Origin of the sequence: Autumnicola edwardsiae, from assembly GCF_031846505.1 — a bacterium.
Lineage (GTDB): Bacteria > Bacteroidota > Bacteroidia > Flavobacteriales > Flavobacteriaceae > Autumnicola > Autumnicola edwardsiae.
In genome coordinates this window covers 1-44,339 of sequence record NZ_JAVRHP010000024.1, presented here as the reverse complement: position 1 = coordinate 44,339, position 44,339 = coordinate 1, and the positions used below count along the sequence as shown (strand labels likewise).

General features: G+C 39.0%; 32 protein-coding genes. 20 read left to right on the top strand and 12 right to left on the bottom strand.

Annotated elements, in window-relative coordinates:
* Positions 1 to 69: 69 nt before the first annotated feature.
* Positions 70 to 594: a hypothetical protein gene (locus RM529_RS06680; RefSeq protein ID WP_311483980.1), complete on the top strand. Its 525-nt coding sequence runs from the start codon at positions 70 to 72 to the stop codon at positions 592 to 594.
* 6 nt (positions 595 to 600) lie between these two features.
* Positions 601 to 1,044 carry a hypothetical protein gene (locus tag RM529_RS06675; RefSeq protein WP_311483979.1) on the top strand — a complete coding sequence of 148 codons (444 nt, stop codon included), beginning with the start codon at positions 601 to 603 and terminating at the stop codon, positions 1,042 to 1,044.
* A gap of 100 nt (positions 1,045 to 1,144) precedes the next feature.
* Here RM529_RS06675 and RM529_RS06670 read toward each other — a convergent pair whose 3' ends face one another.
* A complete protein-coding gene (locus tag RM529_RS06670) occupies positions 1,145 to 2,212 on the bottom strand; it encodes a WD40/YVTN/BNR-like repeat-containing protein (RefSeq protein WP_311483978.1) in 1,068 nt (355 codons plus the stop codon).
* 109 nt (positions 2,213 to 2,321) lie between these two features.
* On the opposite strand from RM529_RS06670, the gene RM529_RS06665 reads away from it, so the two are divergent.
* Both RM529_RS06665 and purL read left to right on the top strand, forming a co-directional pair.
* Positions 2,322 to 3,536 (top strand): RsmB/NOP family class I SAM-dependent RNA methyltransferase, encoded by a 1,215-nt coding sequence (locus tag RM529_RS06665; protein ID WP_311483977.1) that lies wholly within the window; start codon positions 2,322 to 2,324, stop codon positions 3,534 to 3,536.
* A 653-nt stretch (positions 3,537 to 4,189) separates the two neighbouring features.
* Positions 4,190 to 7,861, top strand: coding sequence for a phosphoribosylformylglycinamidine synthase (purL, locus tag RM529_RS06660; RefSeq protein WP_311483976.1), 3,672 nt, complete (start codon positions 4,190 to 4,192; stop codon positions 7,859 to 7,861).
* A 94-nt stretch (positions 7,862 to 7,955) separates the two neighbouring features.
* Here the strand turns inward: purL and RM529_RS06655 are convergent, their stop codons facing one another.
* Together RM529_RS06655 and RM529_RS06650 are read right to left on the bottom strand one after the other, a co-directional pair.
* On the bottom strand, positions 7,956 to 8,612 hold the full coding sequence (locus RM529_RS06655; RefSeq protein WP_311483975.1) for an NAD-dependent epimerase/dehydratase family protein: 657 nt from the start codon (positions 8,610 to 8,612) through the stop codon (positions 7,956 to 7,958).
* 145 nt (positions 8,613 to 8,757) lie between these two features.
* Positions 8,758 to 9,354, bottom strand: coding sequence for a DUF4136 domain-containing protein (locus RM529_RS06650; protein ID WP_311483974.1), 597 nt, complete (start codon positions 9,352 to 9,354; stop codon positions 8,758 to 8,760).
* A gap of 280 nt (positions 9,355 to 9,634) precedes the next feature.
* Between RM529_RS06650 and RM529_RS06645 the strand changes: the two genes are divergently transcribed.
* The 6 genes from RM529_RS06645 (at position 9,635) to RM529_RS06620 (ending at position 18,102) form a co-directional block, all read left to right on the top strand.
* A complete protein-coding gene (locus RM529_RS06645; RefSeq protein WP_311483973.1) occupies positions 9,635 to 11,410 on the top strand; it encodes an AMP-dependent synthetase/ligase in 1,776 nt (591 codons plus the stop codon).
* A 161-nt stretch (positions 11,411 to 11,571) separates the two neighbouring features.
* Complete coding sequence (locus RM529_RS06640; RefSeq protein ID WP_311483972.1) at positions 11,572 to 12,042, top strand: MarR family winged helix-turn-helix transcriptional regulator; 471 nt, start codon at positions 11,572 to 11,574, stop codon at positions 12,040 to 12,042.
* A 54-nt stretch (positions 12,043 to 12,096) separates the two neighbouring features.
* Positions 12,097 to 14,502 carry a 3-hydroxyacyl-CoA dehydrogenase/enoyl-CoA hydratase family protein gene (locus RM529_RS06635; RefSeq protein ID WP_311483971.1) on the top strand — a complete coding sequence of 802 codons (2,406 nt, stop codon included), beginning with the start codon at positions 12,097 to 12,099 and terminating at the stop codon, positions 14,500 to 14,502.
* A 155-nt stretch (positions 14,503 to 14,657) separates the two neighbouring features.
* Positions 14,658 to 15,848 (top strand): acetyl-CoA C-acyltransferase, encoded by a 1,191-nt coding sequence (locus tag RM529_RS06630; RefSeq protein ID WP_311483970.1) that lies wholly within the window; start codon positions 14,658 to 14,660, stop codon positions 15,846 to 15,848.
* Positions 15,849 to 15,885: 37 nt separating this feature from the next.
* The gene (locus RM529_RS06625; protein WP_311483969.1) at positions 15,886 to 16,248 is read left to right on the top strand and encodes a four helix bundle protein; all 363 of its coding nucleotides are present in this window, start codon (positions 15,886 to 15,888) and stop codon (positions 16,246 to 16,248) included.
* Between the two features lie 42 nt (positions 16,249 to 16,290).
* Positions 16,291 to 18,102: an acyl-CoA dehydrogenase FadE gene (locus tag RM529_RS06620; protein WP_311483968.1), complete on the top strand. Its 1,812-nt coding sequence runs from the start codon at positions 16,291 to 16,293 to the stop codon at positions 18,100 to 18,102.
* An 81-nt stretch (positions 18,103 to 18,183) separates the two neighbouring features.
* Here RM529_RS06620 and RM529_RS06615 read toward each other — a convergent pair whose 3' ends face one another.
* Positions 18,184 to 19,086: an SMP-30/gluconolactonase/LRE family protein gene (locus RM529_RS06615; protein ID WP_311483967.1), complete on the bottom strand. Its 903-nt coding sequence runs from the start codon at positions 19,084 to 19,086 to the stop codon at positions 18,184 to 18,186.
* A 242-nt stretch (positions 19,087 to 19,328) separates the two neighbouring features.
* Between RM529_RS06615 and RM529_RS06610 the strand changes: the two genes are divergently transcribed.
* Positions 19,329 to 20,384, top strand: coding sequence for a mechanosensitive ion channel family protein (locus tag RM529_RS06610; RefSeq protein ID WP_311483966.1), 1,056 nt, complete (start codon positions 19,329 to 19,331; stop codon positions 20,382 to 20,384).
* Here RM529_RS06610 and RM529_RS06605 read toward each other — a convergent pair.
* Entirely contained in the window at positions 20,370 to 22,169 is a 1,800-nt protein-coding gene (locus tag RM529_RS06605) for a glycoside hydrolase family 15 protein (protein WP_311483965.1), read from the bottom strand. The two genes, RM529_RS06610 and RM529_RS06605, sit on opposite strands and share 15 nt — an antisense overlap.
* A 95-nt stretch (positions 22,170 to 22,264) precedes the next feature.
* Here RM529_RS06605 and RM529_RS06600 point away from each other — a divergent pair, with 95 nt between their 5' ends.
* The 5 genes from RM529_RS06600 (at position 22,265) to RM529_RS06580 (ending at position 27,940) form a co-directional block, all read left to right on the top strand.
* Positions 22,265 to 24,472 (top strand): bifunctional alpha,alpha-trehalose-phosphate synthase (UDP-forming)/trehalose-phosphatase, encoded by a 2,208-nt coding sequence (locus RM529_RS06600; protein ID WP_311483964.1) that lies wholly within the window; start codon positions 22,265 to 22,267, stop codon positions 24,470 to 24,472.
* 131 nt (positions 24,473 to 24,603) lie between these two features.
* Entirely contained in the window at positions 24,604 to 24,891 is a 288-nt protein-coding gene (locus tag RM529_RS06595; protein WP_311483963.1) for a YtxH domain-containing protein, read from the top strand.
* 124 nt (positions 24,892 to 25,015) lie between these two features.
* A complete protein-coding gene (locus RM529_RS06590; RefSeq protein WP_311483962.1) occupies positions 25,016 to 26,371 on the top strand; it encodes a M28 family metallopeptidase in 1,356 nt (451 codons plus the stop codon).
* Between the two features lie 319 nt (positions 26,372 to 26,690).
* Complete coding sequence (locus RM529_RS06585) at positions 26,691 to 26,936, top strand: hypothetical protein (RefSeq protein ID WP_311483961.1); 246 nt, start codon at positions 26,691 to 26,693, stop codon at positions 26,934 to 26,936.
* A gap of 32 nt (positions 26,937 to 26,968) precedes the next feature.
* Positions 26,969 to 27,940: a YlmC/YmxH family sporulation protein gene (locus tag RM529_RS06580; protein WP_311483960.1), complete on the top strand. Its 972-nt coding sequence runs from the start codon at positions 26,969 to 26,971 to the stop codon at positions 27,938 to 27,940.
* Between the two features lie 86 nt (positions 27,941 to 28,026).
* Here the strand turns inward: RM529_RS06580 and RM529_RS06575 are convergent, their stop codons facing one another.
* Entirely contained in the window at positions 28,027 to 31,749 is a 3,723-nt protein-coding gene (locus tag RM529_RS06575) for a metallophosphoesterase (RefSeq protein ID WP_311483959.1), read from the bottom strand.
* 55 nt (positions 31,750 to 31,804) lie between these two features.
* On the opposite strand from RM529_RS06575, the gene RM529_RS06570 reads away from it, so the two are divergent.
* Positions 31,805 to 32,989 carry a Pycsar system effector family protein gene (locus RM529_RS06570; RefSeq protein ID WP_311483958.1) on the top strand — a complete coding sequence of 395 codons (1,185 nt, stop codon included), beginning with the start codon at positions 31,805 to 31,807 and terminating at the stop codon, positions 32,987 to 32,989.
* Here RM529_RS06570 and RM529_RS06565 read toward each other — a convergent pair.
* Positions 32,981 to 35,350 carry a GAF domain-containing protein gene (locus RM529_RS06565; protein ID WP_311483957.1) on the bottom strand — a complete coding sequence of 790 codons (2,370 nt, stop codon included), beginning with the start codon at positions 35,348 to 35,350 and terminating at the stop codon, positions 32,981 to 32,983. The genes RM529_RS06570 and RM529_RS06565 overlap by 9 nt on opposite strands.
* Before the next feature lie 151 nt (positions 35,351 to 35,501).
* Here RM529_RS06565 and RM529_RS06560 point away from each other — a divergent pair, with 151 nt between their 5' ends.
* A complete protein-coding gene (locus tag RM529_RS06560) occupies positions 35,502 to 36,617 on the top strand; it encodes a redoxin domain-containing protein (protein WP_311483956.1) in 1,116 nt (371 codons plus the stop codon).
* Between the two features lie 397 nt (positions 36,618 to 37,014).
* Here the strand turns inward: RM529_RS06560 and RM529_RS06555 are convergent, their stop codons facing one another.
* Complete coding sequence (locus RM529_RS06555; RefSeq protein WP_311483955.1) at positions 37,015 to 37,695, bottom strand: SIMPL domain-containing protein; 681 nt, start codon at positions 37,693 to 37,695, stop codon at positions 37,015 to 37,017.
* A gap of 37 nt (positions 37,696 to 37,732) precedes the next feature.
* Positions 37,733 to 38,380 (bottom strand): rhomboid family intramembrane serine protease, encoded by a 648-nt coding sequence (locus RM529_RS06550; protein WP_311483954.1) that lies wholly within the window; start codon positions 38,378 to 38,380, stop codon positions 37,733 to 37,735.
* 52 nt (positions 38,381 to 38,432) lie between these two features.
* Here RM529_RS06550 and RM529_RS06545 point away from each other — a divergent pair, with 52 nt between their 5' ends.
* On the top strand, positions 38,433 to 39,338 hold the full coding sequence (locus RM529_RS06545; RefSeq protein ID WP_311483953.1) for a lysophospholipid acyltransferase family protein: 906 nt from the start codon (positions 38,433 to 38,435) through the stop codon (positions 39,336 to 39,338).
* Here the strand turns inward: RM529_RS06545 and glmM are convergent, their stop codons facing one another.
* Entirely contained in the window at positions 39,339 to 40,724 is a 1,386-nt protein-coding gene (glmM, locus tag RM529_RS06540) for a phosphoglucosamine mutase (protein ID WP_311483952.1), read from the bottom strand.
* 114 nt (positions 40,725 to 40,838) lie between these two features.
* On the opposite strand from glmM, the gene RM529_RS06535 reads away from it, so the two are divergent.
* A complete protein-coding gene (locus RM529_RS06535; RefSeq protein ID WP_311483951.1) occupies positions 40,839 to 41,435 on the top strand; it encodes an acyl carrier protein phosphodiesterase in 597 nt (198 codons plus the stop codon).
* Positions 41,436 to 41,594: 159 nt separating this feature from the next.
* Here the strand turns inward: RM529_RS06535 and RM529_RS06530 are convergent, their stop codons facing one another.
* Together RM529_RS06530 and RM529_RS06525 are read right to left on the bottom strand one after the other, a co-directional pair.
* Positions 41,595 to 42,641: a M12 family metallopeptidase gene (locus tag RM529_RS06530; RefSeq protein ID WP_311483950.1), complete on the bottom strand. Its 1,047-nt coding sequence runs from the start codon at positions 42,639 to 42,641 to the stop codon at positions 41,595 to 41,597.
* A 462-nt stretch (positions 42,642 to 43,103) separates the two neighbouring features.
* On the bottom strand, positions 43,104 to 44,339 hold a 1,236-nt coding region (locus RM529_RS06525; protein WP_311483949.1), incomplete at its 5' end, for a hypothetical protein.

Genomic DNA, 44,339 nt, shown 5'->3' with positions numbered 1-44,339 from the left:
CGTTAGAAAAATTGAAAATTTTTTAAAGTCCGATTAAACCTTTTGGTAAAATTATAGTCAAAGAAGCAAATGAAAAAGAACAAGCTACCATACAAATTGGATTCGGGACTTAAGGTTCCCGATAACTATTTTGATGATCTCACCAGTCGTCTTATGGATAGCATTGATTCTGATTCTACCGGTAACAACCCACTTTTAACCGAAATAGAAAGTAGTGGTTTTAAAGTACCGGAAGGTTATTTCGAGAATTTTGAAGTAGAATTATCTCCTAAGGAAGAGAAGGAAACCAAAGTAATTCATCTTTTCAGCAAAAGGAATCTATATTATGCTTCAGGAGTGGCTGCCATTTTTATCGCTGTTTTTAGTACAATCTTGTTAAATCCCTCTCCTGAATATACCTGGGAGAACGTAGAACTTTCTGCCATAGAGAATTATTTAGATGCCGGTTATACAGATATGTCGCCATCAGAAATTACCAATTTTTTGTACGAAGGAGATTATGTTGTGGAAACAAATTTTGATAATGTAAATTCTGATGCAGTTTACGATTATCTGGACGAAAATGTGGAAGATCCTGCTTATATACTTGAATAACACGTTATGAAGAAGTTTTTATTTGTTTTATTTTTCTTTTCCTGTTTCTGGCATGTCAATGCACAGGATGATAAGGAGCGCATAAAAGCCCTGAAAACGGCTTTTATTACTCAGGAAATGGAAATGAGCAATAAAGTAGCTCAAAAGTTCTGGCCGGTTTATAATGAATATGAAACCAGGAGACGGGAGCTTCATGAAGAAGAAGACAACAAACTAAAGGACACAGAATGCGTTAATGAACAAGAGGCAGAAAAAATGCTTTCTGAATATCTGGACATAGAGCGAAAAGAATACGTTATAAAAAAGCAGCTTTTTGAAGATCTAAAAGAAATATTTTCGGCAAAAGAAATAATAGAGCTGCATAAACTCGAAGATGAGTTCCACAAAAAGCTAATTAGAGAATACAGGGCGAGGAAACATCGTGAAGAAGAAAATAATAGTAAGAAATAAAGATTTTATAATTTTTGGTTGGTTAGTTAGTTAGTTAGTGTATTCCGGACGATTAATTTTGTCCGGAATACTCTTTTTATACCGACCCATTTTCTCTGTATTATTTAAATGTCAGCATCGCAATCCTTCCTTTTCCCGCGGCATAAGCGGTAGAATCATTCATAAATCTCAGGGTATAAAAACCTTCATCTGAAAGTTTTTCCCAGCTTTTTCCTCCATTTTTACTATAGGAGATTCCGGTAAATCCAACGGCAACAATTTCGTCACCTTCAGAATTTGGCAAATATCGCACTCCGCTTTTGTAGCCGGGCTCCTCTCCTTCTCCAACCAACTCCCATGTTCTCCCGCCATCTGTGGTTACTGCTTTATTTCCCATATTTCCTTCAGGAGAAGTGTAATCCCCACCTATAATTATTCCGTTACTTTCATTATAAAAATCCATGCTGTAACCTCCGGTTGTAGATTTTCCTTGCACCATCGGAGTTTCAAAAACTTCCCAGCTTTTACCTTTGTCGGGAGAGTAAAATATCCTGGACTTCATTCCGCCGCTAAGAATCCAGGTATTGTCTCCCTGTATCGCGATATTGGAATTGCTTGCGGCAAAAGCGGCTTCCCCCTCTTCAGTTTCAGGTAGCATATCGCAGTCCAGTTTTTTCCAGTTTTGGCCGCCGTCCCTAGTGACGATCACAGAAAGGCAATTATCGGTAGGATCGCCCATGGCAATACCTTCCCGGTCATTCCAAAAAGCCAGGGAATCGTAAAATACCTTTTCATTCTCTTCTTTATAGACAAGTTTCATCTCTCCATTTTCTCCGGTTTTATAAAGAAGAGCAGGATTTCCAACACTCAGCATAAAAAAATCGTTCGCAGTACTCGCCACAGCCCTGAATTCTGGCGTTGCACCGTTATATTGCTGTACATTCGTCTTCCAGCTTCCTTCTGCGGCATTATACAAGCCATAAACACCATTATTTCCGGCAAAGGCATGGTTATTTCCAATAACTTCAATCGCCCTAACACTTAGCAAATCGTCCTCCAGGATTGTCTGCACATTAACTGAAGAAATAAACGGCTTTTTATTATTTTCTTCTTCGGAAGGAGTTCCTTGTTTATTTTCAGTTTTGCAGGAAACAATTAATAATATAGAGAGGTAAAGTAGTTTTTTCATATTCAGAATAAATTATATAGTAGGCCGAAAATTGCCATTTTAGGCATTGCTTCAAAGATAAATTTTTCCGAAGCAAAAAACCGTACCTTTGCAGCCTTAAAATTATTTTATGCGCTTACACAGAAATTTGGTTTTTGCCACTATAGATGCTTTATCAGATATTTTTAATGAAGGAAAGTATGCAGACAAAGTGATTGCAAATGCCTTGAAGAGAGACAAAAGATGGGGTTCCAGGGATAGAAGTTTTATTGCTGAAACCACTTATGATATCGTAAGGTGGAAACGTCTTTATGCCGAAATTGCCGAAGTAAAAGAACCTTTTTCCCGTGAAAACCTTTTCCGACTGTTTGCAGTTTGGGCAACCCTGCGCGGAATTGAATTACCAGACTGGAAACAAATTGAAGATACACCAACCCGAAGAATCAAAGGAAAATTTGACAGCTTAAGCCAAATTAGAAAATTTAAAGAATCCATTCCCGATTGGCTCGATGAACTGGGCGTAAGAGAACTTGGCGAAGAGACCTGGACCAAAGAAATCAATGCGTTAAATAACACCGCCCCGGTTGTAGTGCGCACAAATTCGCTGAAAACTTCCAAAGAGAATTTAAAGGAAGAATTTCTGAAAGAAAATATTGAAACCCATTCCCTTAAAGACTATCCTGAAGCCCTTGAACTTAACGAAAGAGCCAATGTTTTTAGGACAAAAGCATTCCAGGATGGCTTTTTTGAAGTACAGGATGCCTCTTCCCAGCAAGTGGCTCATTTTCTCGAAGTGGAGCCGGGAATGCGGGTTGTGGATACTTGTGCCGGTGCAGGAGGAAAATCCCTTCACCTCGCTGCATTAATGGAAAATAAAGGGCAAATTATTGCGCTGGATATCTACGGAAATAAATTGAAAGAACTAAAACGCCGCGCCAAGCGTGCCGGCGCCCACAATATTGAAACCCGCGAAATTGATACTACCAAAGTCATCAAGAAACTATACAATAGTGCAGATCGTGTATTGATTGACGCACCTTGTAGCGGACTTGGAGTCCTTAGCAGAAATCCTGATGCCAAATGGAAACTACAGCCCGAATTTATCGACAGGATCAAAGCCACACAATCTGAAATCTTAGATAGTTATTCCAAAATCGTGAAATCCGAAGGAAAAATGGTTTACGCGACTTGTTCTGTATTGCCTTCTGAGAATCAGGAGCAGGTAGAGAAATTCCTTGCCAGGGAAGAAGGAAAAAATTTCAGGTTGATTAAAGATCAGAAATTACTTTCTTCAGAAACCGGCTACGACGGATTCTATATGGCTTTGCTGGAAAAAACGAGTTAGATTTTTTTACCACGAATCCACGAATAATTTTGAAGTAACGATTCGTGGATTCGTGGTAAAACTAGAGGTCGAAAATTGCTATTTTTTAACATCATCTTGATAATCTAATAAAGACCTACAAGGAATAAGATTTTGCAAGTCTGTACGATTTGGATTTCTGAAATCCGAGAATCTTTTCTGCGATATCAGCCACGTCTGCGGGAGCATCACAAAGTTATTCGTGGATTCGTGGTGGAACGAATGGTCGAAAATTGTCATTTTTGAACCTCCTCCCTTTTTCCTTATACTTCAGAGTGCTCAACATGCTATCCTGCAAGGCCTTTTCTTGACCTTGTAGGTATGATTCTAATCTGAAAATGTCCCTTTACGGATATAAATTTCAAACCTACGGGGTTTTGAAAACCTCGCAGGAATTATTTGCTTCCCGTTCCTTACTAAATGCCGATAATTGCCATTTTCAGGTATTACCTCTAAAAAATTAGAGAAAACAGAAAAATTCGTCCCTCGTACTTCTAACTTCGTACCTGAAATATACCGATAATTGCCATTTCAAGCATGTCACTTTACCTCAAAAATTTCCCAATTCACAACAATTAAAATTCACCTGAAAAGCCTAAATTTGTGCTTTCTCAAACACTATTAAACAACCAGGAATGATCCTTTTCTTCGGAACCCAAACAACCAAGGTTTTTGCAGTAGAAGCGCACAACAACCTTTCTGCACAAGATATATCAAAGTTAAACTGGCTTTTTGGCGACGCAAAAAAATTCAATAAATCTGCTCTGGCAGATTTTTTTGTTGGTCCGCGTGCCGCAATGATTACTCCGTGGAGTACAAATGCTGTAGAAATTACCCAAAATATGGGAATTGAAGGTATTGTAAGGATAGAAGAATTCTTGAAAGTAGATGAAAATTTTACCGATTTTGATCCTATGCTCTCGCAAAAATATAACGGACTTGACCAGGATATTTTTGATATTCATATAAATCCCGAGCAGATAGTTGAAGTGGACGATATTGAAGCTTACAACCAAAAGGAAGGACTGGCACTTAATATCGAAGAAGTCGCATACCTTCAGGGATTAGCTGATAAATTGGGACGAAAACTTACAGATTCTGAAGTCTTTGGTTTCTCCCAGGTAAATTCTGAACATTGCAGGCATAAAATCTTCAACGGAACTTTTGTTATTGACGGCAAAGAAAAACCCTCTTCCCTCTTCAAACTCATCAGAAAAACTTCCGAAGAAAATCCGAATGAAATAGTTTCCGCATATAAAGATAACGTTGCTTTTGTAAAAGGGCCAAGAATTGAACAATGGGCACCAAAGTCGGCTGACGTTCCCGACTATTACCAGGTTAAAGATTTTGATTCGGTTATTTCCCTTAAAGCTGAAACCCATAATTTTCCGACGACCGTAGAGCCTTTTAATGGTGCGGCAACAGGAAGTGGCGGGGAAATAAGAGACCGGCTTGCTGGTGGAAAAGGTTCTTTGCCTCTTGCCGGAACCGCTGTCTATATGACTTCCTATTCAAGATTGGAAGAAAACCGAAGCTGGGAAAAAGGGATGAAAGAGCGGGAATGGTTGTACCAGACTCCTATGGATATCCTGATAAAAGCCTCTAACGGAGCTTCAGATTTCGGAAATAAATTCGGACAACCTTTAATTTCCGGTTCTGTACTCACTTTTGAACATACCGAGCATGAGCGGCAATTGGGCTACGATAAGGTGATCATGATGGCCGGTGGTGTTGGTTATGGAAAAGCAGACCAGGCACAAAAAGATATTCCGAAGAAAGGAGATAAAATAGTAATCCTTGGTGGTGAAAATTACCGGATTGGAATGGGCGGTGCCGCGGTTTCCTCCGCAGACACCGGGGAATTTGCCAGCGGAATCGAACTTAACGCTGTGCAGCGTGCAAACCCCGAAATGCAAAAACGCGCGGCCAACGCAATCCGCGGAATGGTGGAAAGTGACGAAAATCCAATTGTTTCCATTCACGATCACGGTGCAGGCGGACATTTAAACTGTCTTAGCGAACTGGTAGAAGAAACCGGCGGAAAAATTGATCTTGAAAAACTTCCTGTAGGCGATCCAACCCTTTCAGCAAAAGAAATTATCGGCAATGAGTCCCAGGAACGTATGGGACTGGTGATTGGCGAAAGCAAATTGGAAATGCTGAAGAAAATTGCCGATCGTGAGCGTTCGCCAATGTATGAAGTTGGTGATGTGAGCGGAGATCACCGCTTTACTTTTGAAGGAAAAACTCGGGGAGAAAAGCCTATGGACCTGGCGCTGGCAGATATGTTTGGCAGCTCGCCAAAAACGATAATGACCGATAAAACGGTAGAAAGAAATTATGAAGGATTAGAATATTCTTCAGAAGATATAAAAGGCTATCTACAGGAAGTGCTTCAACTGGAGGCCGTTGCCTGTAAAGACTGGTTGACAAATAAAGTAGACCGTTGTGTTACAGGTCTTGTGGCCAAGCAGCAAACGGCTGGCCCTTTGCAACTTCCGCTTAATAACTGCGGAGTGATGGCACTGGATTACAAAGGAAAGGAAGGGGTGGCAACTTCTATTGGGCACTCCCCTATTTCAGCTTTGGTAGATCCTGTTGCGGGCTCCAAAAATTCTATTGCAGAAGCGCTTTCGAACATCATTTGGGCGCCGCTGGAAAAAGGATTAAAATCTGTTTCCCTCTCGGCAAACTGGATGTGGCCTTGTAATAATGAAGGTGAAGACGCGCGTTTGTATGAAGCGGTACAGGGAGTTTCAGATTTTGCGATTGCTTTGGGAATAAATGTTCCTACCGGAAAGGATTCCCTTTCGATGAAGCAAAAGTACAAAGACAGCGAAGTGCTTTCTCCGGGAACCGTGATCATTTCGGCTGCCGGACATTGTGACGATGTTACTAAAGTTGTGGAACCGGTGCTTCAAAAAGATGCGGGCGACATCTACTACATCAATTTATCGCAGGATTCTTTTAAACTTGGAGGCTCTTCTTTTGCCCAAATCCTGAACAAAGTAGGCAACGAAGTACCAACGATAAAAGATGACCAGAAATTTGCCGATATTTTCTATAATATCCAAGCGCTTATTAAGAAAGAAATGATTGTTGCCGGTCATGATGTCGCTTCGGGAGGTTTGATAACCACGTTATTGGAAATGTGTTTTGCCGATGTGAATTTAGGAGCAGAGCTTGATCTTTCTGCTTTAAATGAAAAGGATATGGTAAAACTTTTGTTCAATGAAAACTGCGGAATTGTTTTCCAGGCAAAAGATGATTTAGCTGAAAAAGTATTAGCTGAAAATAATATCGAATTTTTTAAGATTGGGCGTACAACTGAAGGAAACGAACTTAAAATCACGAACGGAACAGAAAACCTGAAGTTTAATATTTCAGAATTAAGGGATGTCTGGTACAGAACTTCATTTTTACTGGACCAGAAACAAAGCGGAAAAGATAAAGCTACAGAGCGATTCAATAACTACAAAAATCAGCCGCTGGAATTCAAATTCCCCGCACATTTCACCGGAAAACTCCCGGTTCTCAACTCCGCTCGACCTGACAAGAAAATAAAAGCGGCAATAATCCGCGAAAAAGGTTCAAATTCTGAAAGGGAGATGGCAAGAGCGATGTACCTCGCCGGTTTTGATGTTAAAGATGTACACATGACCGATCTTATTAGCGGCCGGGAAACCCTTGAAGATATTAAATTTATTGCTGCCGTGGGAGGGTTTTCAAATTCGGATGTTTTAGGAAGTGCAAAAGGTTGGGCCGGTGCTTTCCTTTATAACGAAAAAGCAAAAGCCGCTTTGGATAACTTCTTTAAAAGGGATGACACCCTTTCTATAGGAGTTTGTAACGGCTGCCAGCTTTTTATTGAAATGGGGCTAATTAACCCAGATCATGAAGAGAAACCTAAAATGCTTCATAATGAATCGGGTAAATTCGAATGCACATTTACTTCAGTAGAAATAAGTGAAAATAAGTCGGTTATGCTGGAATCGCTTTCAGGAAGTAAGTTGGGGATCTGGGCTGCACACGGCGAAGGAAAATTCAGTTTTCCCTACGCAAAAGAGCGCTACAACATCGTTGGGGAATATGTTTTTGATACTTATCCTTCCAATCCTAATGGTTCACATCACAATACCGCTATGCTAACGGACGACAGCGGAAGGCACCTGGTTATGATGCCACACCTGGAACGTTCTACTTTTCAATGGAACTGGGCCTATTACCCCAAAGACAGAAAAGATGAAGTAACGCCATGGATAGAAGCTTTTGTAAATGCCAGAGAATGGCTGGAGCAAAAAGCTTAAATTAACTTTAAAAATATTCGGATTTTTACAGGCCTCTCAAACTACATTTTGGGAGGTCTATTTATTTCTAAACTACAGGAAAAGACTGTTGCAGTCAGCTTAATTTGTTAATATCACTTACTTCCAAAATCGTTTTAGAATAACCATTCATAGTGGCTTCTAGCATTGCCAGTCCTACCTCATCTGTAGTAGAAAAAGCATTGGGAAATAATTTTTGCCCCAGATTATGGAGCCAGCGGGAATATTGGTGAAATCCAGGTGTCTGCTTCGCTTCTTTTCTGGGTTTCATTATAGCCGGACGAAAATTGTAAACCTGGAGCGGTAATTTTTGCAAATCCTGTTCGGTTTTACCTTTAACCCTTGCCCACATTAATTTCCCATTGGGGTTAGTGCCTGCACCAGATACGTATATGAAAACGGCATCGGGATTTTGAGCACTAAAAATTTTAGCGAATTGCAAGGTTAGATCGTGAGTCACTCTGCGGTATTCTTCTTCCTTCTTTCCTATTGCTGAAATTCCGGCACAGAAAAAGCAGGCATCGTATCCGGTTATTTCATTTCGGATTTTTTCAACATTGAAAAAGTCCTTCAGAATAATTTCTTCAAGCTTTTCGTGATAAATTCCTGATGGGCTACGGGTAACCACCAATATTTGTTCTACTTCAGGTTGTTCCAGACAAACCCGAAGAACACCTTCACCTACCATTCCCGTGGCGCCGGTAAGAATAATTTTAAGCCCTGAATTTGTCATTCGCCTGAGATTTAGATTTTATGGTTAGATTCAATAGAAAAGAATTGTTTGGTTAAAAAGATTTTTTCAACCAGAAAAATATTAAAAAACACCTTTTCCAAAGAGATTGAAAAAGGTGTTTCCAAAATTTCTAAAAGTTTTTTAATTAGTTATTGTTCAATGGATATTCGTCAAAAATCTCATTTACTAAATCACGCATGGCTACCGTATTCCTCTGGTCATAAAGGGCATCTGAAGTAATCCCTTTCCAGACAGTTTCTTTTGTCTGCCTGTCTACCAGGTTGATGACCACAATACCTTCTTCATAAGCATAAGTATCTGTATCATAACCCATTATTCCTCCTCCAAAAGTATTATAACCACGGTAGTAATAAGAACCATAGTAAGGGCTTACCGCACCTACCCCTGCGGTATAGGGATAAGTTGCATATACCGGATCTGTAGTAGTTTCCCTTTCAATTTCGGTAGAAGTGCTAATTAGCACCAAAAGATCTGGATTGTCCCTATCTAAGGTATAACCGGTCTGCTCCATATTTTGATTAACTGTTTCTACAATCATGCGATTTACATTTTCATCATTGTAACCTTTGCCGGGAACTTCCACATTAGTATTGGGCAGGTAAGCAAAAGTACTATACTTGCTAAGATCTGTGTCCATAGGTTTAACCGTTTGTACCCGCGGCCCACAACTCAATACCATTATTAGTATTGAACAAAATAAAATAGATTTCATAGCTTTCATAATCTGTGTTTTTTTAACATTGAATCAATAAGTTACATAGTTAATTGAGAAAATTTCAACGAAGCCTTAGATTTAAAATCAGTTTAACGAAAATCGGGTATTTTTAATACAATGTTGGCAGGAAAAAAACGAGCAGAGCCATAGATAACAGATTTAAGAATAATTAGATAATAATTTTTATGTTCAATACTTGGTAAAATAACACTTCTTTTTTTAAAAATTCCATTTGATATAGGATAGAAAATTGCTATTTTGCAGAGAATCCCATATAGCAGGACGTATGACAGAGATAAAAAGACTTTTTGATTTTCCATATTATCAGTTGGAGAATCATCCCCTGGAAAAAGCTTTAAGTACAAAATATAATAACGCCTGGGAATCAATTTCTACACAGCAATACATCGACAGGGCCAATACCATGAGTAGGGGACTTCTTAGGCTTGGAGTAAAACCAAACGATAAGATTGCCGTTATCTCTAGTTCCAATAGAACAGAATGGAACATTCTTGATATTGGCGTTTTGCAGATAGCAGCTCAAAATGTACCTGTTTATCCAACAATTTCTGAAGAAGATTATGAGTATGTCCTAAACCATAGTGAGGCTACTTACTGTTTTGTTTCTGATGAAGAAGTCCTGCAAAAACTTAATGCCATTAAAGGAAAAACAAAACTCAAAGAAGTTTACAGCTTTGATGAAATTGCCACCTGTAAGAACTGGAAAGAAGTGATGAAACTGGGGGAAGATAAGGGAAATCAGGACGAAGTGGAAAAGTTAAAAAAATCTGTAAAGTCCAGTGACCTTGCAACCTTAATCTACACCTCCGGCACTACAGGAAGACCCAAAGGCGTGATGCTTTCTCATGAAAATATAGTAAGCGATGTTTTGAACAGTGCCCCGCGGGTTCCGTTTGAATTTGGAACTTATGTGGGTCTAAGTTTTCTTCCGGTATGCCACATATTTGAAAGGATGATTCTTTACCTTTACCAGTACTACAGTGTTTCCATTTATTTTGCTGAGTCCATCGATAAAATAAGTGACAACCTTAAAGAAGTAAAACCGCATGTAATTACTGCAGTTCCAAGATTATTAGAAAAAGTTTACGATAAAATTATTGCAAAGGGAAATACCCTTAGTGGAATAAAAAGAAAACTTTTTTATTGGGCCGTGGAACTGGGCTTACAATATGAGCCTTATGGTGCAAACGGCTGGTGGTATGAGACCAGGTTGAGCCTTGCCAGAAAATTGATCTTCTCCAAATGGAAAGAAGGACTGGGAGGAAATATTGATCTAATTGTTTCGGGTAGTGCTGCCTTACAGCCAAGACTCGCAAGGGTTTTTGCTGCAGCTGAAATTCCGGTTATGGAAGGTTACGGATTAACAGAAACCTCTCCTGTAATTGCTGTTAATGATGAACGGAACAAAGGCTTTAGAATAGGGACTGTAGGAAAAGTTATAGATAATGTAGAAGTGAAAATTGCTGAAGACGGGGAAATTCTCACCAAAGGCCCCAATCTTATGATCGGGTATTATAAGGATGAAGAAAAAACCAGAGAAGCCATAAATTCAGATGGATTTTTTCACACCGGGGATATTGGCAAAATTGATAAAGATGGATTTTTGAAAATTACCGACAGGAAAAAAGAGATGTTCAAAACTTCCGGAGGAAAATATGTTGCTCCTCAAATTATCGAGAATATTATGAAGCAATCCCGTTTTATAGAACAAATTATGGTTATTGGGGAAGGTGAAAAAATGCCTGCAGCTTTCATTCAGCCAAACTTCGAATTTGTACGGGATTGGGCAGAACGCAAAAAAATTGATATTGGTGATTCCAACGACGCTCTTGTGAGAAATTCTGAAGTGATTTCAAGAATACAGGAAGAAGTTGATTTTTATAATATAAAATTCGGTCACTGGGAGCAGGTAAAGAAATTTGAATTAATACCCGAAGTGTGGGGAATCGATAACGATCAGCTTACTCCTACCATGAAACTGAAGAGAAGAAACATTAAAGATCGTTACTCAGATCTATATGATAAAATTTACCAGCATTAATTACTGATTTTCAAAATAGTATATGTATTTTAAACTCTCCGCCACCGGAGAGTTTTTTTCAGCCTCTAACCTAAAACTTTTAGATTCCTATAATTTTTGCCTGTCTTTTATTATGCATGCATAATATTTTTTGCTAACTTTGGAATTCACAGACAAAAACAATGAAGGAAAAAACCATTGATTACGTATTGCGGGCTACCTGGATGGCAGTTTCCAAAATGTATAATGAAGAAGCCGGAAAAGCAGGAAGCACCATGGCTACAGGTTTTGCACTCCTGAGTATAGATCCCGAAAACGGAACACCCTCTACCTCTCTTGGACCTAAAATGGGAATGGAAGCCACCAGTTTGTCACGTATCCTTAAAACCATGGAGGAGAAAGGATTGATCCTTAGAAAGAAAAACCCGGAAGATGGTAGAAGCGTTCTTTTGCATCTCACTGATTTTGGGAAGGAAATGCGGGATTTTTCAAAAAGAGTTGTCTTGCGGTTTGATGAAGCTGTAAAAGAAAATGTTACGCCTCAAGAACTGGCCACCTTCAATAAAGTTGCCAATACCATCACCGACCTTATTTCTGAAAGAAAAATCTACAAAGAAGAAATCAGCTTAAATAAATTAGAAACCGACCAATAGTGATATAAATGGTACAGACATTTTTATTGATATCTCTGCCAAAAAACGAAATGTATGAAACGAAGAATTAATAAAGTTGCCGTTATAGGCTCCGGAATTATGGGAAGCGGGATTGCCTGCCACTTTGCCAATATTGGTGTGGAGGTATTACTGCTGGACATTGTTCCCCGCGAACTAAATGACAAAGAAAAAAAGAAAGGCCTGACTCTCGAAGATAAAGCTGTAAGAAATCGTATTGTAAACGATTCTCTCCAGGCTTCTTTAAAATCCAAACCTTCTCCAATTTACCATCAGGATTTTGCTAGGCGAATTAAAACCGGAAACCTTGAGGATGATATTTCCAAAGTTTCTGAAGTTGACTGGATAATTGAAGTTGTCGTAGAACGGCTGGATATTAAACAACAGGTTTTCGAGAATCTGGAGAAGCATAGAAAAGAAGGAACTTTAATTACTTCAAATACCTCGGGAATTCCAATCCAGCAAATGAGTGAAGGAAGAAGTGAAGATTTTCAGAAGCATTTCTGTGGAACGCATTTCTTCAATCCACCAAGATATCTGCGGTTATTCGAGATTATTCCCGGGCCAAAAACTTCACAAGAAGTTCTTCAGTTTCTAAATGAATACGGAGAAAAATTCCTCGGAAAAACTTCAGTAGTAGCAAAAGACACTCCGGCATTTATTGGAAACCGGGTGGGTATTTTCAGCATTATGAGCCTTTTCCATACGGTTAAGGATATGGATATGACCATTGAAGAAGTAGATAAACTTACCGGGCCGGTAATTGGCCGCCAGAAGTCGGCTACCTTTAGAACCGTTGATGTTGTTGGGTTGGACACCCTGGTACACGTTGCAAATGGCTTGCATAAAGGTGTTCCCAATGATGAAGCCCACGATCTCTTTGCACTTCCGGACTTTATCCAGACCATGATGGACAACAAATGGTTGGGAAGTAAAACCGGACAGGGCTTTTATAAGAAAATCAAAAAAGACGACGGCTCCAGCGAAATCAAATCCCTTGATTTAAACACGCTGGAATATCGGGATCAAAAAAAGGCAAATTTCGGCACACTGGAGCAAACCAAGACCATAGATAAAGTCGAAGACCGTTTTGAAGTGCTTATAAATGGAAAAGACAAAGCGGGGGAATTCTACAGAAAAAACTTTTCTGCTTTGTTTGCTTACGCTTCAAACCGAATTCCGGAGATAACCGATGAGTTTTATAAAATTGATGATGCCATGCGTGCCGGTTTTGGCTGGGAGCATGGACCATTCCAGATATGGAATGCCATTGGTGTAGAAAAAGGAATTGAAATGATGAAAGCGGAAGGTTACGAGCCTGCCGCATGGGTAAACGAAATGCTGGAAAGCGGAAATAAGAGCTTTTATACCGTAAAAAACGGTAATACCTATTATTATGACATTCCGAAGAAAGAACAGGTAAAAGTTCCCGGCCAGGATGCATTCATTATCCTGGACAACATCAGGGAATCCAAAGAAGTCTTTAAAAACAGCGGAGTTGTAGTTGAAGATCTTGGCGATGGAATCCTGAATGTGGAATTCCGAAGTAAGATGAATTCCATTGGTGGTGATGTTTTAGACGGAATAAATAAAGCGCTTGATATTGCTGAAAGAGATTATCAGGGACTGGTAGTTGCCAATAATGGTAAAAATTTCTCTGTGGGTGCAAACATTGGGATGATATTTATGATGGCTGTAGAGCAGGAATATGAAGAACTGAATATGGCCATTAAATATTTTCAGGATACCATGATGCGCATGCGCTACTCCTCTATTCCCACAGTTGCCGCACCACACGCGATGACGCTGGGCGGCGGATGTGAACTTTCACTGCATGCAGATAAAGTTGTTGCCGCAGCCGAAACTTATATTGGTCTTGTTGAATTTGGAGTTGGTGTTATTCCAGGCGGTGGTGGTTCCAAAGAAATGACGGTAAGAGCTTCAGATACTTTTCAAAAAGATGATGTAGAGCTTAACAGGTTAAGAGAGCACTTCCTTACGATTGGAATGGCAAAGGTATCCACATCAGCATACGAAGCTTTTGACACCAATATTCTTCAGAAAGGAAAAGATATTGTAGTAGTGAATCCGGACAGGCAGCTTGCGATTGCCAAGAAACATGCCCTATTAATGGCAGAAAACGGATATACAAAACCAATCCATAGAACAGATATTAAGGTACTTGGAAAACAGGCTCTTGGAGCATTCCTGGTAGGTACAGACCAGATGTTTGCAGGAAAATATATAAGCGAGCACGATAAGAAAATTGCCAACAAGTTAGCCTACGTGATGGCCGGAGGAGATCTTTCTGAAGCGTCTTATGTAAGTGAACAATACCTACTGGACCTGGAACGGGAAGCTTTCCTTTCCCTTACCGGAGAACGCAAAACTCTGGAAAGACTTCAGCATATGTTGCAGAAGGGGAAACCGCTTAGGAATTAGAAGCCCCACCCAGCCTCCCCAAAAGAGGAGGAGTAAAAGACGTTCTGGAAAAATTTTGTTTAATAAAATCCTGTTGTTCTCTTTAAAGGAACAAGGATAAAAAAATCCTATTAACCCCTAATAGGTGTTCCCCCTTCGGGGGATAGGGGGCTTATATGAAAACAGCATACATAGTAAAAGCATATAGAACCGCAGTGGGAAAAGCTCCCCGCGGAGTGTTTCGGTTTAAAAGGCCCGATGAACTGGCAGCCGAAACCATAGAGCATTTAATGAAAGAGCTGCCGCAGCTCGATAAAAAACGTATTGACGACGTGATGGTTGGAAATGCGATGCCCGAAGCTGAACAGGGGCTCAACATGGGACGTTTAATTTCCCTGATGGGACTGGATATTGAAGATGTTCCCGGCGTGACTGTTAACCGCTACTGCGCTTCGGGAATTGAAACCATTGCAATGGCTTCGGCTAAGATCCAGGCGGGAATGGCAGACTGTATTATCGCGGGTGGTTCAGAAAGTATGAGCTACATCCCAATGGGTGGTTACAAACCCGTTCCCAATTATCAGGTTGCTAAGGAGGGCCACGAAGATTATTACTGGGGAATGGGACTTACTGCAGAAGAGGTGGCAAAAAGGTACAATATCAGCCGTGAAGATCAGGATGAGTTTGCCTTCAATTCTCATCAAAAGGCACTAAAAGCTTTAAAGGAAGATAAATTTAAAGATCAGATCGTCCCTATTGAAGTCGAAGAAAATTTTATTAATGCTGAAGGGAAAAAGGAAACCCGAAAGTATACTGTGGACAAAGATGAAGGTCCACGTGCAGATACTTCTGTAGAAGCACTTTCCCGTCTAAGACCGGTGTTTAGAGAAGGAGGAAGTGTAACTGCAGGTAATGCTTCCCAAATGAGCGACGGTGCTGCTTTTACGATGGTAATGAATGAAGAAATGGTAAAAGAATTAAATCTGGAACCTATTGCCCGACTTGTAAGCTATGGCGTTGCCGGAGTAGATCCAAGGGTAATGGGAATTAGCCCTGTAATCGCCATTCCTAAAGCTTTAAAGCGCGCCGGACTTAAAAAAGAGGATATGGAACTTGTAGAGCTTAACGAAGCTTTTGCTTCCCAATCCCTCGCGGTAATCCGCGAGACAGGATTAAACCCAGATCTCGTAAACGTGAACGGCGGAGCAATTGCCATGGGTCACCCTCTGGGATGTTCTGGAGCAAAACTATCTGTTCAGATTTTTGATGAAATGCGTAAAAGAAATCTCAAAAATAAGCATTGTCTTGTCACCATGTGTGTTGGAACCGGACAGGGAGCTGCGGGAGTTTATGAGTTTCTTTCGTAGAAAAAAGAATAGAGAGAAAAGAATAGAGAAAATATAAATGACCCAAAGAAAAAGGCATAATTATAAAAATCTCAAGATTTGGAAGTTAGGTCTTGAGATAGCTAATGATACTTCGGATCTATTACTCACATTCCCTAATCATGAAAAATATGATTTGAGTTCTCAAATGAGCCGATGTTCTATTTCCGTGCCTAGTAATATAGCCGAAGGTTCTGCTAAAACAGAAAAAGGTTTTTCTCATTATTTGGACATTTCTTTAGGATCTTCTTTTGAATTAGGTACTCAACTTTTAATAGCAAAGCATAAAAATTATATTAATCAACAACAATTAGAAAACTTAGAAGGAAAAGTGCAACAAATTCAGCGAATGATTTCTAAATTCATCGATACCTTGTCCTAATTCCTGGCTCTTTTTTCTTGATTCAATTAATAATATACAAAAATGAGCAATACAACATTAAATTCAAAAGAATTACTCCGCGGTGGCCAATTCCTGGTAAAGGAAACCAGCTGCGAAGATGTTTTCACTCCCGAAGACTTTAACGACGAACAAATAATGATGCGCGATTCTGTTAAGGAATTTGTGGAGCGTGAGATCTGGCCGAACAAAGAAGAGTTCGAAAAGAAGAACTATAACTTAACAGAAGAGATCATGCGCAAGGCCGGGGAACTTGGTTTCCTTGGAGTAGCAGTTCCGGAAGAATACGACGGGCTGGGAATGGGCTTTGTTTCCACGATGTTGGTTTGTGATTATATATCGGGCGCCACCGGCTCTATCGCCACTGCTTTTGGTGCGCACACAGGAATTGGTACAATGCCGATTACACTTTATGGAACTGAAGAACAGAAGAAAAAATATGTTCCAAAATTAGCGACCGGGGAATGGTTTGGCGCTTACTGCCTTACGGAGCCGGGAGCGGGTAGTGATGCCAATTCCGGAAAAACAAAAGCAGTTCTTTCTGAAGACGGAAAACACTACAGCATTAGCGGACAAAAAATGTGGATCTCCAACGCAGGTTTTGCAAATGTATTTATTGTTTTCGCAAGGATTGAAGATGATAAGAACATCACCGGCTTTATAGTTGAAAATGACCCAAAAAACGGGATCACCTTTGGCGAAGAAGAGACAAAGCTGGGAATCCACTCCTCCTCTACCCGCCAGGTTTTCTTTAATGACACCAAGGTTCCGGTTGAAAATATGCTTTCTGAAAGGGGAAATGGTTTTAAAATTGCCATGAATGCATTGAACATCGGGAGGATTAAACTTGCCGCAGCTTCTTTGGATGCACAAAGACGAGTGACCGACCTCTCTGTAAAATATGCCAACGACAGAGTTCAGTTTGATACCCCAATTGCGAAGTTTGGTGCTATAAAATCGAAGCTTGCAGAAATGGCAACTTCGGCTTACGCCGGGGAAGCAGCGTCTTACAGGGCGGCAAAAAATATTGAAGATCGTATCAACCTAAGATTAGAAAGTGGAAATTCCCATGCTGAAGCTGAACTTAAAGGAGTTGAAGAATATGCTATTGAATGTTCGATCTTAAAAGTAGCCTGTTCTGAAGATATCCAGAATTGTAGTGATGAAGGGATTCAGATTTACGGCGGAATGGGATTCTCTGCTGATACCCCAATGGAATCTGCATGGAGGGATGCCCGTATTGCCAGAATTTACGAAGGCACCAACGAGATTAACCGCATGCTTGCCGTTGGAATGCTGGTTAAAAAAGCCATGAAAGGGCATGTTGATCTTCTGGGGCCGGCTACAGCTGTGGCAGATGAGTTAACCGGAATCCCATCTATGGACAAACCCGATTATTCCGAATTATTCGCAGAAGAGAAAGAAATGGTCGGCAAGCTTAAAAAGGTATTTTTAATGACTGCCGGGAGCGCCGTACAAAAATTTGGACCTCAACTGGAAGAACATCAGCAGCTTTTAATGGCTTCCGCAGATATTTTAATTGAGATCTACCTGGCGGAATCTGCTATTTTAAGAGCAGAAAAGAATGCTAAACGTTTTGGTGAGGATGCTCAAAAGGAGCAAATCGCCATGGCCAAGCTTTATCTGTATCATGCTGTAGACACAGTGAACCAAAAGGCTAAAGAGGGAATTGTATCTTTTGCTGAAGGTGACGAGCAGCGTATGATGCTTATGGGACTAAAACGTTTTACAAAGTATCAGAATCAGCCGAACGTTATAGAATTACGTAATACCATTGCTGAAAAATTGACTTCAGAAAATAAATATTGCTTTTAAGCATACTGTTTGTTGCACAAAGAGGCTGTCTAAAAAGTAGTTTTAGGCGGCCTTTTTATTTCATTAAATATAAAAAATTTGCTATCTTACTCCTTTTACATTCATTTTAAGGCTGTATAATGCGTCCATTGCAGTAATAAATAAAGTCTGCCTATCCTTTCCTCCAAAAGTGACATTTGCCGTCCAGTTCTCATCTATTTTAATATGCTTAATTTGTTTTCCGTTTTTATCAAAAACCGTTACGCCATCACCAGTTATGTACACATTCCCCTGGTGATCTAAAGTCATCCCATCTGAATCCATTTCTACAAATAAAGATTTATCGCTTAAACTACCATCTTCAGCAATAGTATAAGAATAGGTTTTTTTATCTCCAATATCTGCTATATAAAGTGTTTTTCCATCTGGAGTTCCTATTATCCCGTTAGGCTGCACAAGGTCGTCCACCACCATAGTAAGCGATTTCGAACCCGGTGCCAGGTAATATACATTTTGACTTTCCAGATCGGGAGATGTGCGATCCCAGTAAGGCCTTTGGTAATAAGGATCAGTCAGGTAAATCCCTCCATCTTCAGCTATCCAGAGGTCATTAGGGCCATTTAATTTTTTCCCCTCAAAATCATCTACAAGAACTTCAATATCCTTATTGGGGCTTATTTTGATGAGCTGAAATTCTTCATCTGCACAGGCTATGAGATTGTTTTCATCATCAAAATAAAGTCCGTTAGATCTTCCCGCTCCTTCCATAAAAACAAAAACTGAATCAGCTTCAACATCATATTCAATAATATGGTCATTTGGTTGATCTGTAAAGAACACATTCCCATCCTTATCTGCCGCCGGGCCTTCAGTAAATTCGTAGCCATTTGCTACCAGTTGTAACTCTGCTCCTTCCGCAACAATGTCCTTATCCTGTGCATTACAATTTTGCAAGGCAAACATTAAACTGGCAATTGCAGATAAAAAAATAAATTTCGTTTTCATACATTTTGTTTCTTAAGGTCGATAATTGGCATTTTTAAGCTTCTATTTTTTAGTCTACTGGATCTTTCCTTAAAGATATAAGAACAGCAGGAAAAATTCTTCAAAAACTAGAAAGATCGTATTCCTTGACTGAAAAATGAATGCATGTAAAGTTAAAAAGAGCATAATTCGAGCTACTTTAGTTTAAAGAGAATCATTTTTTATATAGTTTTAAGGGAAATGATGTGAAAAAGATCCCCTTTATGGAAGAATTAAATCAGGAGTTCATTCAATATATAGTTGCAGGTATAATTCTCCTTATTGTATGTTTCGTAGCAAGTTTTTATATCCTGAAGAGAGTAGGTAAAGACCCTAATAATATCTTACCCGTTAATTTTGCAAATCGAATAAGGGTGCCGTTGTTGATTTTCCTCGGAAGCCTCCTCTTGAAAATTGCAATTATTGGTAGATTATTTTCATTTGAGTACACCTACACCATTGTTGGACGCCTCAGCACTATTGGAATAATCCTGAGCGTTGCCTGGTTCCTTATTATTTTTCTCAAAGTTTTTAAAGCCCAAATGCTAAAGAAATATGATGTTGATACCGAAGATAATTTAAAAGCCAGGAAGGTTTATACCCAATTTATGATACTGGAAAATATCATAATTTTTATCATCGTCCTGCTCGCAGTGAGTATTGCCCTTATGACTTTTGAGAGTATCCGTTCTGTGGGAGTAAGCTTATTAACTTCCGCAGGAATTGCCGGGATTATTATTGGTCTGGCAGCCCAAAAAGCCATTGGTACTCTACTTGCGGGTATCCAGATTGCCTTAACGCAACCCATAAGGCTGGAGGATGTGGTTATTGTTGAAGGAGAATGGGGCAAAATTGAAGAAATCACCCTCACCTATGTGGTAGTCCGCATTTGGGATAAGAGAAGGCTGGTGGTTCCTTCTACCTATTTTATTGAAAACACTTTTCAAAACTGGACACGACAATCTGCAGATATATTAGGTACCGTATTTATTTATACGGACTATGAAATTCCTTTCGACAAATTAAGAGAAGAACAAACCCGGCTTCTTGAAGCCACTCCCCTTTGGGATAAGCAGGTGAACGTGGTACAGGTTACCGATGCTACAGAAAAAACAGTGGAAATAAGATTACTGGTAAGTGCCAAAGATTCGTCAACGGCATGGGACCTCAGGGTATATCTACGTGAAAACATGTTAAAGTTCATCCAGAAAAATTACCCTGAGAGCCTGCCGAAAACAAGAATCAGTATTCCTGCACAAAAAACTTTAGAAGACTCCTAAAAAGTTTTCTTCAGAAACTAAACCTTTACTAAAGTTTGCTGCAGTTTCTATAAGTGCGAGGTGAGAATAAGCCTGCGGGAAATTCCCCAACAACCGTTTGGTCTCAAAATCGATATCTTCACTGAAGAGCCCTAAATGATTACTGTAGGAAAGGAGTTGTTCAAACATAGCTTTTGCTTTCTCCTTTTCTCCTATTTTATAAAGGCTGTCAATAAGCCAGAAAGTACAAATGGTAAATGATGATGTAGGTTCTCCAAAGTCATCTTTATTTTTATAGCGGTACATCAATCCATCACGGCAAAGTTCTTTTTCTGTTGCCATCACGGTACTTACAAAACGGGGATCTTCTGCTTCAATAAACCCGTAAGACTCCATTAAAAGAGTGGAAGCATCAAGATCTTTTGAATTGTAGGACTGTGTATAAGCCTGGATTTCCTCATTCCAGCCATTGTTATAAATATCATTGTATATGTCTGCACGCAAGGTCTTCCATTTTGTATCATTAACCCCCATACGCAACACTTCGCCAATTTTAATCGCCCTGTCTATGGCCACCCAACAAAGGAGTTTCGAAAATACAAAGTGTCGATCTTCAGTTCTAAGTTCCCAAATACCTTTATCTGGTTTTTGCCAGTTTTCTTCAACAATCATAACAATTCCGCGAACAATTGTCCATAACTCCTCGCTGTTCTCCAGGGAGGTTTCAAACTGTAGGAATTGCTGGTAAATCACTTCCATTAAAATTCCGTAGATGTCGTTTTGTTTCTGAATATAAGCGGCGTTACCCGTTCTCACCGGAGCAGAACCTCTATAGCCTTTTAAATGATCCAGGATATGTTCGGTAAGTTCTTTTTCGCCGTTTATACCGTACATTATCTGAATTTTTTCATCCTTGTGCGGAATAATATCAATAATAAACTGAAGAAATTCTTTTGCAGATTGTACATGTCCCAGTCCTGCCATCACCTTAATAACCATAGAGGCATCCCTAATCCAGCAAAATCTGTAATCCCAGTTACGTTCTTCACCTATTGTTTCTGGTAAGGAAGTGGTCGCTGCGGCCAGTACCGCACCAGATTTTTTATAACTTAACGCCTTAAGTACCAATGCGCTTCTCATAATCTCGTTGTGGTAATGAGAATACCTGGTTGTCTTTTCACTCCAATTCATCCAGTAAGTCTTCGTCCTTTGAAATTTAAGGTAAGACCTGTCCAGCGTTTGAGGTATAAGTTTTTCATGATACGCCAGCAAACAGTAGGAATTTTCTTCTAAAATTATTTCCCTTTGTTCAAGAATATCATCTAAATTAAAACTAGAATATAAAAAGAGGGAGTCATATTTCCCCTCTCTCGTATAACTCTTAATGTAAGCACCTTTATTTTCGTTAAATGTCTCCTCCCTGGCAAATTCCAGACGAGGATTATAAATAATCCTAAGTTTCGGGGCTCCTTTTAAAATTCTGAAAAACCGTACTATATCTGGCGGAGCGTAGTAAGAACCATCGTCCCGGGAGTATCTTGGCATAAAATCTATAAGCTGAAATGCATCTTCACCATTATCGAACACTGTACTTAAAATGTTGGTTTCCCAAAGGTATTCTTGCGTTATATTGTAATCATCACCTGTATTTATTTCAAAACTTCCTCCGATCTCATCGTCTAGAAGTTTTGCGAAAATTCCTGCTGAATTGAAATTGGGGAGACAACACCAGTCCATAGAACCTGTTTTTGAGACCAATGCGGCACTCTTACAGTTTCCAATTATTCCGTAATCTAAATTTTCCATATTATCTTAAAGTTCTTTTAAAAGAATGGTATTCTAATATCATTTTCGGAAATTTAAGAAAATTCAACTTTGCTGCAACAGAACCAATCAAAAATATGAGTAAAACTATAATTATATCGAACAGATTACCCTTACAAATAAACATTGAAAATGATGAACTGCAAGTGACTCCTAGCGTTGGAGGGCTTGCAACAGGCCTTAAATCTTTTCATAAAGAAGGTGACAGTATTTGGATAGGTTGGAGCGGCATGCCAGAAGAAGAGATTCCTGAACATTTATTAGAAGATGTAAAAAACAAAGCCAGGGAAGAAGATTGCATAGCCGTAAACCTTACTCAAGATGAAATTGAGGGATTCTATTATGGATTTAGCAACCGTACCATATGGCCGCTTTTCCATTACTTTATGGAATTTACTGAATCTGACGATTGGTATTGGGAAACTTATAAACAGGTGAACCAGAAATATGCAGACGAAGTTCTTAAACATTATCAGGAAGGGGATCATATTTGGGTTCACGATTACCAGTTGCTTCTTGTGCCTAATATGATAAGGGAGCAGGCTCCAGATGCGATAATTGGCTTTTTTAACCACATCCCATTTCCTTCTTATGAAGTTTTTAGGACACTACCCTGGAGGGATGAAGTTCTTGAAGGAGTCTTAGGTGCCGATTTAATTGGTTTTCACACCTATGACTATGAACGTCATTTTCTTAGTTCGGTTAGCCGAATTTTAAGGCACCAGGTAGATTTTAATGAAATAACACTTCCGGACAGGATTGTAAAGGTAGATTCCTTCCCCATGGGAATAGACTACGATAAGTTCGAAAAAGCAGCCCTGGATCACTTTGAAAAGACTTCAGAAAATCATTCTGAGCTTCAGCAAAGACTGGATCACCATCTTAAGGCCACACCAGATGCAAAACTAATCTTAAGTCTGGACCGCCTGGATTATACCAAAGGAATAGCCAACCGTCTAAGAGCTTTTGAATATTTTCTGGATAAGTATCCTGAATTTATAGAAAAAGTAAGGCTTGTTATGCTTGCGGTCCCGTCGCGATCCAATGTCCCCCAGTACCAAAGGTTAAAAAGGGAAATTGATGAACTTGTAGGTCGTATAAATGGAAAATTCTCTACGGTTAGTTGGACGCCTATCTGGTATTTCTACAGATCTATGCCTTTTGAAAATCTTATTGATCTCTATACTTCCTGCGATATTGCATTACTTACCCCAATTAGGGATGGGATGAACCTTGTTGCAAAAGAGTATATAGCTACCAGGACCAATCATACCGGAGTTTTAATTTTAAGTGAAATGGCAGGTGCAGCACACGAAATGAATGAGGCGCTTATTATTAATCCGAACAATTTTGACCAGATGGCTTCTACATTAAAACAAGCTTTTGAGATGCCAGAAGAGGAACAGATCTCCCGGAATAAAATGATTCAGAAGAGATTAAAACGGTACAGCGTAGAGAAATGGGCCCAGGACTTTATGAAGGCCCTTCGCAATACTGAAGATAACCGGCAGGCTTTTGAAGCGATAAGAATAAACTCGAAAGTGTACGATGATCTTCTGGAAACCTACAAAAATGCAAAAAGCAGGATTCTCTTTCTGGATTACGATGGTACGCTGGTAAACTTTGCCGATAAACCGGAAAATGCCAAACCAGACGAAGAAATAATTGCCCTTATCAAGCGATTAGCCAACCAAGAGAAAACAGAGGTTATTCTTATTAGTGGAAGGGATAAAGACACCCTTGGCAGATGGTGGGAGGATACTCCTATAGACCTTATTTCTGAACATGGCACCTGGGTAAGGGAGAAAGGTAAAGATTGGGAGCTTTCAGAAAATGTAAAGAATGACTGGATGGAGGCTGTAAGACCTGTAATAGAAAACTTTGTAGACAGGACCCCCGGTACTTTCATTGAGGAAAAAAATTATTCCCTGGCATGGCACTATAGAAAAGCCGATCCCGAATTAGGGGAAATCAGGGCAAATGAACTATCAAATGTTCTAAAAGAACTTATCTCTAACCACGGGTTAAGCGTTCTAAACGGCAACAAGGTTTTGGAGATTAAAAGCAGTGGGGTGAACAAAGGAAAGTCATCTAATAAGAAGCTAAAGGATCAAGACTTCATTTTCGCCATTGGTGACGATTGGACAGATGAATATATGTTCAAAGAGTTACCTGAAAAGGCTTATACCGTAAAAGTTGGGATTAAACAAACCAGTGCCAGGTATTATGTAGAAGATACAAAACGAGTGAGAACGCTTCTTAAGGCCTTTACCGACAATGACTAACAAGGCTATGTTAAAAATTTGACATTTTAAAATAAAGTTTATATCAATGTTAACTAGCAGTTTATGGTCTTAAAGCTAATTCGCAGTAATTTTATATACTAATTTAAATTACGAACTAAACTATAAAACTTATGAAATCAGGTAAATTATTGTTAGGATTAATTTCAGGGGCAGCTGCAGGTGCAATTGCCGGAATATTATTTGCTCCTAAAAAAGGTGAAGATACGCGTAAAGCGATTACTCAAACGGGAGACGATTATATCTCTGGGGCTAAAGGAAAAATCAATAATTTTACAGATTCCCTAAACCATAAGGTGGAAGCCTTAAAATCAAAAACCAAAGCTAATCTTAGCAAATCAAAGACTGAAGAGAAAATAAATGAAGCTAAAGCTGAAGTTCATAAAATGAAAGCCAGTTAATGTTTCAGATATATAGATAATGCTAAAAGCTTCGGAAACGAAGCTTTTTTTTTGCCTCACCCTAAAGTTCTTCCGCCTTGTTTCGTTTTTATAGAGGTTGCATCTTTACAAAAAACAAAATAATATGATCAAAAAATTTTTACAAATTTTACCTGTACTCCTTCTAAGTATTTTAATATCATCCTCTGGATTCTCACAGCAAACAGATTCTCGTATATATCAGATAATAGATAAAGTTTCCGCGAAACGAATAGAAAGTGATATCCGAAAATTGGCAAATTTCGGTACCAGGAATACCTTTAGTGATACGGTTTCCAACACACGGGGAATTAGTGCCGCAAGAAGATGGATCAAATCTGAATTTGACAATATTTCAGATAATTGTGAAAATTGTTTAAATGTTTTCTATCAAAAAGATTTCGTAACTCCTGAAGACGGAGAACGTATACCGCATGAGGCCTGGATAGTAAACGTTATTGCTATTCAAAAAGGCACAAAATATCCTAACCGCTACATTATCATGAGCGGTGATATAGATTCCCGCAATTCTGACACTATGGATTTTGAAGGTGATGCACCCGGCGCCAATGACAATGCCAGCGGAATGGCTGGTACTATCGAAGCTGCAAGAGTGTTATCAAACTACGAATTTGAGAACAGTATTGTTTACGTAGGACTTTCGGGAGAAGAGCAAGGCCTTTTTGGCGGAAAAGGACTGGCAGAATATGCAAAGAAAAATGAATGGGAAATCATTGGCGTGCTAAACAACGACATGATAGGAAATATTGAAGGTGTAGACGGTGTTATAGATAACCGCACCTTCCGCATTTTTTCTGAACCCGTTCCTCCTACCGAAACCGAACGTGAAAGAACCATGCGCAGATTTTATGGAGGAGAAGTAGACGGAATTTCCCGTCAGCTTGCCAGATATATTCACGAAAACACAGAAACTTATATGCCCGAAATGAACCCGATGATGATCTACAGACTGGATCGCTTTGGTCGTGGTGGTCATCACAGGCCTTTTAATGATCTTGGTTTTGCGGGTGTGAGAATAATGGAAGCTCACGAAAACTACAATCGTCAACATCAGGATTTAAGGAGCGAGGACGGGATAACATATGGAGATGTAATTGAAGGCGTAAATTTTGATTATGCCAAAAAGCTCACTGCCGTAAACGCCATTAACCTGGCAAGCCTTGCCTGGGCACCACCTGCACCTAAGAACGTAGAAATTGGTGGAATTGTAGAACCTTCTACAAAGTTGAAATGGGAAAAAGTAGAAGGAGATATTGCAGGTTATAAAATTTACTGGAGGGATACTACTTCTCCAACCTGGGACCACTCCCGTTTTGTAGGCGATGTAAACGAATTTACCCTTGAAGGTATAGTAATAGATAATTATTTTTTTGGTGTCGCTGCTGTTGGAAGAGACGGGCATGAGAGTCTGGTGGTTTTCCCTTCAGGCACTTTCAGTTAAGGCAAATGCTCTAAGCCTCTGAAAATCCCGGAATCTTATTTAAGCTTCCGGGATTTCTAATTTCCACATTTTTGTTCTCTTGTAGCAACAACTAATGTTATCGCCTTTACTTAACTAAGGGAAAATATCTTTTTTTAAGAAAAGTTTTCTTTATTGTCTGCAACTACCTTCGCTTCTCCTCCCCCGTGATTTCCTATATACATTTATACATTCATAAATTTACATAAATCCTTAAGTATTAATTAACAATACTTTATATAAAGCTTAAATAAGCCTGAACAGCTATGTTCTTATCTTTATTAGAATCCGAAAAAAAGCTATGGCAGACCTACAAGTAGAGAAGAAAAAATCGAGGTGGCTATGGATTATACTTGCTGCGCTCATGCTGGGAATAATCTTACTCGTTTTTTTATTTCAGGAGGGCAATGTTGATGAAAGAGATAATGACCGGGAAGAAGTAGAAGAAATTAGCATGGCACCTAAGGTATTGCTTAGATCTTCCAATGTAGATTTAATACAAACCATGCATACGCCTTTCAGAATTAATAAGGAAGCGCTGGTTTAAAAACGTTGATTAACAGAATTAAATATAAAGCTATGAGTACAAAACATAAGAATCAGCATCTATTTCATTTTAGTGAATTATCAGATTACAAAATTTCCAGTAAAGATCCCGACATCAGGGGCTGGGACGTAAAAGATTCAGACAATCGCGTTATTGGAAAGGTAGATAATTTACTGGTGAATAAGGATATTGAAAAGGTGGTTTACCTGGATGTGGAAGTAGACGAAACTATTATTGAGGCCAACCACGATCCTTATGGCAGGCCTGCCAACAGAGATGTTCATGAATTTGTAAACAAAGAAGGTGAGAACCACGTGATTATTCCTATTGGCATGGTGGGAATAAACCGTGTTCACAAATTTATTTACACAGATACTATAGATCACCGGACGTTTGCAGAGACAAAACGTTATCGTTCAGGAAATCCTATAGACAGAGGCTATGAAGAAACTGTACTACAGTCTTACAATCGTGGCTCCTCTTCGGAAGATGTAAGAAAAAGTGATCTGGAATATGAGAGAAATTCCGGAAGTAGAATTCCTGACGAGGAAGTGCGCCGGAGGGAGATTGAAGCACAGGAACACCCTCGACACCAGGAAAATGCAACATCAAAAAGAAATGTGGTGAATTCCGAAAAACACGCAGATACTTCTTATGACAAGGATTTCCAGAGTGACAGAGAAAAGCGAAATTCTCAGGATCATGATTTTACAGGAGACCACACACGTAATGAAATGGACGACCGCGGGTATAAAGAAGATCGCCTGGATGAAAGGAAAGTCGCTGGAAATAATCCGAAAGCGCCTAAGTCAAGTTCTGCTTACGACCAACAATATCAAAGCGAAGAGCAACAACAAAGACCGGAAAATGAAGACTTCCTGGATGAAAGTGACAATGAATCCTTCAGAAACAGAGAAAATAAAAACAGAAGAAATTCAGACGATCCCTTCTACCAGAGAACCGAGTTTCACAACAAAGATTACAATGGGAGAAGGGAAGGATAATTAAGTACCAAATATTTGTAATAAATGCAACTCTGGGCGATTTTATAAAACTTAGAGTTGCATTTTTAGATTTATCGTATTTAGAATTAGAACCTAAATCCAAAAGCAAAGGAAAACCTGGCTCCCTCGCCGCCTGAAAATAAGCTAAACGTCCCATTTATAGCTTCGGCACTATTAATCCAGATCCCACCTCCATAACTGTCATGCCAGAGCGAATTCTGTTTAAAATCTGCCCATACACGCCCAAGGTCATACCCTCCAAAAATTCCGATCTGGAAAGGAAGAATATTGGTCTTGACCGTATTAAAACTGTAACGAAGATCAGCTCCCGTGGCAAATGCACTTTTACCAATAAACCGTTCCTGCCGGTATCCTCGAAGGCCAGTATCTCCACCTAAAGCTGCGGCCTGATAAAATTCATACCCATCCCCCATATTGAGATGAGCCTGCACCTTGGTTTTTAGTACAACCTTTCTGTTCTTGGATATTGCATTATAAAAACTCCAGTACGGTTTAAAATAGCCAAAATGCTGGTCTGTATCTCCAATGTTAAGTTTACCTCCAAGGTTCAGCTCAAATCGCATTCCTCTTGTAGGATTTAATCTGTCATCATAACTCTCATACCTGTATAAAGCGTCTAGTCCCGCAAAATATTTTCTGTCGAAGAATTCACTTTCCTCATCTGCATTAAAATTTTCAGTAATAAACCGCCCTTCTGTCGCCTCCACTTCTATAGCTTCAAAATTTGCCTTATATTCAAAATAGCTTCCAAAAGGAGTGGCATTAACGAACCCTACATCTGCCCCTACCCTGCTTATCTTTGTCCGGTTATAGTCCATTCCCAGTTCATCTTCAAAATTTGGGGTTTCATTACCATAACCAAAGAAATTCCTGGCAAAATTGGGACTGGTAAAATGTGCGCCTGCCTGTAAATTATAGTTTCCAAGAATATGAGCAAATTCCCCCTGATAATTAAGGTCGAAACCGCCTGTAGCAAAATAGAAACCACCACCGAAGGTGTGTTTTGAAGTGAACGGATTTCTTTTAAAGCCGTATTTGGCAAAGCTGGCCTCTACTCCAATTTTAAAACCTTCATCTGGGTTATAGCCTATTTCCGGAGTGATATTTCCAGACGTATAATTTTTCTTATTTTTATCGTAAGTATTGGTTTCATACCTGTTTGAGAACCTGAACTTTGCATCTGCTCCTTCTTTTATGGTGTTAGGCTTTGTTTTGTGATCATAGATTTTCAGTTTTTCCTTATTTCTTATGGTATAGACGTCATTGTTTTGCCCACCAATGATGCGTAAAAAAATGCAATTATCGCCCTCACCTTCTACTGTAATCTGGTCATCATCGTCTAGAGCATAAATCCAGATATCATGAGTATCTTTCTTGTCATATATTTTATCGCTAACAATTTCTGCACGTTCGCCGTCCTTGTTTCTCGAAATGGTTACACGGGTGCGGCCTTCAGTCATTCTAACCACATCAACAAAATCATCTTTATCTGTACCGGTAACAATAGCGAGTTTTGCAAAATGCTCGTAATACCGTTCTGCTATAGCCACTATATTATCGCGCCGCGCCTTTACATTTTCTATGAGCTCATCTGTAGTCTCACCAAGCGTTTCCGGGGGTAATTGGGAAAAAGCCTCTTCAATCACCTCGTCGGTAACATTTTTCTGAATGAATTGGGCCTCTTCCAGCCAGGCTTCCCTTCCAACATTTTGCAGCAAAGACCTGTCCAGCCCAGTGGCTGCAATGTTGAACCACTGGATGTCTGTTATATCTGCTCCATAGACTGCAAATTGATTCGCAAATCCTGCCAAAGCTCTTAAGGTTCCGAAAAAGGCTCCATCAAAATTGGAAAAAACCTGATCGCGGTCACGTGGAATAGGACGAAAGATCCTGTTGCCATCCCCTGTTTCAATTTCTGCCCACCTCCATTGATCCTGATGCCGGTCCCAATCTCCTATAAGCATATCAAAAACGCGTGCTCTCACATAAGCAGATTCGTCCAGCTTATATCTCTCGTCTCTTCTCAAACGCTCAAACATTCCGGCTGTACTAACAATATCGTGATCTGGCCGGCCAAAACTTTCGTAATCCAGCCAATTCTCTTCCGGCCGTTCTACCAGCATATACACCTCATCCCCGTGCCCTTCATTATATTTGCCTAATTTCTTTTGTTTAGGTAAATAGAACACCTCAGGATTGGTATGGTATACGTTTGCCGCCTCAGAAAGATTTGGGATTGCCAAAAAAGCATAGGGATGTGCCGAGGTATAAAAATCCTGAACAAAACGTTCTGCTATCGTATTTTCCAGTTGATCTTCTACGGGTTTGTTTTTATAAGCCACGGTTTGTAAAAACTGAACTGCTTCCTTTCTTATTCTGCGGAAGTTGTATTCTCTTCCCAGACTATCTTTTACACGAAGAGATACCGTCTGGTGCCCTCCCCCTTCTCTTATTACGTCAAGGCCTCCATAAAGGGTATCAAGATCTGCTACTTTAAATTTTATTTCTTTCCCGTAAAGCTCCCGGTAGCGCTCACCCCATAGTGTTGTAAATGCTTCACCTTTTTCAGTTTCCTCTTCAGAATAGATGGAGGCTGTCATTGTTTTTGGAAAACTATCAGGCACTTCTGAAATATCATAATCTAAAGGAGCAGGAAAGACTTCCCGTTGGTACAACAAATTAGGCTGGTTATTTTTATTTCCGTAGAAACTTACCCAAGAAGAACCGTCTGCAAACACATCATAAACTGCAAAACCCTGACCTTCATACACAAAAAGACCATCATTGCTTAATCTCACATACGAAGCCTTGGATCCTGATCCCGAAACTATCTGCTTTATATTATTGTTGATTAGATATTGCAGGGAATGCTCATGGCCCGAAACAAAAATTAATCGTTCTCCCTGCTGTGCTAGTGTGGTTAATCTCTGCACCAGAGATTTATAACGTTCATTTTGGGCATCCTGAATAGAAACTCCTCCTGTTGTCCTTACCAGGCTCACCAGAGAACCTAAAACCGGTACAGGAATTTTTTTCTGAGAAGGATAAAGGTGACTGTCGAAGTCATACTGTCCTCCATGGGTTCCATTAGTCAGCATTGGATGATGCACTGCAATAATTACAGTTTTATCATGATTCTTTTTAATTTCAGACTCCACCTCCAGAAACATCGCTTCGCGTGTTTTAATACCATCGCAATCATCGTTTATCGTAGGATGCCTGTCCCAATCTTCAAGGTACCACTGGGAATCTATAACGATCATTTGGATATTTTCTGTAATTTCAAGCACATCCAGTCCGCAACCTGTATCTGGAACCCAGGTTACGTTATTTTCAGAATTTTCCTTAAGGTATTCTTTCTGTCTCTCAAGGCCGTTTATGCCCTTACTGTACCAGTCGTGATTTCCGGGTATGAAAAGAACATTTCCGTCATAATTCTCCAGGGCATCAAGTTGAGCATCTAAGCGATATTCAGCTTCTTCCCGATTAGAATTCTCCGTACCGGGCATTCCTACAGGATAAATATTGTCACCTAAAAAAACAGAATATTGTTCAGGACGATTAATCGAATCTAAAAAGTTCTTAAAAGCAATAAGACCAATAGAACTCCCGCCAATTGGGGAATACCCTCCATCCCCCAGAAAGTAAAAAGATTTCTCTATCTCTTTGTCCTTAGGGTAATCAAAATTTTCTTTTAGTTCACCCTCACGATATTTGGCACCGGCAGAAGAACATGACTGGAAAATGATTACAGCCAGAATGGCAATGATCACGTATTTTAATTTCATAAACAGTTTGGTAATATTTTTTGTAATTTGGCAAGAAAATTTAAGTCTCCGGTATATGAACAACCTCATTGAGAAAGCAGATAAATTTGTACATAATCTTTTTAAAGAAAAGCTTCCAAACACCTATATATACCACAACTACAAGCATACGGAGCGCGTAGTTAAAAGTACTAAAGAAATAGTCGATAGTTCTGAAATTAATGTTAAAGAAGAAGATGCGCTCATACTGGCAGCGTGGCTTCATGACACGGGTTACACCAGAACGTACCACGGCCATGAAGAAGAAAGTGTAAAAATTGCTACGGATTTTCTTAAAGAAAATAACGCCACAAAAGAGCTTGTTGAAAAAGTGACGACTTTGATAAGGGCTACAAAATTTGACAACCACCCGGAGACTGAGGCAGAAAAAGTTATAAGGGACGCAGATTCCTCCCATTTTGCAAAAGATTATTTTGAAGAGGCCAGCGAGTTTTTAAGGCAGGAACTTCAGCTTCACAATATTAAAAATTTTAGCGGTGCAGAATGGATTCAGGAAAACATTCGTTTGTTTACAGAAAAACATCAGTACTATACCGCCTATGCCCTGGAAAACTGGAAACCGGGAAAAGAAGAGAATCTTTTAGAGCTTATCGAAGATCAGAAAAAAAGACAAAAGAAACTTCAGAAAGAAGAACATAAGGCCAGGCTTAAAGCTCAATATAAAAATGACAATCCCGAACGAAGTATACAAACAATGTTTCGGGTCACCCTTAGGAACCATATTAAACTAAGCGATATCGCAGATACTAAGGCCAATATCTTGTTGTCTGTTAATGCCATTATCATTTCTCTGGCACTTGCCAATCTTATTCCAAAACTTGATGCGGCATCCAATAAGCACCTCCTCATACCCAGCATGGTGCTCATACTGTTTAGTGTAGCGTCTATTATTCTCTCCATAATGTCCACAAGGCCGAATGTAACCAGCGGGGAATTTACCAAAAAACAGGTTGAAGACCGGGAAGTAAACCTGCTGTTTTTTGGCAATTTTCATAAAATGCCTTTTGAACAATTCCGTTGGGGGATGAAGGAAATGATCAAAGACAAAGATTTTGTGTATGAATCTCTCATGTTAGATTTGCACCTTCTGGGAAAGGTCCTGCATAGAAAATATTTTCTGCTAAGGCTTACCTATACTGTTTTTATGGTGGGAATAATCGTATCGGTAATAAGTTTTGTAATTGGCTTCTACTTAATGTAATTCCTGCATCAGGTTTTCGTAAGTAATATTTTCCTCTTCAGGATTGTCTCCTGTAGAATAAAGCACATTAACCCTTATCGCCTTTAAGCCAATTACGCCTTGCACATCCTGCAACTCCAGCAGTTCCACTTCTTCTCCTAAATAATTCTTGGCCTGGAGGTATTTTATATACCTTAGATATTCCCTTTCATCACTTCTTTGGGAGTAAATAATCGCTATTTTGCCTTTTTGGGTGATCCTTTCTTCCGTATCCTTTATATATGCTTTATCAATTCTCTTCTTAATAATTTCATATCGCGCGTTGTAAGTACCGTCCACATCAAATTTCTTCTCATCCATACGATACCTTATAGACATGGTACTATTATAGACGAGAATCAAAGAAGCGGCATCTAATTTAATTGGAGTACTTTCCTGCAGCTGGTAAAACCTGTTTTCCATTTCGCACATCGTACTCAACTGCCACAATCGCAAGTTGTACAGATATATTTTATTGAAGGGCTTGTTGTTGGCCATCGAGGCTCCAATATAAATATTGTGGTCTACCCCGTCGGTTTTATAGCGTTCAAAGTAATGCGGATAAATTTTTTGCGCCTGCACCTGCTTCCTGTCTATATAGCGGGACATTGTTCTATTAACGTTCTGGACGGTATCATCATACTTCTTCCTTTCATCATACACCAGTCCGGTCTCCGGGTTTAGCATAGCTTCATACTCTTCCACCTCCTGCTTCAGTTCCCTGGATTGCTTCCTAAGGTGTGACATTATAGGATTAACCTCCTTCTGGAGGAGATTAAATACTTTTTGTTCACTGGAAGCATTTAAGCTTCCCTCAAGTTCCTCTTTAAATTCTGAAATCCTGAATCCAACCTGCTCATAAATGGTTAGTTCTTCTATTTCAGAACCCATTTCGATGATATCGAGAATAAGGTTCAGTTGAATCAAAAGATCTTTCTGAATTGCAGAATTTCTTGCTTCCGAAGAAGCTACAATGTCAATTTGCCCATATAGTGGATAAACGTTTTTGAAGCTTATGTCTTTAAAAGAAGCCAGGCCATCATCATCCAGATCTTTTATAAACTTTCTAGCTTCTTTTTCAAATACCCAAAGAACACTAGGGTGAATAGAAGTACATTCACTCTGTATAATTGCCTTAACCCGGTTTTCAAAATCGGAACGATTGCGTTCTACGGCTGTAACGATGTATGGCAGAATTTCGTCCAGCTTTAAAGCGTTTATGCTATGCAGTTCGTTTTTTCTTTCAGAAACCAATTCCAGAACACCCAGTAATCTGCCTTTTTTTGCTACCGGTGCGAGAATACAGCTTTTCACGTTATTGGCTTTCAGATTTTGTGAAAGCAAATTGTTGCCCGTCTTTTTTGCGTAAGATTTAACATTAGAAATAGAGAAATAGGTATGCCCTTCAACAAGCTTCTTATATGCCTGCTCACAAAGCCCCTTCTCACTGTCCAGAGATGTGCTGTTATTTAAAAGAAAACTTGTAGTTTGATCACTCTCTAAAGGTTCAAAACTCTTTTCTGAAGCATCAAAAACTGTGAATCCTACCCGTAGATCTGGAATTTTGTAGATAGACCGGAATATTTCCTCCAGGTTTTTTAACTCGTCTTTCTCTGAAGATTCATTGTACAAAAGAGTGGTTTTCAATTTCGAAATTGCATCGTCTATCGTAACATCGGTAAGGTTTACAATTGTAAAACCTTTAAACACATAGCTCCTGGGAGGAAATTTTTCTTTCCATAGATCGATATCATCAATATTCTGTATAAGAAGATCCACATCTTCCTGCGTTATTTCAGGAGCATTTTCTTTAGGATAAACATCTATAAAGTCCCCATTCACGGCAATTCTATAATGCCGGGTAACACCATTTTCATCGGGAATATCGTAGTAAAGCGGGCGTGAAAAATCGATATCATAACCATACTCTTCTTTAAGGATGTTTATACATGCATTAATGTAATGTGTATCCTTGTTCATGTTTCGGGTTTCCAGAACAAACTCGTCGCCGGCGAGTTCTAATATCTTTTTTAACCTGCTGGAGACATTAAAAAGGATGTTATGGTAAGGTATGGATGCAGCTTTAATTTCATTATTGGTAAGAACAGTAGGAAAAAGGTCATTCAATAAAATCTTTATTGGTTCCTCAAATTTTTTAAGATCACAGGCATCCTTAATACCTTCTGTAAGTTCAGGAAAAGTGGAAATATACTCCATCATATCCTCCATATAATCGTTGGATATCCTGTTATGTTCTTTGTTCAGTTCAGCTTTATACTGCTCAATTACTTTATGAAAACTTATTTTTATTTCTAAGGGAAAATCTTCCATCTGTTCCTTCATAATACCTCAATATATGGCTAAATTACCTGTTCTAAATTTTCTTAAATATTCATGGACCACAAATTAACAATTATTAACAAGATTTTATTAGAAATGCTAAAGAGTACCATTACAGTTGCTTATTTTTGTTCATAAACAAACACATTTTTTTATGCGGAATTTAATAATTTTATTTGCTTTTGCCATTTTAGCGGCTTCCTGTGAGGAGGAAAAAGGATACTTCTTGAGCGGAACTATTGAAGGTGTCGAAGATGGAACCAACGTCTACATTTCTGAAATTAGCGAAGAAACCGAAAGACCTGCAATTATAGATACAACACAGGTCCAAAATGGCAAATTTGAGGTGGATCTTGAGGAAAATAACCAGCCTAATTTGAGTTTTATCGCTTTTGACGGAATAGAAGGAAATATTATTTACATTTCTGAAGATGAGGAAATAACTATTGAAGCCTATAAAGATAGTCTTAGAAGTTCGAGAATTTCGGGAGGTAAAGAAAACCGTGCTTTAAACGATTACATGAGCCATCTAAAAGAGGTGAATCGTAAAATAAAATCTGGTCGTGCAGACATGAAAGAAGCATACAATGCCCAGGATTCTTCACGTTTTGCGACCCTTCAGGCAACAGAGCAGGAAGTGAAAGATAATGACATGGTTTTTAGGAAAAAAATCCTGAAAAAAAACCAGGATTCTTACGTTTCACTTATGATCCTCATGGATATGCTGAACATGAAAGTTACTCCTGTAAAAGAAATCCAGGAAATGTACCAAAATCTTTCTGAAGATCTAAAACAGACCACCCTTGGCAAAGGACTGGAGAAAACTTTGGAACAACGGGCTATTGTAGCTATTGGAAATAAAGCACCAGAATTTTCGGCTCCTACTCCAGACGGTTCTGAACTTTCCCTCTCAGACGCTATGGGAAAAGTGACCATTATCGACTTTTGGGCGGCATGGTGCAAGCCCTGTCGTGCAGAAAATCCTAACGTTGTGAAAATCTATAATAAGTATCATGACGACGGACTAAATATCGTTGGGGTTTCTCTGGATCGTCCCGGCCAAAAGGACAGGTGGTTACAGGCCATAGAGGACGATGGTCTGGAATGGCATCATGTCTCTCACTTAGAATTCTGGCAGGATCCTGTAGCGCGACTTTACAATATCCAGTCGATTCCCGCAACTTTTATTTTAGATGAAAACGGCGTAATCGTAGATCGTGACCTTCGTGGAGATGATCTTGAAACCCGGATACGCGAATTACTTAATTAAAATAAGGTCAGAAAAGATATTTACTGATTTCTTTAAATAAAAACCAGCTTTTTAAAAGGTGCAGGTCGAAATTTGCCAGTTATCGACCTGCTGTTGTTAAAGTGGCCTTTTAAGTATATAAATTAGTGATTCTGAAGAAAATTATCATTTCAGAATTACGTTAAAAGGTTAAACCTACCAGTTTTTAAAAATTTGGTAGAATCTCGTGGAAAGTGTAATCCGAAATTTGCCAATTATCGACCTGCTTTTATGAAATGTCAAAATACGAACAAAGCATCCAAGCAAAAAAGACTTTCAGCATCTCCTGAAAGTATTCTTATTGTAAGTAATGGCTGGAAAGAAATGAGTAGTACGAAAATTGCCATTTTTGAACCTGTTCTTAGAAGGCTGCCCCCTATTACTTCAGAAGAAAACCAATATTTACCCGAATAGTAATTTCCATTTCACCAGGAGCTATGGACTCTTGGCTACTTTTACTGCTTTCGTCCATCATCGCCATTCTATACATTGGCTGCGGATTATTTACTGTTCCTTCACTTATAGAAACTGCCTTTCCTATTTCTTGTCCTAAAGGGGACACAAGTTCTTCAGCTTTCCTTTTTGCATCCATAACAGCCTTTTTCCGGGCTTCGGTTTCATACTTTTCAGCTTCCGAAGATTTAAAATCCACACCGTCAATTCTATTAAGTCCTTCTTCTAATAATCCGGACATAATCATTTCATAATCTTCAATATCTTCCAGCGTAATAGATATCGCCTGGTTGGCTGAAAAGGAATACGTCTTCTCATTGTAATTATAAGATTTATTCAGCGTAACATATTCTGTATTAATATTTTTCTCTTGAATTTGATTCTCCTTCAGGAATTTTATCACAGAATTTACTGCTTCATCATTTTGCTTCTTTACAGCAGCCGCACTTTCACCCTCGTGCTCAATTCGGGCTCTAATTATAACTTTATCTGGCACAACATTTACCGTACCTTCGCCGGTAACATTTACGAGATGAGTTTCCCTTTCCTGAGCCTGAGATCCTGTAGCACAAAGAATCACCACCAGGAATAAAATTTTCTTTATCATTTTTTCAATATTTAGAATTGTTAAACTTAGTTGTACATCAAATTTTTCCCATTTTTTGTAGAACAAACAAAATTACCAGAGGAATTGCCAGCAGGATCACCATGAGCAAATGGCTTTCAAAAACCTGCGGAGCCAACACCAGGGTAAGAAGATAACCTCCGGCAGCACCACCAAAATGAGCATCATGTCCTATATTCCCAATTTGTTTTTTCATGCCCCAGATCGTGTAAAGCAAATAGCCAATCCCAAAGATATAGGCAGGAATAGGTATTACAAAAAACAGCCCAAGCATCATATCTGGACGTAGGAGAATAGCAGAATATAAGATTCCCATAACGGCACCACTGGCTCCAACGGCCCTGTAATGAAGTTCATTTTGATGAAAAAAATAAGAAAGCAGATTTCCCAAAATTAAACTCGCCAGGTAAATAATCACAAAACCTGTAGTTCCCAACCCGTAAATGACCACATTTGCGAAAAAGTAGAGCGTAAGCATATTTACAAAAAGATGTGTGGTGTTTACATGCAAAAAACCCGATGTCAATATTTGATAATTGGCACCTCTCTTAATATCTCCAACATTAAATTTGTACTTTTCAAAAAAGGCATTATCATTAAACCCCTTAAAAGAAATAATTACGTTTGCTGCGATCACTATTATGGTCACCAGACTCAAATCTCCCATATCTGCTTAAATTTAGTGTCAAATATACCATATATTTGCTGAAACTTTTTTTATGCATGCCCTGGTTTTTTGGTTGATTTACCCCCTGCTATGGACTATTTCGATTCTGCCTTTCAGACTGTTTTACGCGGTATCTGATGTCGTTTACTTCCTTGTTTACCACATAATTGGTTACCGGAAAAAAGTAGTTGCAGAGAACCTAAAACTGGTTTTTCCGGAAAAGACTGAAGAAGAACGATTCAGAATAAGAAAAAAGTTCTATTCGCACATGTGCGACATGTTCCTGGAAATGATCAAAACTCTCACAATTTCTGAAAAGGAACTTAAGAAGCGCTTTATATTTAAAAATCCAGAAGAGGTTCTTCGTCTACAGGACCAGGATAAAAGCATTATGATGATGTGCGGGCACTACGCGAGTTATGAGTGGATGATTGCTTTACAGCTGTATGGACTTAGGATAACGGCATATGGTATCTACAAAAAGATTAAGAACCCTCATTTCGATAAATTAGTTAGGGATATTCGCGGGAGGTTTAAGGGGGAACTTATTTCAACTTCTAAGGCCACAATGACTATTACGAAGCATGAAAGTAGGAATGAACGAGCAATTTACGCCATGGTTGCAGACCAATCTCCGAAATTAGCCAAATCGAAATATTGGGCTGATTTTCTGGGAACAAAGGCTCCTGTTTTTATTGGTTCTGAAAAACTGGCAAGGGAATTTAATATGGCTGTAATATACCTGAATGTGGAAAAGGTTTCCAGAGGTCACTACGTCGCCAGCCTTATTAATATTACCGATTCTGCAGCGCAAGAGCCCGATCATAAAATTGTGCGCACTTATCTTGATCTACTGCAAAACCAGATAAGACAAAAGCCGGAATTTTACCTTTGGACGCATAAGAGATGGAAGCACAGTGGCCATCCAATCCCTGAAGGTGCACAAATAATCGACTAATCAGGCAATAATATCCTGAATTTCTTTAATCATCTTTTTGGCAAGATCATCTGCCTCTTCCTGGCTCTTTGCTTCTGTATAGATTCTTATTATTGGCTCTGTGTTAGATTTTCTCAGATGCACCCAATTATCGGGAAAGTCAATTTTCACACCATCAATCGTTGAGATTTCTTCGTCGCGATGCCGCTTTTCTACCGATTTTAATATTCCGTCTACATCAAGATCTGGTGTAAGTTCAATTTTATTTTTACTCATAAAATAAGAAGGATATTCTTTTCTAAGAGCAGAAACATTTATTTGCTTTTCTGCCAGGTGTGTTAAAAACAAGGCAACTCCAACAAGACTATCCCTTCCATAATGTGCTTCAGGATAAATAATTCCGCCGTTTCCTTCCCCACCAATAACTGCCTGGGTGTCTTTCATTAATTGAACAACATTTACTTCTCCCACAGCACTTGCATTATACTTCCCGCCGTGTTTGTTAGTCACATCCTTCAAAGCTCTTGACGAAGATAAATTACTTACCGTGTTACCCTTTGTTTTACCCAAAACATAATCTGCACAGGCCACTAAGGTATATTCTTCGCCAAACATCTCTCCTTTTTCATCAATAAAAGCTAACCGATCCACATCGGGGTCTACTACAATACCACAATCGGCTTTTTCTTGTTTTACAAGTGCACAAATGTCTCCCAGATGCTCCTTTAACGGCTCGGGATTGTGAGGAAAATGTCCGTTTGGTTCACAGTATAGTTCTATTACTTCCACTCCTAATTCTTTTAGGAGTTTTGGAATGGCGATTCCCCCGGTAGAATTTACGCCGTCCACCACGACTTTAAATCCTGCACTCTTTATCTTACCTGCGTCTACAAGTTTTAATTTCAGGACTTCTTCTATATGAGTGTCTATGTAATTTTCTTTTCTGGAAATAGAACCTAAATCATCTACTTCAGCAAAATCAAAGGATTCATTTTCGGCAAGATCAAGAATTTTAGCCCCCTCTTTACCATCAAGAAATTCTCCTTTTTTGTTAAGCAGTTTGAGTGCATTCCATTGTTTTGGGTTATGGCTAGCGGTAAGAATAATTCCACCATCGGCTTCTTCCATGGGGACAGCAACTTCTACGGTTGGTGTAGTAGAGAGGCCAACATCAATAACGTCTATACCTAATCCTGTAAGCGTATTCATTGTTAATTCCTGAATCATCTTTCCGGAAATTCTGGCATCTCTTCCAATGACTACTTTTAATTTATCTTTTTGACTTTCCTTCTTAAGCCATGTACCATAAGCTGCAGCAAATTTGACAGTATCTATAGGAGTAAGATTTTCAGAAGTTTTTCCTCCTATGGTTCCTCTTATTCCGGAAATTGATTTGATTAAGCTCATGATTTATTTTTAAATTTTGGATATTACAGAGGCCAAATATACAAGGCTGAACCCCGAGCCCCCAAATCTTAACAAAATTTAAACAGTACCACCTAAAATTTGTACCTTCAAAAAATGAATTATTTGGCACATATTTATCTCTCGGGAGACGATAACAATTTGAAGATTGGGAATTTTATAGCAGACTCGGTTAAAGGTAAAAAATTCTTGGATTTTCCTGAACCTATACAAAAAGGTATTATTCTGCACCGCGCCATAGATCACTATACCGATACTCACCCCGTAGTTAAAAGAAGTGTACATAGACTGTTTAGCAAGTACAGCCACTACAGCCGTGTAATCGTAGACATTTTATACGACCATTTTCTCGCTGTTAACTGGAATCTTTATTCGCGGGAACCACTGGAAGAATACACCCAAAATTTCTATAATCTTCTTCGGGAAAGTGCGGCAGTTCTTCCAAAAAACGTTCAGAACTTTATGCCGTATATGTTTCGGGACAACTGGCTTTTAAGCTACGCCCGAATTGATGGAATGGAACGTATTCTTCGTCAAATGGACTATCGCACGAAGAATAAATCAAAAATGAGCCTTGCAGTGGAAGAATTGGAAATATTCTATAGCGAATTTCATGAGGAATTCACTAAATTCTTTGCCGATCTAATCACGTTTAGCAGGGAAAAAATCAAGGAGCTAAACCACGTCCAATAAATCATAAATTTTTGTTAATTTTATGCATAAATAAAGTGAATTTCAAGTAAAACGGCAAAATGGGGAATTTCTTCACAACAGGTGAGGATTTTGTACCCCCTAAAATACAAAAAGCCCCGCAAAATGCGAGGCTTCTTCTAAATTCACGGTTCCTTTCTGTTAAACCCAATACCAATTATCTCTTACCAATTTCACTTTTCTCCAGCCAAACATGGAGCCGTAGTACCAGGAATCATTGTACCTAAGCACTGTCAAACCGCTTAAAGTATAGTGTTCCCCGTTAATGTAATTCTCTTCTACAGGCTCTTCTGGTGTCCCTACAGAAGTTGAAGGATACATGCTTTCTATTCCTTTTACATCTCCAGATGACAACTTGTTTCTCTGTACAGAATATGAGCTACCGTTGTTCCTCACAATAGTAGGTTGACCATTTTTAGAAAACGAGTACGAGCTATACATCATGATTGAATTAAAATCGAGATTAGTTGTAAACTCCTCGCCATCGTAGCCCATTTCTTCGTAAGTTTCGAAGTTATGTTCTCGTCCGTTCTCTATGTTCTCATACAGAATATTGACGTGCTTGTCACGATCCACCCTGCTCTGTTCGTGCCATAGGCCAACAGCGTGGCCTATCTCATGAATAGTGTTTCCAGTGCTACAACCTCTAGCTAGTGTTATTTCCTGTCTTCCTCCTATCTTCCCAATGTATGAAGCACATCCTGCTCCAGAGGTAAAATAGATATAATCTGACTCTCCTGAACGTTCTACAAACTGGAGTGGGGTATTCTTTTCCCAATGTTCAATAGCGTCATATACACGCTCCTGGTTAGATAAATTAGAATCTAACTGATAATACACCGTGTTTTCAGGCCATAAACCAGAGGTTCTGCCTGTACTTTTTTGAGGAGTATCCCCTTCCTGGTAAACAACTTTTTTAGGCTGTAAATTAACCATGTTCTTAGGGAAAATAATATCACCCTGATATACATAAGCATTTTTAATTTCTTCCACAGGAAGTTTTTGACCTGCAAAATAAACTTGCGAGGTGGGACCCGACTGGTCCGGATAAGCTACTTCTGTTAAATTTTGGTTAAATAGATTTTTCTGGGACTCTTCTGCACTTTCTTGATTTTCTGCAATTGGATCTTCACTGCACGCGAGAATTCCCAACACGGGCAGCACAAATAAAAATTTAAATTTTCTCATAAGGAGGATTAATGTTTGGGGGATTTTTCATCCCTGTTGATAAATTTACAATACAGGATTGGCAAAGTCCATACCATAAAAATCAGTTAAAAAGACAGCCAATGCTTTAACAGCTAGTTTCCTACAAGTTCAATATAACTTTTTTAATCTACTAAAAAGAATAGCTTGTATTCCTCGTAATGAAACCTATCATTTATATAAAATATTGCATTTGAATAAGTTAAACTATCTATTGATATTTATCGTATTTTTTACCAGTACCTGAGGCAGACGAACATAAACATAAATGTCTTAAGGTGAAATTTTATGTAAAATTTAACAAAAAAAAGACCATTCAGAAAAATCTGAATGGTCACTTCTAATACTACCTCAAAACCTAGGTATTGATGTAGTAAAAATAATCTTCTGATTAATTAGTCACCCCCCGGTCAAATAATTATTGAGAAGATTACATGTTTATGTTTAGAGAATACTACAAAGGTTCGCCCTAATGTCAACTTCTAAGTCTCCATAACTAAAGTCACCGTCTATAGTTAACTGGTAAAGAGAAGTGTCTAAATCAGTATCAAAACATTCGACTACTTCATCATTTACCATGATTTCAATGTTGTCCATACCAAAACCTTCTTGCACAAAGAATGTTATTCCAACGACCAAATCTCCATCTTCTTCTACCGTGAACCTTAAAGAACCAACAGCAGTACTATTGTATATCCAGTCTATAGGAAAATTACTAGAAATTTCACCTTGAAAACCAGTGGTAATACAACCTGCATTAGCTGCAGGAAGGCAGGGTTCTGGCTGTTCTGTTTCCTCTTCTCCACAATCAGGATCAGAATCATCAACACAACCTTCGCTTTCATCTTCATTCACAATTTGATCATCATCACAATCAAATGTGCCGTAGCCTATTGCATCCTCATCACATTCATTTAAGACCCCATCGTCATCACAATCTGCAGTAGGGTTTGTACTATCGCAGTCTTCTTCACCGCCGTTTCCGCCGTCTGTTTCACCGTCATCTTGTCCGCATCCCAAAAATACGTGCCAGTAATCCACATCAGAATCTACTGTATCATCATCATCATCGGTGTTAAGAAGATCTTCTATATCGTTCCAGTTAAGATATCCGGATTTCATTACAGATCCATCTTCTATATCTGAATAATTACCTTCCCAATCCAGGAGAGTAACTTCATAATACAGATATCCTTCTTCCTCATCCTCACCCATCATTGGTGCGGGAATAGTCATGCACAAAGGTTCTGCATAATAATCTCCGTAATTATTGACGCCAGTCACAGGCATGGAATCTTCAACTAGTTGTTCATCATCTCCACCTTCGATAACATACCAAAGATCTAGACTATAATTTGCCGTATAATGCCTTCCGTTTTCTGTACAATAGTTTGTAAAGAAACATAGCTCATACAATTCACGTGGAATAATATCAAAAAACAGATAACCATATTGGTTAACGTTACGATCGTCAAAGCAAAGCACCTCTACATCTACATATTTTTTTACTCCCGCTCCAAGATCGATGGTCATCGGCAGGGCATCAGCTACATAGCCGTTATACACTCCACTATCACCCTCATCTATTGGTGCTATCCAAATCATATTACCTGCTTCATCATACACTATGAATTCCTCAAGCTGGTAAGTTCCTGGAGTCAATTCCAGATCTGCCGAATA

Excerpts from the sequence above, each read along its gene's own strand:
- RM529_RS06655 (WP_311483975.1), bottom strand. The coding sequence starts at position 8,612 with ATGACAAATTCAGGGCTTAAAATTATTCTTACCGGCGCCACGGGAATG.
- RM529_RS06545 (WP_311483953.1), top strand. The coding sequence starts at position 38,433 with ATGCATGCCCTGGTTTTTTGGTTGATTTACCCCCTGCTATGGACTATT.
- RM529_RS06550 (WP_311483954.1), bottom strand. The coding sequence starts at position 38,380 with ATGGGAGATTTGAGTCTGGTGACCATAATAGTGATCGCAGCAAACGTA.
- RM529_RS06650 (WP_311483974.1), bottom strand. The coding sequence starts at position 9,354 with ATGAAAGCTATGAAATCTATTTTATTTTGTTCAATACTAATAATGGTA.
- RM529_RS06620 (WP_311483968.1), top strand. The coding sequence starts at position 16,291 with ATGAGCAATACAACATTAAATTCAAAAGAATTACTCCGCGGTGGCCAA.
- purL (WP_311483976.1), top strand. The coding sequence starts at position 4,190 with ATGATCCTTTTCTTCGGAACCCAAACAACCAAGGTTTTTGCAGTAGAA.
- RM529_RS06605 (WP_311483965.1), bottom strand. The coding sequence starts at position 22,169 with ATGGAAAATTTAGATTACGGAATAATTGGAAACTGTAAGAGTGCCGCA.
- RM529_RS06530 (WP_311483950.1), bottom strand. The coding sequence starts at position 42,641 with ATGAGAAAATTTAAATTTTTATTTGTGCTGCCCGTGTTGGGAATTCTC.
- RM529_RS06635 (WP_311483971.1), top strand. The coding sequence starts at position 12,097 with ATGAAACGAAGAATTAATAAAGTTGCCGTTATAGGCTCCGGAATTATG.
- RM529_RS06615 (WP_311483967.1), bottom strand. The coding sequence starts at position 19,086 with ATGAAAACGAAATTTATTTTTTTATCTGCAATTGCCAGTTTAATGTTT.
- RM529_RS06610 (WP_311483966.1), top strand. The coding sequence starts at position 19,329 with ATGGAAGAATTAAATCAGGAGTTCATTCAATATATAGTTGCAGGTATA.
- RM529_RS06665 (WP_311483977.1), top strand. The coding sequence starts at position 2,322 with ATGCGCTTACACAGAAATTTGGTTTTTGCCACTATAGATGCTTTATCA.
- RM529_RS06600 (WP_311483964.1), top strand. The coding sequence starts at position 22,265 with ATGAGTAAAACTATAATTATATCGAACAGATTACCCTTACAAATAAAC.
- RM529_RS06535 (WP_311483951.1), top strand. The coding sequence starts at position 40,839 with ATGAATTATTTGGCACATATTTATCTCTCGGGAGACGATAACAATTTG.
- RM529_RS06630 (WP_311483970.1), top strand. The coding sequence starts at position 14,658 with ATGAAAACAGCATACATAGTAAAAGCATATAGAACCGCAGTGGGAAAA.
- RM529_RS06565 (WP_311483957.1), bottom strand. The coding sequence starts at position 35,350 with ATGAAGGAACAGATGGAAGATTTTCCCTTAGAAATAAAAATAAGTTTT.
- RM529_RS06675 (WP_311483979.1), top strand. The coding sequence starts at position 601 with ATGAAGAAGTTTTTATTTGTTTTATTTTTCTTTTCCTGTTTCTGGCAT.
- RM529_RS06570 (WP_311483958.1), top strand. The coding sequence starts at position 31,805 with ATGAACAACCTCATTGAGAAAGCAGATAAATTTGTACATAATCTTTTT.
- RM529_RS06560 (WP_311483956.1), top strand. The coding sequence starts at position 35,502 with ATGCGGAATTTAATAATTTTATTTGCTTTTGCCATTTTAGCGGCTTCC.
- RM529_RS06645 (WP_311483973.1), top strand. The coding sequence starts at position 9,635 with ATGACAGAGATAAAAAGACTTTTTGATTTTCCATATTATCAGTTGGAG.
- glmM (WP_311483952.1), bottom strand. The coding sequence starts at position 40,724 with ATGAGCTTAATCAAATCAATTTCCGGAATAAGAGGAACCATAGGAGGA.
- RM529_RS06580 (WP_311483960.1), top strand. The coding sequence starts at position 26,969 with ATGAGTACAAAACATAAGAATCAGCATCTATTTCATTTTAGTGAATTA.
- RM529_RS06625 (WP_311483969.1), top strand. The coding sequence starts at position 15,886 with ATGACCCAAAGAAAAAGGCATAATTATAAAAATCTCAAGATTTGGAAG.
- RM529_RS06640 (WP_311483972.1), top strand. The coding sequence starts at position 11,572 with ATGAAGGAAAAAACCATTGATTACGTATTGCGGGCTACCTGGATGGCA.
- RM529_RS06680 (WP_311483980.1), top strand. The coding sequence starts at position 70 with ATGAAAAAGAACAAGCTACCATACAAATTGGATTCGGGACTTAAGGTT.
- RM529_RS06575 (WP_311483959.1), bottom strand. The coding sequence starts at position 31,749 with ATGAAATTAAAATACGTGATCATTGCCATTCTGGCTGTAATCATTTTC.
- RM529_RS06590 (WP_311483962.1), top strand. The coding sequence starts at position 25,016 with ATGATCAAAAAATTTTTACAAATTTTACCTGTACTCCTTCTAAGTATT.
- RM529_RS06555 (WP_311483955.1), bottom strand. The coding sequence starts at position 37,695 with ATGATAAAGAAAATTTTATTCCTGGTGGTGATTCTTTGTGCTACAGGA.
- RM529_RS06670 (WP_311483978.1), bottom strand. The coding sequence starts at position 2,212 with ATGAAAAAACTACTTTACCTCTCTATATTATTAATTGTTTCCTGCAAA.
- RM529_RS06585 (WP_311483961.1), top strand. The coding sequence starts at position 26,691 with ATGGCAGACCTACAAGTAGAGAAGAAAAAATCGAGGTGGCTATGGATT.
- RM529_RS06595 (WP_311483963.1), top strand. The coding sequence starts at position 24,604 with ATGAAATCAGGTAAATTATTGTTAGGATTAATTTCAGGGGCAGCTGCA.